Origin of the sequence: Gryllotalpicola kribbensis (assembly GCF_039538245.1) — a bacterium.
In the GTDB taxonomy this organism is placed as follows: Bacteria; Actinomycetota; Actinomycetes; order Actinomycetales; family Microbacteriaceae; genus Gryllotalpicola; species Gryllotalpicola kribbensis.
The window spans coordinates 54374-109167 of the sequence record NZ_BAABBX010000005.1 but is presented as its reverse complement, the minus strand read 5'-3'; the positions used below and the strand labels follow the sequence as shown (position 1 = coordinate 109167).

The following is a 54794-nucleotide window of genomic DNA, read 5'->3' as shown; positions in this document are numbered from 1 at the left end:
GAAGCGCTCGACGGTCGCCGCCGACCTGCAGAAGATCTCGACCGGCGGCGTCGTCGACTCGCTGAAGGAGTACGACGTCGCCGAGCAGTACCGCAAGCTGCTGCGCACCAAGGTGCCGACCGTCGAAGAGGGCGTCTCGAAGCTCTCGGGCGGCAACCAGCAGAAGGTCGTGCTCTCGAAGTGGATGTTCACGGACCCCGACCTGCTCATCCTCGACGAGCCCACGCGCGGCATCGACGTCGGCGCGAAGTTCGAGATCTACCGAATCATCCAGCAGCTCGCCGACCAGGGCAAGGGCGTGATCCTGATCTCGTCCGAGCTGCCCGAGCTCCTCGGCCTCTCCGACCGGATCTACACGATCTTCGAGGGCGCCATCACCGATGAATTCCCGGTCGCCGAGGCGACCCCCGAAACCCTCATGCGCAGCATGACCAGCGTCAAGAAGGATGCACTGATCTAGATGAACCCCCTCCGTCAGCTCTTCGGCGGCCGCAGCTCGAGCGCGGGCCAGTACGGCATGATCATCGCGCTCATCGCGATCGTCATCATCTTCGAGGCCTGGACCCACGGACTCACGCTCAACCCGACGAACGTGATCAACGTCTTCCAGCAGTACTCCTACATCCTGATCCTGGCGCTCGGCATGGTGATGGTGATCATCGCCGGCCACATCGACCTGTCGGTCGGATCGGTCGCCGCCTTCGTCGGCATCATCGTCGCGCAGGCGATGAGCCAGTGGCACTGGTCGTGGTGGGAGGCGATCATCCTCGGCCTCGTCGTCGGCGCCCTCGTCGGCGCCTGGCAGGGCTTCTGGGTCGCCTACGTGCGCGTCCCGGCGTTCATCGTGACGCTGGCCGGCCAGCTGATCTTCCGCGGTGCGAACCAGTGGATCGGCAGCTCGACCTCGGTCAGCGTGCCGAGCTCCTACCAGGTCATCGGCGGCGGTTTCATTCCCGACTTCGGGCCGAACACCGGCTTCAGCAACGGCACCCTGCTGCTCGGCCTGATCACCGTGGCCGCCCTCATCTGGATCGAGGCGCGGGGCCGCGCCAAGCGCCGCAAGATGGGCGCCGAGGTCATCCCCCTGTGGGTCAGCATCGTGCGCACCGGCATCCTGGTCGCGATCACCCTGTTCGGCACGTACCTGTTCGCCGCGGGCTCGGCCGGCACCAGCTTCCCGGTCGTGGCGATCATCGCCGGCATCCTGACCATCCTCTACGGCTTCCTCACCCGGAACACGATCTTCGGCCGCCAGGTCTACGCGGTCGGCGGCAACGCCAACGCCGCGGCGCTCTCGGGCGTCAACATCCGCAAGGTCAACTTCTTCGTCATGGCGAACATGTCGGTCCTCGCGGCGATCGCGGGCATGGTCTACGTCGGCTACGCCGGCGCCTCGGGCCCCGCCGACGGCACCGGCTGGGAGCTCGACGCCATCGCGGCGGTCTTCGTCGGTGGCGCCGCGGTCTCGGGCGGCATCGGAACCGTCGCGGGCTCGATCGTGGGTGCGCTCGTCATGGCGCTCCTGCAGAACGGCCTGCAGCTGGTCGGCGCGGAGTCGAACCTGCAGCAGATCATCCGCGGTCTCGTGCTGCTGCTCGCGGTCGCGTTCGACGTCTACTCCAAGACGCAGGGCCGCCCGTCGCTGACCGGCCGCCTGCTGCGCGGCGCGACCGGGGGTCGCGGCAAGGGCAATGCGGATGCCCCGGCCGACGCCGTCACGCCGCCGAAGTCGATCGACGACCAGTCCACAGTCTCCCTGCCCTAAGCGGAGCAGGTAGAAATCCGGGCGGTGCACACCGCCGCCCACGCTCGAAGAAGAGAAGAAAAGGCAATCACATGCAGAAGAAGTACATCGTCGGCATCGCCGCCGTCGCGGCGGCCGCAGCGCTGACGCTGAGCGGCTGCTCGACGGGCCGCACCACGAGCGGCTCGGGCGACAGCGGCAGCTCGTCGTCATCGGTCCCGAAGGGCTCGCTGATCGGCGTCGCCCTGCCCGCCAAGACCTCCCAGAACTGGGTGCTCGCGGGTCAGGACTTCAAGAACTCGATCGAGAAGGCCGGCTTCAAGGCCGACATCCAGTACGCAGACGCGTCGAGCCCGGTTCCGAGCCAGCAGTCGGAGATCAACTCGATGCTGACCAAGGGTGCCAAGGTCGTCATCATCGGCGCGGCCGACGGCTCGCAGCTGGGCACGCAGGTCGCCACCGCGAAGAAGGACGGCGCGATCGTCATCGCCTGGGACCGCAACATCCTGAACACCAAGAACGTCGACTACTACGTCGCGTTCAACAACTTCCACGTCGGTGAGCTGCAGGCCCAGGCCCTGCTCGACGGCCTGAAGAAGCAGAAGGGCTCCGGCCCCTACAACATCGAGCTCTTCGCCGGTTCGCCCGACGACGCCAACGCGAAGGTCTTCTTCGACGGCGCCATCAGCGTTCTGCAGCCGAAGATCGACGACGGCACCCTCAAGGTCGTCTCGGGCCAGACCGACTTCCAGAAGGTCGTCACCCAGGGCTGGCTCGCGCAGAACGCGCAGAAGCGCATGACCGACCTCATCACGGGCAACTACGCCAAGGGCACCAAGCTCGACGGCGTCCTCTCCCCCAACGACACCCTGGCCCGCGCCATCCTGCAGGCCACGAAGTCCGCTGGGCTGCCCAACCCGGTCGTCACCGGTCAGGACTCGGAGACCGACTCGATCCCGCTCATCATGAACGGCACCCAGTACTCGACGATCTACAAGGACACCAACCTTGAGGCGCAGGCCGCGATCGACCTCGTGACCACGCTCAGCAAGGGCGAGAAGCCGAAGACCGTCGACAACGACAAGAACAACGACAACGGCGCGTTCATCGTCCCGTCGATCGAGCTGAACCCGGTCCTCGTGACCAAGGAGAACGCGGTCGAGGCGTACAAGAACAACCCCACCCTCGAGAAGCTGGCGACCGACAGCAAGTAGTCGCCCCAGCGATTCGCGAACGGCCCCGGAGCGCACGCTCCGGGGCCGTTCTTCGTGGGCTCAGTAGTCGGACTCGTCGGCCGCGCGGGCGATGAAGACGAACTCCCGCCCCGGGCGGTCGGGGGCCTCGCGCACCTCGAGCGTCTCGAAGCCGGCGGCGGCGAGCGACACGCGCAGCTCCTGCTCGGTGCGGAAGCACAGCGTCGTGTCGACCTCGATGACGGTGCCGTCATCGAAGGCGTTCGAGGTGCGGAAGGTCACGGTGTGGCCCGTGACGTCGAGCACCTCCTGCCAGGACTCGACGTGGCCGATGTCCTCGACGTCGGCCTCGACCCTGGTGCGCTCGGGGGTCCACCCGTCCCACGCGCGCGCCTCGGGGCGCCGTGATTCGAAGACGAGATAGCCGCCGGGCAGCAGCGCCTCGCGGATCGATGCGAGCGCGGCATCCCACTCGGCATCCGTCAGGAAATGCTGGGCGACGTTCGCGGTCATGGTGACCAGATTCGCCGACATGGCCGGCAGGTCGGCGGCGTCGCCGACGATCCACTCGACCGCGTCGGCCCCCTCTTTGTGGCGGGCGACGTCGACCGCGTCCTCGTCGGGGTCGACCGCCGTGACGCGGATGCCGCGGCCGGCCAGCATGAGGGCGAAGGTGCCGGTCCCGCAGCCGAGGTCGATCAGCCGCCTGGCCCCCAGTTCGCCGACGAGGTCGACGTAGACGTCGAGGTCGGAGCGGTCGGGGTCGAGCGGGTCGTACAGTGCAGCGAGGCGGGATCTGTCATAGCCGTCTATGTCGTCGGGCACGCCATCGACGTTATCGAAAACGGCGGCGCGGGGCCACGTCGAGGCCGCGGCTACTTCGTGCCCATGGCCGCGGCCGCGGTCGTCACGCCCTTCGACCGGCACACGGTCGCGGGCTGACCCTTCGTCTGCTCGCAGATCGCCGCGGTCAGCACGTTCGCGGAGCCGATGACCGCCTGCGCGATGGGTGAGCTCGGCCGGCTGAGCGCGGCGGCGATCTGCGCGTGCGATGAGCCCGTGAGAACAGCGGGATCGTACTGCGCGCCGGCGATCACGCGGCCGCCGCCGAAGTCGATGAACGGAATCGACCCCGAGGTCTGTGTGTACGGCGGCGCGTCGTACGTCGACAGGACCTTCTGCTCGGCATCCGTCAGCGTGTCGAGCGGCTGGTGGTCGCGGTCGTAGATCTCCTTCGCGGTGAACTCCAGGTAATCGCTCGTGAAGCTCGTGCCGTGGAAGCTCAGGGTCGCCGTGCCGGGGTACACCTCCGGCGAGGGCGCCGAGGTCGTCTCACCGAGGTCCTCGAACGTGCCGAACCGGGCGAGAGCGACCGCGAGCGGCCAGCGCTGCGCGGCGCAATAGGGGCAGAACTCGCCGCCGACATAGAGCACCTGCGGCTTGCCGTCGGCGGTCAGCGCCGGCGCGTCGATCTTGGCCGGCGCGAGCTTCGTCGTCCCGATTCCCACCGCGTCGAAGACGGATGCCGGCACCGAGGCGACCGCGCGCGAGACGTCTGCGGGGGCCGGTGTCGCGGTCGCCGTGGGCGCCGCGGTGCCGCCGCCATCGCCGTTTCCGCCGTCGCCGCCGGCGCGCGAGCGCGCGCCCTGCAGCGCCCCGAGCACGACGGCCGCCGCGACCACGAGCACGACGACGCCGACGATGATCTGCAGAGACGCGCGGTTGCGCAGGGGCCGGGCCACCCGATCAGTATGCCCGGGACGATCGGCCCATGCGGCGAGGTCGCACCCGGTGTTGGCTTCCTCGCATGACAAGCGTTCTGGTTGCATACGCATCACGGCGCGGCGGCACGACCGGCATCGCCGAGTGGATCGCGCTCGCGCTCACCTCGGCGGGCCTGCAGGTCGGGCTCGAGCCGGCGAGCCTCGCGGGCGGCGCCGATCTCGAGGAGTTCGACGCAGCCGTCATCGCGGGCTCGGTCTATGAGCAGCGGTGGCACCCCGACGCCCGACGCCTCGTGCACCGCGTCGCGCGGCAGTGGGTCGACAAGCCGGTGTGGCTCGTGGCATCCGGCCCCCTCACGACGCTCACGGCCGCGCACCCGGCGGCGATCGCCCCCGGGCTGCGGCGAGCGGCCGACGAGGTGCACGCCCGGGGCATCACGACGTTCGGCGGTCGTCTCGACGAGCATCCGTCTGGCTGGCTCGCGGGGGCCGTCGCGAAGAAGAACGCGGGCGATTTCCGCGATCGCGCTGCGGTCGAGCGTTGGGCGGCGAAGGTCGCACACGAGCTCGCCGCCTGAGCGCGGGGCCTCAGCGGTCGAAGGATGCCCGGCTGCGCTTCCGCGCCGCCTCGCGCACCGCGGCGAGCGACTCGTCGCCCTCGCCCTCGAGTGAGCGCGCGAGCAGCTCGTAGTCGCGCCGCTCTCCGAAGGCGTCCTGCAGGCGCGAGCCGGTCTTCGCGGTCTCGGCGTCGCCGAGCGCCTCGGCGAGGTAGCGCAGCGCCCGAGCGTGCTTGCGCGCCTCGTGCTGCACGGCGAGCTCATCGAGGTCGTCCGCGTCTGCGGCGACGTCTTCCAGCAGCCGGACGAGTCGGCGGTACGCGCGGCTGTCGAGGTACTCGACGACGGCCTCGTGCAGGTGCAGGTACTCGTCCCGAGCCGCGCGGATGAGCCGGTCGTGCGCGGCATCCCCCTCGTCGTCGTCGCCGAGCTCGGCGAGCAGCTCGCCGGCCAGCTCGGCGCGCACCTCGAGATCGCGCGCCGCCCCGAGCACCGCGCCATAGCGCTTCAGCTCGCGTCGCGCCTCTGCCGCGGTCTCGCCCGGCACGAGCGCGAGCACGACGCGCAGCCGCCTCGTCACGGTGCGCGCCTTGTGCACCGAATCCGGCTCGTCGCGACGCACGGCGCTGCCGAGGCCGATCAGCGAATCGACGGCGTCGCCCAGCCAATCCTCGACCATCAGCGGCCCACCTCCAGCTCGACGTCGACCAGGTCGCCGACGTCGACCCCCTCGGCCCGCCGCACGGCGACGCGCACCGGCAGCAGGTAGACCCCGTCCTTCGGGAAGAGCGCGGTGTAGAAATCCGTCTTCCCGATGCGCGCGTTGACGGGAATCGCGCCCCAGCCGTACGTCACCATCGACGCGATCTCGGCGATGTCGTCGCTCTCGGCCTCGGGAACGCGCACGAAGGTGAACGGCGACGGGCCGCGCCAGTAGATCATCTCGCCGCGGAAGCGGAGTTCCATGCGCCGAATCTAGGACATTCCAGGCGCCTGCACGGCGGAAAGCGTCAGGCGCCGCGCGCGGCCCAGTCCTCGAAGAGGATCGCCATGATCAGCTCGTCGTGGAAGCAGCCGTCGTGGAACGTGGCCTGGCGCCGCCTGCCCTCGACGACGAATCCGGCCTTCTCGTAGGCGCGGATGGCACGAGGGTTGAACGCCGCGACATTCAGCTGCAGGCGATTGAGCCCGAGCTCGCGGAACGAGAAGTCGACGGCGATGCGCAGGGCGTCGGTGCCGAATCCCCTGCCGACGAAGTCCCCGCCCACCTGGATGGCGAGCGTGGCCGTGCGCAGCGGCAGCGAACCGCCCCAGATGTTCACAGCGCCGACGACCGTGCTGTCGGCAAGCGTCTCGATCACGAAGTTGCCCCCGCCCGTCGCCGCGGTGTTGTCGAACCACTTGCGCATGTGCTCGCGCGTCTCGGCCTGCGAGGTGATCTGATAGACGGTGCTCTGCAGCACCGTGTACTCGGGGTCGCGGTACCACGCGGCGAGCGTGTCGAGGTCGTCGTCCTCGGCGGCGCGCAGGCGGACGATCTCACCGGTGAGGGCGCGCTTGCCATAGGCGGATGCCTGCTCGGGCCGCTCCCAATGGGGCGCCTTGCTGCTGCGATGCTCGACGGTCATGTCGGCACCCTAGCGACTTCGCCCGCAACGGCCGTTGACGCCGCCGTGCTGCGGTGCTGGGCTTCGCGGCATGACGAAGTATCTGATCTCGTTCCCGAGTGCTGCGATGCAGGTGCCCCTCGGGGAGCTGCATGAGGTGGCGGATGCCGCGCATGCGGTGATTCGCGAGATGAGGGACGCCGGCGTGTACGTCTTCGGCGGCGGCATCGACGAGAGCGTGCCGCCGGTGCTGGTCGCCGCCGACGAGACCGTCAGCGAGGGCACCTACCCCGAGACGGCGCTGCTCGACGGCGGCTTCACGGTCATCGAGGCCGCATCACGCGAGGACGCCGTGCGCTGGGCGGCCAAGACGGCGGCCGCGTGCCGGTGCACTCAGGAACTGCGCGAGTTCCAGTACGACCCGCTGGTGTGACGGCGTCCGCCGGCCGCGCGGCCAACAGCCGACACCGCCTGGAAGACTCGAGCCTATGCCCGTCGCGCCGCCCACGCCGCGCATCCGCAAGGCCAGCCCTGACGATGCCGCAGAGATCGGCGCCGCCCTTCACGCGTACCTCCTCCAGACGGAAGAGGAGAAGGCGGTGCACGATGCCGGCGGGCAGCTGCCGCCCTCGGGCGAGCTTCCCGAGAGGTACCGCGCCGAAGTCCGGGATCCGCTTGGCACCTTCGCAGGCTGCCGTGTCCTCGTCGCAGACCTCGATGCCCACGTAGTAGGTGTCGTCGTGCTGAAACCGGGGGCGGAGTCGGTTGAGATCAAGCGGCTCTGGGCCTCGCCGGCTCTGCGAGGCCGTGGGGTCGGCTCGGCCCTGCTCGACGCCGCGATCAGCGAAGCCGGCGCTGCGGCGGTGACGCTCACGGTCTGGGATTGGCGCCAAGACGTGATCCGCCTCTACGCGTCACGCGGGTTCGAGCAGGTCCCCTCGTGGGACGCACGACCGCGCCTCGTCTGCATGCGGCTCGCCGTGTGAATGACCAGGGTCACACGTTGAAGCGGAACTCCACGACGTCGCCGTCCTGCATCACGTAGTCCTTGCCCTCCAGGCGCGCCTTCCCGTGGGCGCGCGCCTCGGCGACCGAGCCGAGCGAGACGAGGTCCTCGAACGAGATCACCTCGGCCTTGATGAAGCCCTTCTCGAAGTCGGTGTGGATCACGCCGGCGGCCTGCGGCGCCTTCGCCCCCTTGGGGATCGTCCACGCACGCGCTTCCTTCGGCCCGGCGGTGAGATAGGTCTGCAGGCCCAGCGTGTCGAAGCCCACGCGCGCGAGCTGGTCGAGGCCGGACTCCTCTTGCCCGGTGGACTGGAGCAGCTCCAGCGCCTCGTCCTCGGGAAGGTCGATCAGCTCGGACTCGATCTTCGCGTCGAGGAACACGGCCTTGGCCGGGGCGACCAGCTCTTCGAGTGCGGCCTTGCGCGAGGCATCCGTCAGCACGCTCTCGTCGACATTGAAGACGTAGATGACCGGCTTCGCGGTCAGCAGGCCGAACTCGCGCAGCGCGGCGAGATCGATGCCGGGCGCGTGCGAGAGGACCTTGCCCTCGGAGAGCGCCGCGATCGCGTCGTTCACCGCGGCGAGCACCGCCGGGTCGGTCTTCTTCCCCCGCACCTCTTTCTCGATGCGCGGCTGCGCCTTCTCGAGGGTCTGCAGGTCAGCGAGGATCAGCTCGGTGTTGATCGTGTCGAGGTCGCCGCGCGGGTCGACGGCGCCCGCGACGTGCACGACGTCGTCGTCGGTGAAGCCGCGCACGACCTGCGCGATCGCGTCGGCCTCGCGGATGTTGGCGAGGAACTGGTTGCCGAGCCCCTCACCCTCGCTCGCGCCCTTCACGATGCCGGCGATGTCGACGAACGACACGGTCGCGGGCACGATGCGCTCTGAGTGGAACACCTCGGCGAGCTTCGTGAGGCGCGGGTCGGGCAGGTTCACCACGCCCACGTTCGGCTCGATCGTCGCGAACGGGTAGTTCGCGGCCAGCACGTCGTTCTTGGTCAGCGCATTGAACAGGGTCGACTTGCCGACGTTGGGAAGACCGACGATTCCGATAGTGAGAGCCACGTGTCCTGATTTTACTTGCGGATGCCTGACCGCCCGCCCCGCGCACCTACGCTGACCTCGTGCCCGCCTCTCGCCCGCTCGCGGCGCCCCTGCTCGCCGGCATCGGGGCGAACGTCATCTGGGCCACCGCGTTCTTCGTGGGTCTGATCACTCCCCCGGCCGTGCCGCCGATCGCACTCGCCGTCGGGCGCTACACCGTGTTCGGCCTCATCGCGCTCGCTCTGCTGCCGCGTGCATGGCGGGCGCTGCGAACGCTGGGCCCGCGCGAGTGGGCCACCGCGCTGGTCTTCGCCGCCGTCGGGAACGTGGGCCAGTTCGTGCTCGTGCTGCTGTCGGTGCGGTTCGCCGACGGGGCGACCTCGGCCATCGTCTACGGGGTTCTCCCCGTAGCGCTCGCCATCTGGGGCAACCTGAAGCGTCGAGAGGTGCCGATGCGGCGGCTGGTCGCGCCGATCGCGATCACGGTCGGCGGCATCCTGCTGCTCTCGGGCGAGTCGTTCGTGGGGCACCACATCGCGCGGCCCGCGGCGTACGCGCTGGGCGCGGCGCTGTCGCTACTCGGCATGCTGGGCTGGGCCTGGTATGCGGAGGCGAACGCGACGTTCCTCGAGCGGCATCCGCACGTCTCGTCGCGCGACTGGGCGGGGGCGGTCGGCATCGGATGCCTGCCGCTCGCGCTCGCCCTCATTCCCGCGGCCGCCGCTCAGCACCGCACCGCCCCGGCGCTGACCGCGGTCGACTGGCTGTGGCTCGTGGCGGTGAGCCTCGCGATCGGCATCCTGCTGTCGTGGGTGGCGACGGTGCTCTGGAACGTCGCGTCACTCGCGCTGCCTGTCTCGCTCGCCGCCCAGCTGATCGTCGTCGGCACGATCGCCGGCGTCGTGATGGTGCACCTCGTGACGCTGACCTGGCCGACCTGGTGGGAGGTCGCGGGGCTTGCGGTATCCACCGCGGGCGTGCTGCTCGCGGTGCGCGTCACGCTGCCGAGAGCGGGCACCGAGGCATCCGCCACGCCGATGGCGGGGCTCAGCCCCGCCGGTAGCGGAACGCCTGAGTGACGTACGGCAGCCCGATCGCGCCGTCCTTCTCGATCTCGGGATGCCTCGCCAGCACCGCCTCGACATCGCGCAGCACCCGCGCCTGCGCGTCGGGGTCCTTCACGAGGAAGTGGCTGCGCGAGCGCACGAGCGCCAGCAGGCCGACGCGGCTGATGCGCTGCACCCAGTCGAGCTCGGCCACGTCGCCCGGCTCGAACGGGGCGCCGACGCCGTTGTCCTCTGCGGTCTTCGCGACGAAGGCGTCGTTCGAGTCCATGGCGGCGCCGAACTCGCGCACCCAGTCGACGCGCTCGTCGCGGCTGTTCCAGATCAGGCCGAGCACACCGCCCGGCTTGAGCACGCGGGCGACCTCGCGCACGGCCCGCGCGCTGTCGACCCAGTGCCACGCCTGCGCCACGGTGACCGCGTCGACGCTCTCGTCGGGAAGCGGCAGCCGCTCGGCCGTGCCGAGCAGGGTCTCGATGCCGGGCACCTTGTCGCGCAGCACCTCGAGCATCTGCGCGCTCGGATCGACCGCGATGACCTCGCGGTCCTCGCCCTGCAGCAGGCGCGTGAACTTGCCGGTGCCGGCGCCCACGTCGAGCACGCGGCGCGCATCGGCCGGAACGAGCCAGTCGACGATCTCGGGCGGGTAGCCCGGTCGGGATTCCTCGTAGACGTGCGCCGCCGCGTCGAAGCTGCGCGCGTGCTCCTGCTTGCCTGGGGTGTGCGGGGTGTCACTGACCACGGTCCCATCTTGGCGTGCAACCATGGCCCCGTGGCACTGGACTTCACCGCGATCGACTTCGAGACGGCGAACTCCTCAGGTGCCTCGGCGTGCAGCGTCGGGCTCGTGAAGGTTCGCGACGGGCGCGTCGTCGACCGGGCCTACTGGCTCATCCGGCCGCCGGTGGGGCACGACGAGTTCCTCGAGTGGAACACGCGCATCCACGGCATCCGCGCCGCCGACGTCGTCGATGCCCTCACCTGGGCCGAGCAGCTGCCCGACCTGCTCGCCTTCGCCGACGGCGACGCGTTCGTCGCGCACAATGCGGGGTTCGACATGGGCGTGATCCGCAAGGCGTGCGAGGTGACAGGGCTCGACGTGCCCATCGCCGAGTACGTCTGCAGCCTGCAGGTCGCCCGCAAGACCTACCACCTCGACTCCTACCGGCTGCCGTCGGCCGCCATGGCGGCCGGGTTCGAGGATTTCGAGCATCATAACGCCGCCGCGGATGCTGAGGCCTGCGCCGCCATCATGGTGCACGCCGCGCGCCGGCACGACGTCGACGACGTCATCGGGCTCGCCCGGGCCTGCGCGATCAAGGTCGGCCGGCTCGGCGGCACTGCTCGCGTCGCCGCATAGCGCGAGCCTGACCGCCGATGTCGGTGGTGCTCGCAAGACTGTGCGCATGCCCGCTTTCCTCGCCCTCATCATCGGTCTGATCGCCGGCGGCGCGATCGGCGCGCTCGGCGTTCTCGCGCTGCGCCGCCGCGCTGAGCCGGGTGATGCCGCGAGCGATCTGCGCGCCGATCTCGCCGCAGCCGAGGCGACCGTCGCGGCCCTGCGCGAGCAGCTTTCCGCGCAGCGCGAGACGGCCGAGCAGCTGCGCGCCGACCAGGCCGCGCGAGAAGCCCGTGAGCGCCAGCAGAACCAGGTGCTGCAGGCCCTCGCACCGGTGCGCGAGACGCTCGGCGCCATGCAGCAGAAGGTCGCCGAGCTCGAGCGCGAGCGCGCCCAGCAGTACGGCTCGCTCGCCGAGCAGCTGAGGCTGGCTCGACGCAGCGACGAGCAGCTGAGGGCGACGACGGAGTCGCTCGCCGGCGCGCTGCGCTCGAACTCCACCCGGGGCGTCTGGGGTGAGACGCAGCTGCGCCGCGTCGTCGAGGCCGCGGGGCTGACCGAGCACGTCGATTTCACGGTGCAGACCACGATCTCGACGGACGCCGGAACGCTGCGCCCCGACATGGTGATCCGCCTGCCCGGCGGCAAGCAGCTCGCCGTCGACTCCAAGGTCCCGCTCGAGAGCTATCTCGAAGCCTCCGCGATCCCCGACACGGCCTCGGGCGACGAGGCGGCACGGCGCGCCGCGCTGCTCGCGGCGCACGTGAAGGCCGTGCGCGGCCATATCGACGCGCTCGCCAAGAAGGCCTACTGGCAGGGGCTCGAGGTGAGCCCCGAGTTCGTGATCGCCTTCGTGCCGAGCGAGTCACTGCTGGCATCCGCCCTCGACGCTGACCCGGCGCTGCTCGACTACGCCTTCGGGAAGCGCGTCGCGCTCGCGTCCCCCGTCAACCTCTGGGCCGTTCTGAAGACGGTCGCCGTCACGTGGCAGCAGCAGGCGGTCACCGATGAGGCTCGCACCCTGTTCGATCTGGGCAACCTGCTCTACTCGCGCATCGGCACGCTCGCCGGCCACGCCGACTCGCTGCGGAAGGCGATCGAGCGCACCGTCGAGTCATACAACAGCTTCGCCGGCACCCTCGAGACCCGTGTGCTCGTGACGGCGCGGCAGTTCCCGGGCATCGACCCGGGGCGACTGAGCCAGGTTCCCGAACCGGAAAGAATCGACAAGGTTCCGCGGCCGCTGACCGCTCTCGAGCTGACCGAATCGCCCTAGGGTAAGAATCGGCCCGCTACTTCGAAGGAGATCCGATGCCCGTCGCAACGCCTGATCAGTACGCCGAGATGCTCGACAAGGCCAAGGCGGGCGGCTTCGCCTACCCGGCCTTCAATGTGTCGTCGTCGCAGACGATCAATGCGGTTCTCCAGGGGCTCGCCGAGGCCGAGTCCGACGGCATCATCCAGGTCACGACGGGCGGGGCCGACTACTTCGCCGGGCAGTCGGTGAAGGCGCGCGCCACCGGCGCGCTGGCCATGGCGCGGTTCGCCACCGAGGTGGCCAAGAACTACGGCATCACGGTCGCTCTGCACACCGACCACTGCCCCCAGCCGGCGCTCGAGAGCTTCCTGCTCCCGCTGCTCGCGGCGAGCGAAGAGCAGGTGCGCGCCGGCGGCGAGCCGGTCTTCCAGTCCCACATGTGGGACGGGTCCGCGGTGCCGCTCGACGAGAACATCTCCATCGCCCGCGACGTTCTGAAGCGCACCAGTGCGATTAACGCCATTCTCGAGATCGAGATCGGCGTCGTTGGCGGCGAGGAAGACGGCATCAAGCACGAGGGAACGAACGAGGCGCTCTACACGACGGTCGGCGACGTCACGAAGGCGGTCGAGGCGCTCGGCCTCGGCGAGAACGGCCGCTACATCGCGGCCCTCACCTTCGGCAACGTCCACGGCGTCTACAAGCCGGGCAACGTCAAGCTGCGGCCCGAGCTTCTGGGCGAGATCCAGGCCGGCATCGTCGAGAGGTTCGGCCACGGGCCGAAGCCCCTCGACCTCGTCTTCCACGGCGGCTCGGGCTCCTCGGCCGAAGAGATCGCCGAGGCCGTGCGCAACGGCGTCGTCAAGATGAACATCGACACCGACACCCAGTACGCCTTCACACGCTCCATCGCCGGCTACATGTTCGCCAATTACGACGGCGTGCTGAAGGTCGACGGCGAGGTCGGCGACAAGAAGAAGTACGACCCGCGCGCGTGGGGCAAGGTCGCTGAATCGGGCATGGCCGAGCGTGTCGTCGAGGCGGCGCAGCAGCTCGGCTCGGCGGGCAAGAGCGGCAGGTGACCGGTCGGGCGGCTGCGGCCGTCCCAGCGGGCGGCTACTGCGCGCCCTGAGCCGGCTGCCAGCGGTAGACGTTCGTGTTCCGCTGCACGAAGCCGCTGGTCTTGTAGAGGTGGTTGGCCGCCTCGCGGTCGGGGCGCGACGTCAAGTCGATGGTGCGCGCGTGGAAGCGCCCGTTCGCCTCGTCGATGAGATGCGTCAGCAGCCGCCGGGCGATGCCGTGCCCACGCGCGCGCTCGTCGACCACGACGTCGTCGACATGGGCGCGGATGCCGGTGGGAATCGGGTACACGACGAGCGAGGCCGCGCCGACGATGCGCCCATCGAGCCGCGCGACATAGAGGTGCGTCGCCTCGCTCGCGACGATCGCCGTGACGAGCTCGACGTCGAAGACCGCCGTCGACGAGAGCCCCGGCAGGAGTCGCTCGATGGTCTCGGCCAGTTCGTCGCTGAACGCGGTGACTTCCTCGATGCTGATGTCGGCCATGCCGCGAGAGTACCGAATCGAATCAGGTCGAAGACCCGGTGTCGCCGGGCACGGGCGTCGGGATGATCTGCATCAGCTCGGGGTTCTCGCCGAGGGCGATGATGAAGATCGCGGCGAAGAGGATGAACGCGACGAAGGCCCCCACGAGGGGAATCCACCACGAGCGGCGCCCCGCGCGCATCGACGTGATCGAGACGATCAGGGTGACGAGCCACACGACGGCGTAGATGATCGCCTGCCCCTGCCACAGCCAGGCCGGAAGAGCGTCGGCGAGGTGCTCGTAGCTCTCCCCCATGACCGCCACTGACTCGCGCATGACGCTGCCGCCGTTGAAGGCGTCGGTCACCACGCTGAACACGTTGGAGAGGCCGAAGCCGAGCAGAACGAAGGTGACGAGGCGGTCGACGAACCCCACGCGCCGCACCGGCTGGGGCAGGCGGGACTCCTCCTGCGGCCAGCGGAAGCCCGGCTGCGGGCCGGGTGCGGGGGCGCCGGGGCCCTGTGCCGGGCCGTGCTGCCGGCCATCGGGGCGATACGCCCCGGGCACGGGATGCTGCGGGGTCTGCGCCTGCGGCGCCGGCTGCCCCTGGGCTTCGAGCCCTTCGAGCTGCCACTCGGCCGGCTGCTTGATCGCGGCGCGCTGCTCCTCGGGCGTGGCGTACTCGCCGTACTGCGGGCGGTCGCGGCGCGGTGCGTCGGAGTCGGTCATCGGCTGCGACCGCCCAGCGCGCGGGCGTCGCGATTGCCGGCGGTGTCGGTGCGCAGCTCGCGCGGCAGCGAGAACATCAGGTCCTCTTCGGCGGTCTGCACCGTCTGCACGTCGGCGTAGCCCGCGCCGGCGAGGTCGGCGAGGACCTCCTGCACGAGGACCTCGGGCACGGATGCCCCGCTGGTCACCCCTACGGTGGCCGCGCCGTCGAGCCACTCCTGCCGGACCTCGCTCGCGTAGTCGACGCGATAGGCCGCCTTCGCGCCGTTCTCGAGCGCGACCTCGACGAGGCGCACGGAGTTGGACGAGTTCGCGGAGCCCACGACGATCACGACGTCGGCCTCCTGCGCGACCTTCTTGATCGCGACCTGGCGGTTCTGGGTGGCGTAGCAGATGTCGTCGCTGGGCGGGTCCTGCAGGGCGGGGAAGCGCTCGCGCAGCCGCCGCACCGTCTCCATCGTCTCGTCGACCGACAGGGTCGTCTGAGACAGCCAGACGACCTTCTCGGGGTCGCGGACGACGACGCTGTCGGCCTCGTCCGGGCTGTTCACGACGGTCACGTTGTCGGGCGCCTCGCCCGCGGTGCCCTCGACCTCCTCGTGCCCGGTGTGGCCGATAAGCAGGATCTCGAAGTCGTCGCGCGCGAAGCGCACAGCCTCGCGGTGCACCTTCGTCACGAGCGGGCAGGTCGCGTCGATCGCGCGCAGCCCGCGGTCGGATGCCGCCTGCACGACGGCGGGCGCGACACCGTGGGCGCTGAAGACGACGTGCGCGCCCTCAGGCACCTGGTCGACCTCATCGACGAAGACGGCGCCCTGCTGCTCGAGGGTGGAGACGACGTGCTTGTTGTGAACGATCTGCTTGCGCACGTAGACCGGGGCGCCGTAGCGCTCGAGTGCTTTCTCCACAGCAACGACTGCCCGGTCGACTCCTGCACAATAACCACGCGGGGAGGCCAGCAGGACCCGCTTGTGTCCGAGCACGGGGATATCCTTGAGCCGCCCGACGGCGCCCGCGACGCGGGGCATGCCGAGGCTGATCGAAGAGTCGCTCACGCCGTTCAGTTTAGGTCGGTGCGTGCACTCAACCTGGGAAGAGGTCGTTCATGGCAGACGCTCCGCCGACGCTCGAGTCGCCCTGGCCCGTCGCACTGCTCGCGACGAAGATCAAGGAGTACGTCGACCGGCTCGGCACCGCCTGGGTCGAGGGCGAGCTCACGCAATGGAACGTGCGCGGCAGCAACGTCTACGGCAAGCTCAAAGACCTCGAGCTCGACGTCACGGTCAGCATCAACGTGTGGTCGTCGGTCGCCTCGCGCCTCGACAAGGACTTCAAGCAGGGCGACCGCGTGATCGCAGCGGTCAAGCCCGACTACTGGGTCAAGGGCGGCACGCTCTCGATGCAGGTGTACGACCTGCGCCACGTCGGCCTCGGCGATCTGCTCGAGCGGCTCGAGCGGCTGCGCCGCCAGCTCGCCTCAGAGGGCCTGTTCGAGCAGAGCCGCAAGAAGCCCCTGCCCTTCCTGCCCCATCTCATCGGCCTCGTCACCGGCAAGGACTCCGACGCCGAGAAGGATGTCAAGAAGAACGCGCTGTTGCGCTGGCCTGCTGTGCAGTTCCGCACCGTCTACGCCGCCGTGCAGGGCGACCGCTCCGCCGCTGAGGTCACGGCCGCGATCAAGCGGCTCGACGACGACCCCGAGGTCGACGTGATCATCGTCGCCCGCGGCGGCGGCGACTTCCAGAACCTGCTGCCGTTCAGCGACGAGACCCTCGTGCGCACCGCCGCGGCGACGCGCACCCCGCTCGTCTCGGCGATCGGCCATGAGAACGACCGCCCGCTGCTCGACGACGTGGCCGACCTGCGCGCCTCGACGCCGACCGATGCCGCGAAGCGCGTCGTGCCCGACGTCGCGGAAGAGCTCGTGCGGGTGCAGCAGGCGCGCACCCGCATGCAGCAGCGCATCACCCACCAGATCAGCATCGAGATCGACCGGGTCGCGCAGCTGCGCAGCCGCCCCGCCCTCGCGACCACCAGCTGGATCGTCGACACCCGCGCCGAAGAGATCACCCGCTATGTGGCGCGGGGCGCCGAGCTCGCCGCCCGCACGGTCGAACGGGCCGAGACATCCGTTCGCGAGCTGGCCGCGCGCCTGCGCACGCTGTCGCCGCAATCGACGCTCGATCGCGGTTACGCGATCGTGCAGGCGGGCGGCCACGTCGTGAAGAGCGCGGATGCCGCACCGGACGGCACCCCCCTCGTGATCACACTCGCCGACGGCGCGCTCGATGCGGTTTCGACCGGCGGGCGCGACCGGCTCGCATCCGACTGACGCCCAGCCGACCGCACAGAGGAGCCACCTAGAATGAACGCCGTGCCAACCCCGGAAACCCCGAGCGATGTCGCCGCGCTGTCGTACGAGCAGGCGCGCGACGAGCTCGTGAAGGTCGTCAGCGAGCTCGAGCAGGGGAACGCCAGCCTCGAGCAGTCGCTGCAGCTGTGGGAGCGGGGCGAGGCGCTCGCCCGACGCTGCGAGGAGTGGCTGATCGGCGCGAAGGCGCGCCTCGACGCCGCCCGCCTCGGGCAGCAGGGCCAAACGCAGCAGCCGATCGCGCAGACGGGTGGCGACGAGTTCTAGATGAGTGACAACAGACCTGCAGGTCGCGTCGTCGCCGAGCTCGGGCGCCCCGAGACTCCCGCTGAGACCGCGGCGCGGAAGGCCGAGTCGAGCCGGCTCCACCGCCAGCGGCAGACGGTCAACAACCTGGTCTACTCACTGCTCGCGACGCTCGGCATCGTGCTCGTCATCGTGCTGATGGTGCCCCGCGGCAACCCGGGCACGGTCGGAAAACCCGTCGACTGGAAGTCGGTCGCCTCCCAGGGCACGGGCACCGAGCCCGATCCCCTGCTCTCTCCCGACCTCCCGAAGGGCTGGAGCGCCAACGCGGCCGAGCTGCGCACCGGCGGGGCGGCCGGAATCGACGACTGGCACATCGGCTTCATCGCGCCCGACAAGCAGTACATCGGGCTCGACCAGGGCTTCAAGGCCGACGACACCTGGGCCGTGACCGAACTCGACAGCATCCGCGCCACCGGCTCGAAGACGATCGACGGCGTGAAGTGGGTCGTCTACGACAATCGCTCGGGTCAGTCCAGCAGCGACAACGTGACCTACGGCCTCGTCACGACGCATGGCTCGAGCACAGTGGTGCTCGCCGGCACGGCGGCCCCCACGTACTTCGACACGGTCGCGCGCGCACTCGCGCCACAACTCGACGGGAGCACGAACCGATGAGCGCACCCACTCCGGCAGAAGCCTGGCAGAGCCTGCAAGAAGGCAACCGCCGCTTCGTCGCGGGAACGCCCAACCACCCCAACCAGAACGTCGAGCGGCGCGTCGACCTCGCCGAGGGCCAGCACCCGCGCTACGCGATCTTCGGCTGCAGCGACTCGCGTCTCGCCGCCGAGATCATCTTCGACCTCGGGCTCGGCGATGCCTTCGTCATCCGCAACGCCGGGCAGGTGGCATCCGATTCGGCCATCGGCTCGCTCGAATACGCGGTCGGCGTGCTCGGCGTGCCGCTCATCCTCGTGCTCGGCCACGACGCGTGCGGCGCCGTGCGCGCCGCAATCGACTCGCAGGCGTCGGATGCCCCGAGCCTGACGCCCAAGATCGAGAAGCTGATCAGCCCGATCGTCCCCGCCGTGCGCCGCGTCGCCCGCGCACGCCGTGACGAGCCGCTCGACACCACGGCGATCGACGCAGGCGAGGTCGGCCGCGAGCACCTGCGCGACACGATCACCGACCTGCTCACCGGCAGCGAGCTGATCAGCCGCAAGGTGGTCGACGGCTCGGTCGGCATCGTCGGGGCGAACTACCGCCTGCACGAGGGCACCGCGGTGCCCGATGTGCTGATCGGCCTGCCGTCCTGAACGCGGGCGCCGCCCGCAACGCAATTCGAGACCCATCAATCCAGAGGGAGTGCACACCGAAGTGACGACCGAATCCGATGTCGACTACCGCATCGAACACGACACCATGGGCGAGGTGCGGGTCCCCCGCGACGCCCTCTACGCCGCGCAGACGCAGCGCGCGGTCGAGAACTTCCCGATCAGCGGCCGCACCCTCGAGTCGGCGCAGATCGCCGCGCTCGCCCGCATCAAGAAGGCCGCGGCCCTCGCCAACAAGGAGCTCGGCACGCTCGACGGCGCGATCGCCGACGCGATCGCCTGGGCCGCCGACGAGGTCATCTCCGGCGCGTACGACGGCGAGTTCCCGATCGACGTCTACCAGACCGGCTCCGGCACCTCGTCGAACATGAACATGAACGAGGTGCTGGCCACGCTGGCGTCGCGCCGTCTCGGCAGCCCGGTGCACCCGAACGACCACGTCAACGCGTCGCAGTCGTCGAACGACGTGTTCCCGACGTCGGTGCACATCGCGGTCACGAGCGCCCTGATCGACCAGCTCATCCCGGCGCTCGACCACCTCGCGGTCGCCTTCGAAGAGAAGGCCGAGCAGTGGAAGGACGCCGTGAAGGCCGGCCGCACGCATCTGATGGATGCCACGCCGGTCACGCTCGGGCAGGAGTTCGGCGGCTACGCCGCGCAGCTGCGCTACGGCATCGAGCGCGTGAACGCCGCGCTCCCCCGCGTGGCCGAGGTGCCCCTCGGCGGAACCGCCGTGGGCACCGGCATCAACACGCCGCTCGGCTTTCCGCAGAAGGTCATCCAGCTCATCGTCGATGACACCGAGCTGCCAATCACCGAGGCCCGGAATCACTTCGAGGCGCAGGCCAACCGCGACGCGCTCGTCGAGGCGTCGGGGGCGCTGCGCACGATCGCCGTCTCGCTGACCAAGATCTCGAACGACCTGCGGTGGATGGGGTCCGGGCCGAACACCGGCCTCGGCGAGCTGCACATCCCCGACCTGCAGCCGGGCTCGTCGATCATGCCGGGCAAGGTCAACCCGGTGATCCCCGAGGCGACGCTGATGGTCGCCTCTCGCGTGATCGGGAACGACGCCACGATCGCCTGGAGCGGCGCCTCCGGCGCATTCGAGCTCAACGTGGCGATCCCCGTCATGGGCTCTGCGCTCCTCGAGTCGATCCGCCTGCTGTCGAACGTCACACGCGTGCTCGCCGACAAGACCGTGCGCGGTCTCGAGGCCGACCTCGAGCGCAGCCGCTTCCTCGCCGAGGCGTCCCCGTCGATCGTCACCCCGCTCAACAAGCTCATCGGCTACGAGGCCGCGGCGAAGATCGCCAAGTACTCGGTCGCCGAGGGCCTCACGATCCGCGAGGCGGTCATCAAGCTCGGCTACGTCGAGCGCGGTGAGATCACCGAGGCGCAGCTCGACGAGAAGCTCGACGTGCTCTCGATGACGCACCCGTAGCACACGCGGATCTCGTCCGGCGGCGGCGACCGCGCCGCCGCCGCACAGCACGAGGGCCCCGGGGTACTCCCCGAGGCCCTCGGCGCAGGTGCGAGCAGCCGCCGCTACTCGAGCATCTCCGTGACGAGCGCGGCGATCGCCGAGCGCTCGGAGCGGGTCAGTGTGATGTGGCCGAACAGCTCCTGCCCCTTCAGCGACTCGATGACCGAGGCGACGCCGTCGTGCCGCCCCACGCGCAGGTTGTCGCGCTGGGCGACGTCGTGGGTGAGCACCACGCGCGAGTTCTGGCCGACGCGCGAGAGCACCGTGAGCAGCACGTTGCGCTCGAGCGACTGCGCCTCGTCGACGATCACGAACGCGTCGTGCAGCGAGCGGCCCCGGATGTGCGTGAGCGGCAGCACCTCGAGGATGCCGCGGTCGACGACCTCCTCGAGCACATTGTCGGAGACGAGGGCCCCCAGAGTGTCGAACACCGCCTGCCCCCACGGGTTCATCTTCTCCTGCTGATCGCCGGGCAGGTAGCCGAGCTCCTGGCCGCCGACCGCGAACAGCGGTCGGAACACCATGATCTTCTTGTGCTGCTGCCGCTCGAGCACGGCCTCGAGACCCGCGCACAGCGCGAGCGCGGACTTGCCCGTTCCCGCGCGCCCGCCGAGCGAGACGATGCCGATCTCGGGGTCGAGGAGCATGTCGATCGCGAGCCGCTGCTCGGCCGAGCGGCCGTGCAGGCCGAAGACGTCCCGGTCGCCGCGAACGAGGCGGATGGCACCTTCCCCAGTGACCCGCCCCAGCGCCGACCCCCGGTCGGAATGGATGATGAGACTCGTGTTGACGGGCAGGCCGGCCGCGGCATCCGTCTCAAGCTCCTCGTGCTCGTACAGCGACGCCATCTGCGCGGCGGACAGGTCGATGTCTGAGAGCCCCGTGTAGCCCGAGTCGACGGCGAGCTCCGCCCGGTACTCCTCGGCCAGCAGGCCGATCGACGACGCCTTGACGCGCATCGGCAGGTCTTTCGAGACCACCGTCACATCGAGACCGTCGTTCGACAGGTTCATCGCGACCGCGAGGATACGGGCGTCGTTGTCGCCGAGCTGCATGCCCGACGGCAGCACCGTCATGTTCGAGTGGTTGAGCTCGACGCGCAGGCTGCCGCCGTCGCCGACGGGCACCGGGAAGTCGAGTCGGCCGTTCTGCACGCGCAGATCGTCGAGATGCCGCAGCGCCTGACGCGCGAAATAGCCGATCTCGGGGTCGTTCCGCTTGCCCTCGAGCTCGCCGATGACCACGACGGGGATGACCACCGAGTGTTCGGCGAAGCGGAAGATCGCACGCGGATCGGACAGCAGAACAGAGGTGTCGAGGACGAAGGTCCTCTCGGTCTGTCGTGTCTCGCTCGGCGATTCCCCCTTCACGATCGTGCCCGGCTGCTTGGTCGAAACTGAAGCCACAACCACTCCCGTCCGGCGCGGGCCACGCCCGCGCGCGGTTCACTTGAAGCGAAGTGGCCGCTTGGTCTCGAAGTGAACTTATGTGGCCACCTCGACCGGGCGCCGTGCCCGATGGGTGACAAGTTACGTCGCTGTAATTCGATCCGCTACCCCCGACACGCGTCACACGGGTAACAAGCTCGTTAACCGGCTGTCAGTAGGCGCTGGCGTACGAGGTGAGCGCCGCGCGCAGCATGGCGAGCGTCTCCTCGGTGGTGCCCGCGTGCGCCGAGAGCCGCACCGAGCCGCCGCGCGACTTCGCGGTGACGCCGTGGTTGTGCAGGCTGGCCGTGAGCTTCGTGAGCGACTCGGGCTCCGGCTCGAGCACGACGATGCCCGCGCGCTCGTTGTCGGCGCGCGATGAGGCGACCTCGATGCCGTATTCGTCGGCGAGGTCGATGACGCGCGCCGCGCTGTCGGCCACCGCTGCCGAGATCTCGGCGACGCCCACGGCCGCGATCTCCTCGAGCGCAGAGGCGAGGCATGCCTGTGCCACGCGGTCGGGGTTGCTCACGGTGAAGGCCTTGGCCGAGTGCGAGTAGGGCGGCACCGCGTCCCACGGCTCGACGAGGTCGGTTCCCGTCCAGCCGGTGAACACGGGGGTGATGTGCTCGATGGCGCGCTCAGACAGGGCGAGGAATCCGGTGCCCCAGCCCGCGCGCACCCATTTCTGGCCGCCCGTCGAGACCACGTCGGCGACCTCGTAGGGCGCGTCGACGACGCCGAAGCCCTGAATCGCGTCGACGATCAGCAGGCGGTCGCCGATGACCTGGCGGATGCCGTCGAGATCGGCGACGTAGCCGGTGCGCGAGTCGACGAGCGAGACGGCGACCGCGGTCACGGAGTCGGTCAGCTGCTCGCGGATCCCGGACGGCGTGACCTTCCCGTGGTCGGTCTCGAGCCAGACGGGGTTCACGACATGCAGCGCCTCGGCGGCGCGCTGCACCGCGACGGGCAGGCTGGGGAACTCGCCCGGCGAGACCATGACGTCGCCCGTGATGCCGAAGATCGCGTGCATCAGCCCCTGCGTGGTCGACGGCTGGAAGACGATCTGATCGGCCGGGAACCCGGTGAGGGCGGATGCCGCGGCCCGCACGCGCTCGTCCTCGTGGCCGAGCTGCGCGAGCGACCCGAACCGGGCACGCGCGAACAGATCGGCGTGCGCGTACAGCTCCTGCTGCACGGTCCTCGAGATCGGCCCGACGCCCCCGTAGTCGAGATAGCCCGGTTCTTCCAGGAATCCGGCCCGGAACTCGTCCAACGTCGTCACATGAACCTCCTGAGCAATTCTGACGGAACCTGCGGGTCTAGCCCAATCGAGGTGACAGCTGCTAGAATCTGTGTTGTATTTATCAAAGGGATGCCTATGTACGACTACTTCGCAGGCAAGACCGCGCTCGTTACCGGCGCGGCCTCGGGAATCGGCAAGGCGGTCGCCGAGCAGCTCGCGGCCGAAGGCGCCAACGTGGTGGTGGCCGACCTGAAGCTCGAGGCGGCGCAGGCCGTCGCCGATGAGCTCGTCGCTGCGGGCGGCTCCGCGGTCGCCTTCGCCGGCGACGTCTCTGACCCTGCGGTGGTCAAGGCGGCGGTCGACCTCGCGGTCGAGCGCTTCGGCGCCCTGCACCTCGCGGTGAACAACGCCGGCATCGGCGGCCCGCAGGGGGCACTCGCCGACTACGACGACTCCGACGGATTCGCCGCCTACCACCAGCTCATGGGCGTCAACCTGCACTCGGTCTACTACGGCCTGCGCTACGAGATCCCCGAGATCGTGAAGGCGGGCGGCGGCGCGATCGTGAACATGTCGTCGATCCTCGGCCTCGTGGCCGAGCCGACCGCCGCGCCGTACACGACCGCGAAGCACGGGGTCACCGGCATGACGAAGGCCGCCGGGGCGACGTATGCCTCGCAGGGCATCCGCATCAACTCGGTCCACCCGGGCTACATCGACACGCCGCTGCTCTCCGCCCTTCCCACCGACTACAAGCAGGTGCTGATCTCGAAGCACCCGGCCGGTCGCCTCGGCACCGCCGACGAGGTCGCGAACGTCGTGCTGTTCCTGCTCTCCGACAAGGCGAGCTTCATCAACGGCACGCAGCACGTCGTCGACGGCGGCTACACGGACATCTAGCCGCCGAAGCGGCGCTGGCGGCGCGTGAAGTCGCGCAGGGCGCGCAGGAAGTCGACCTCGCGCAGGTCGGGGCCGAGGGCCTCGACGAAGTAGAACTCGCTGTGGGCGCTCTGCCACAGCATGAAGTCCGAGAGGCGCTGCTCGCCCGAGGTGCGGATCACGAGGTCGGGGTCGGGCTGACCGCCCGTGTACAGGTGCTCGCCGATCAGCTCGGGCGTCAGCGTCTCGGCGAGGTCCTCGAGCGACCGGCCGGCGGCGTGGTGCTCGGCGACGATCGAGCGCATCGCGTCGGTGATCTCGGTGCGGCCGCCGTAGCCGACGGCGAGGTTCACGTGCAGGCCCCCCGCATCGCGGCTCGCCTGCTCGGCGGTGCGCAGCGCCTCGGCCAGCGGCCCGGGCAGCCCGACGGTCGAGCCGACGTGCTGCACGCGCCAGTCCCGGTGCCGCGAGAGGTCGAGGGCCAGCTCGGCGATGATCTTCATGAGCGCGTCGAGCTCGTCGGAGCCGCGGTTGGTGAGGTTGTCGGCCGAGAGCAGATAGAGCGTGACGACCCGGATGCCCAGCTCGTCGCACCACTCGAGGAACTCGATCATCTTCGCGGCGCCGGCGCGGTGGCCGTGCTCGACGGTCGTGTAGCCGACCTGCCTGGCCCAGCGCCGATTGCCGTCGATGATCATCGCGACGTGGTGCGGCAGCGACTCGGGCCCCGCCGCCGCGAGGTCGCGACGCAGCCGGCGCTGGTAGAGCCCGTACAGCACCCCTCTGCCCGGGGCGGGCCGTCGATCGCTCACAGGCACAACTTACCGAAGTTCGACAAGCCGCCCGCGACCGCTCTGCGATGTGCCTGGGGATCCGCACAGCGCCCTGGCCGTGGCATCCGGCCCGCGCCTACGCTCGAGAGATGTCGATCGCCGCGCCGTTCCCCCGCACACCTGGCACGCTCGAGGTCGAGCTCAAGCCCAGCTGGCGCGGCTGGATCCACGCGGCGACCACGCCGCTCACCATCGCCGCCGGCATCGTGCTCATCTGCCTGGGCCACGGCGCCGCCGCGAAGACGGGCGCTGCGATCTTCATGGCCACCTCGATCCTGCTGTTCGGGAACTCGGCGCTCTACCACCGCTTCAACTGGGCCCCGCGCGCGAAGCTCGCGCTCAAGCGCGTCGACCACGCGAACATCTTCCTGCTGATCGCCGGCACCTACACGCCGGTCGCGCTCACGATGCTCCCCCTCGTGTGGGAGGGCGTTCTCGTGCTCTCGGTCGTGTGGGCCGGCGCCATCGCCGGCGTTTTCTTCCGAGTGTTCTGGATCACGGCGCCGCGCTGGCTCTATGTGCCGCTCTATCTCGTGCTCGGCTGGGCCGGGGTCGCCGTGTGCGCGCTCTCGGGGTTCGACCCCTTCACCTCGACGGGCGCCGTCGCCGCGGGCATCCTGATCGGTGTCGGCGGCCTGTTCTACACGTTGGGCGCCATCGTCTACGGCACGAAGTGGCCCGGTCGCGCCGCCAGGCACTTCGGCTTTCACGAGATCTTCCACGCCTTCACGGCGGCGTCGTTCGCCTGCCACTGGGCGGCGATGCTCGTGCTGGCGCTGCACCCGCCGTTCAACGCGTAGCGGTGATGCCGCGAGCGGATGCCTGAGCGCTACGGCCGCTCGGAGGAGCCGTCGCCCTCGGCCTGCGCGCGCTGCTCGGCGTCGAGCTTCTCGTTGACTTCGGCCCGGTAGCGCACGCGGCGGACGCGGCGGGTCATGTCGATGACGAGCAGCAGCACCACGATCGCGACGCCGAAGAACGCGACGAAGCCCCAGACGCCGGGTGTCGTGACGTCGGCCGCCGGAATGCTGGGGGTCGGCGATGGAGTGGGGGCCGCCGCCGCGAGCCCGACCAGAGCGGTCGCCGCGCTCACGCGAGCGCCTCTTCCGGAATGCCGGCGAACAGATCGGTCTCAGGGGTCACTGCGGGAACTTTCGAATCGATGAGCTGATAGTCGTCGGTGGGCCACGCGGCCCGCACGACGTCATTGGGCCAGAAGAAGAACGGGCTGTCGGGCGCCACCTGGCTCGCGTGCGACCGTAGCGCAGCATCCTTGGCGTCGAGATAGTCGGCCACGTCGACGCGGGTGGTCGCGAGGTACGGCGACTCGGTGAGCCAGCGCTTCATGTTCTCGAACTCGGCGATGAGCGGCGAGTCGGGGTGGCGCGCCACGAGCTCGTCGTAGACGGCGCGCGTCTTCTGCGAGCTGAACAGCCGGTCGTAGTAGTACTTCGGGATCTGCCACGCGTTCCCCGCCGCGGGGTAGCGCGCGGCGTCGGCCGCGGCCTCGCGTGCGTAAGCGGCGACGTCGTGGCTGCGGATGTGGTCGGGGTGCGGGTAGCCGCCGTTCTCGTCGTAGCTCACGAGCACGTGCGGCCGGAACTCGCGGATCAGGCGCACGAGCGGCTCGGCCGAGATCTCGAGCGGGATCGTCGCGAACGACAGCGGCGGCACCGGCTCACCCTCGTCGGGCAGGCCGGAGTCGTAGTAGCCGAGCCACCGGTGCTCGAAGCCGATGATCTCGCGCGCCGCCGCCATCTCGAGCCGGCGCAGACCGGCGAGGTCGCGGTGCGCGAGCGGGATGCCGTCGACGGCGGGATTGAGGATGCTGCCGCGCTGGCCGCCCGTGCAGGTGACGACCATCACCTCGGCCCCCTCGGCGAGGTAGCGCGCGTAGCTCGCCGCGCCCTTGCTGGACTCGTCGTCGGGGTGGGCGTGAACCGCCATCAACCGCTTGGCCACACGCCGCCTCTCGGGTCGTGAACGGGGACTCAGCTTCCGGCTCAGGAATGCGCCGTAACCTTGACCAGACTACTTGGAAGGACCGACATGCCAGCTGACGGCGAAGCCCTTGCGGGCCGCTACGGCAACACCGCGCAGCGCCGCCGCACGACCCGCTGGCTCCTGATCGGCCTCGGTGCGTTCATCGCCGTCGTCATGATCGCGTGGGCGGTCTGGGGCTCGGGGCTCGGCTCGAGCGCGTCGTCACTGCAGTACACCGACACCGCGAACGACCCCATCGACGGTCAGCACATCACCGTGAGCTTCGCCGTCGACGCGCCGCCGAACACCGCGGTCTCGTGCGCTGTCGAGGCGCAGAACATCGACTTCACCGTCGTCGGCTACGACGTTGTTCATCTCAAGCCGACGGCCGAGACCCACCAGGTCGTCACAAAAAGCCTGATCACGTACGAACCCGCCGTCTCAGGCTCGCTCGATAAGTGCTGGTTGACGTAAGATTGCTCTTCAACGCCTCGACGAACACCGTCGGGGCGTGACCTTATCCCGAACGAGACGGCCCTTCCGACCGCCGTCGAAGCAAGGAGCAACCATGTCCCAGGAGACCACGGTCACCTTCCTCACGCAGGAGGCGTACGACCGGCTGAACGACGAGCTCACCTACCTGGAGACGACCGGCCGCGCCGAGATCGCCAAGCGCATCGAGGCGGCGCGCGAAGAGGGCGACCTCAAGGAGAACGGCGGCTACCACGCCGCCAAGGACCAGCAGGGCGTGCAGGAAGCGCGCATCGTGACCCTGAAGAACCTGCTTGCGCACTCCAAGGTGGGCGTCGCCCCCGAGAGCAACGGAGTCGTCGAACCGGGCACCCTCGTCACGGCGGTCATCGCCGGCGCAGAGGACACGTTCGTCGTCGGCAACCGCGAGATCGCCAAAGACAGCGAGTACTCGGTGTACAGCGAGCAGAGCCCTATCGGCTCCGCGATCCTCGGCCTCAAGATCGGCGACAAGACGAGCTACACCGCGCCGAACGGCAAGGAGATCTCGGTCGAGATCACCGACGTTCAGACGTGGAGCGGCCAGTAAGGCATCCGCGAGCCAAAGGCCCCGTCGCACGACGGGGCCTTTCTCGTATCCGCTATTCCGCCTGCTCGACGAGCGGCTCGTAGCCCGCCTCGCGCAGGTGCTGCAGCACCTGCGCGCGATGCTCGGGGCCGCGCGTCTCGACGGAGATCTCGAGCGCGACCTGGCTGATCTGCAGGCCGTTGTGGTGCCGCGTGTGCAGCACCTCGATGACGTTCGCGCTGACTTCGGCGAGCAGCTGCGAGATCGTCGCGAGCTGACCGGGGCGGTCGGGCAGCATGATGCGCACGGTGAGATAGCGGGCGGATGCCTCGAGGCCGTGCGCGATGACGCGCTGCATGAGCAGCGGGTCGATGTTCCCGCCGGAGAGCACCGCGACGGTGGGGCCGGTCGCGGCCACCTTCCCCGCGAGAATGGCGGCGACACCCGCGGCGCCCGCGGGTTCGACGACGAGCTTGGCCCGCTCGAGCAGCACGAGGATCGCGCGGGCGAGATCGTCCTCGCCGACGGTGACGACCTCGTCGACGTAGGCCTGGACGATCGGGAAGTTGAGGTTGCCGGGGCGGCCGACGGCGATGCCGTCGGCGATGGTCGGCTCGATCGCGATCGACACCTTCTCGCCCGCGGCGAGCGAGGCGGGGTAGCTGGCGGCGTTCTCGGCCTGGACGCCGACGATGCGGATGCTGCGGCCCTGCGACTCGGCCGTGAGCTTCGCCGCCCGGGCAACGCCCGAGATGAGGCCGCCGCCGCCGATCGGCACGAGGATCGTCTCGACGTCGGGCACCTGCTCGAGGATCTCGAGGCCGAGCGTGGCCTGCCCCGTGATGACGTCCTCGTGATCGTAGGGCGGGATGAACACGGCGCCCGTGCGCGCGGTGAACGCCTGCGCGGCGGCGAGGGTCTCGTTGAAGGTGGTGCCCTCGAGCACGGCCTGCGCGCCGTATGCGCGGGTCGCCTGCAGCTTCGGCAGGGCGACGCCGACCGGCATGAAGATGGTGGCGCTGATGCCGAGGCGCTGGGCGGCCATCGCGACGCCCTGCGCGTGGTTCCCCGCCGACGCCGCGACCACACCGCGCGCCTTCTCCTCGTCGGAGAGGCGGCTGAGTCGGTTGTATGCACCGCGGATCTTGTACGAGCCGGTGCGCTGCAGGTTCTCGGCCTTGAGCCACACGGGCACACCGAGCAGTTCCTCGAGAGCGCGGCTGTGCTCCATGGGGGTCGGCTGAATCACGCGCGCGACCACCTCGCGGGCCTGCTCGATCTCGGCGAGGGTCGGGCCGAGATAGACGGTGGCGGCTGATTCGGGCGCGGAACTCATTGCGTCAGTCTATGTTTCCGGCCCTTCGCACCCGCTCGCGGGGCACCACCTGCCAGAGGGCGGTCCGCGAGCTCTGCCACCGGGGCGGCGGCGCCGTCTTCCACGACTGCAGCGAGATGTAGCCGATCATCACGTTGAGCACGGCGGCGAAGGGCACCGCGAACAGCGCCCCGGTCACTCCCGCGAGCAGCGCGCCCGCAGCGACCACCAGCACGACCGCGAGGGGGTGGACCTTGACCGCGGTGCCCATGATGAGCGGCTGCAGCACGTGCCCCTCGAGCTGCTGCACGAACAGCACGACGGCGAGCATGATGAGCGCGAACCAGAACCCCTTGTAGACCAGCGCGATGAAGACCGCGAGCGTGCCTGTGACGACCGCGCCGACGATCGGGATGAACGAGCCGAGGAACACGAGCACGGCGACAGGAACCGCGAGCGGCAGGCCGAGGAAGAACGCGCCGAGGCCGATGCCCAGCGCATCGATGGATGCCACGAGGATCTGCACGCGCACGAAGCTGCGCAGCGTCAGCCAGCCGGCGCGCCCGGCGCCATCTGCCGCGAGCCGTGCACGGCGCGGGAAGACGCTCACGACCCAGCGCCAGATGCCTTCGCCGTCGATCAGGATGAACAGGGTGCTGAACAGCGTCAGCAGCAGGCCGGTCGCGAAGTGCCCCACCGTCGAGCCGACCGAGAGCGCCCCATTGATGAGCACCTGGCTGTCGGTCTGGACCGCGTCCGTGATCTGGCGGATGCCGTCGTCGATCTGCCGGTCGGAGAGGTTGAACGGCGGCCCGGTCAGCCACGTTCGCAGGGACTCGACCGAGGCCATCGTCTGGTGGCGCAGCGTGCCGGATTCCGCGCGCAGCTGCTCCCCGACGAGATAGAGCAGACCGCCGAGCACGGCGACCGTGACGGCCATGCAGACGACGATCGCGACCCACTTCGGCACGTGTACCCGCACGAGCAGGTCCTTGAGCGGCACGAGCAGCGCAGACAGCAGGATCGCGATCAGCACCGGCACGACGATGAGCCGCAATTGCACGATGACGAACAGCAGCACGGCGATCGCGGCGCCGATCAGCAGCAGGCGCCATGACCAGGCGGATGCCAGCAGGACGCCCCGGGGAAGGGAGTCGTCGACCTTCTGGGACTCCGAACGCGCGCGGGCGGCTCCGGTGCGGGCGCGGAATGCGGCCGTCCGGAAGCTGCGTGGCCGAGGGGCGGTCATGCTGCCGAGTCTAGAGCTCTCAGAAGTCCGATGTCGGTGGCTCGCGGTAGCGTCGAGGCGATGGTTCAGACACTCAGCGCGGCGGCCGCGCGCCGCGTCGCACTCGCCGCCCAGGGCTTTGGCCGCCCGGCGCCCGAGCGGGTGGGAACACGCCAGCTGAACGGGCTTTTCGAGCGGCTCGGCCTGCTGCAGATCGACTCGGTGAACGTCTTCGAGCGCTCGCACTATCTGCCGGCGTTCGCGCGGCTCGGGGCATACGACAAGTCATTGCTCGACCGCCTCACCTTCCGGCCGGGCTCGCCGGCCTCCGACGCCGGCTACACCGAGGTGTGGGCCCACGAGGCCGCGTTCGTGCGCGTGCGTGACTGGCCGCTGTTCCGCTTCCGTCACCGTCGCTACCGCGAGAAGTACCTCGCCGGGAAAGAGAGCTGGGGGCTCACCGCCGGCCGCGAGACGATCGAGTGGCTGCGCTCCGAGCTCGCGGCGAAAGGGCCGCTGGCCGCGAGCGAGATCGAGCACGACGCGAATGTCAGGCAGGGCCCGTGGTGGGGCTGGTCCGAGGTCAAGCAGGGGCTCGAGGTGATGTTCCGCGCGGGCGAGCTCGCGACAGCCGGGCGCACGCGCTTCGAACGGCGCTACGCGCTCGCGGCCGACGTGCTGCCCACCTCGGTGCTGGGGGCGGCCGTGGCCGAGCCCGACGCCGTGCGCGAGCTCGTGCGCCGTGCCGTCACCGCCCTCGGCGTCGGCACGCTGTCAGACATCGCCGATTACTACCGTCTCTACACCGCCGAGACGAAGACGGCGCTGCACGAGCTGATCGATGCGGGTGACGTCGAGCGGGTGCACGTCGAGGGCTGGGTCGGCGCGGCCGGCCGCCCGCTGGCGGCGTTCGTGCCCGCCGGCGTGCGCGTTCCCCGTGCCATCGCGGCGACGGCGGTGCTCTCGCCGTTCGACCCCGTGGTGTGGGAGCGCGACCGCCTGCTGCGCATGTTCGGCATGCACTACCGCATCGAGATCTACACCCCCGCTCCGAAGCGCGTCTACGGGTACTACACACTGCCGGTCCTCGTCGACGACGAGATCGTCGGCCGGGTCGATCTGAAGAGCGACCGCCAGGCAGGGCTGCTGCGGGTGCAATCGGCCTGGGTGGAAACGGGGCGCGAGCCTGAGGCCGTCGCCGAGCGGCTCGCGCCGTTGCTCGCGGCGACGGCCGAGTGGCAGGGCCTCGACGGGGTCGTCGTCATGGGGCGCGGCGATCTGGCGCCGGCTCTCGCCGGCGCAGATGAGCTCATCGCCTGAGCGGGCACACTTGAGGTGATGCCTTCCAGCGACCCCGCCCCCAGGATGCACGCGCACCAGCTCGACGTGTCCGCGGCCGACGTGCACCGGCTCGTCTCTGCGCAGTTCCCGCAGTGGGCCGGCGCCCCCATCGTCCGCGTTCCCTCTTACGGAACGACGAACGCGATGTTCAGGCTGGGCGACGACAAGGTCGTTCGTCTGCCCTTCATCCCCGGCGACGGGGTCGGCGTCCCCGTCGAGACGGCGATCCTCGAGCGCGTGGGCGGCCGACTGCCCGTGCCGGTCCCGCGCGTGCTCGCCACCGGAAGGCCCGACGACGGCTATCCGTTCACCTGGTCGGTGCTGCAGTGGCTGCCCGGCGAGATGCCGGTGCCCGAAGCCCTGCTCGATTCCGCCGCGCTGATCGACGACCTCGTCGGATTCCTGCAGCGGCTGCGCGAGCTGCCGACCGCGGGCGTGCGGCGCGCCCAGCGCAGCGGGCCGCTGGCGCCGCTCGCGGACCCGGTGCGCGAGACCATGGAAGAGCTGGGGGTCGAGTTCGACCTCGAGCGGCTGCGCGCCCTCTGGGACGATGCGCTGGCCGCTCCCGAGTGGCGCGGCGCGCCCGTCTGGGTGCACTCCGATCTGCTGCCGAGCAATCTCCTCGTCGACGAGAGGGGGCGGCTCGCCGGTGTTCTCGACTGGGCCGCCGCCGGCGTCGGCGACCCGTCCTGCGAGCTGCTCGCCGCCTGGAACGTCTTCACGGGCGCCGACCGCGCGCGGTTCCGGGCGCGGCTCGAAGAGCGCCTCGGGCTCGACGACGCCATGTGGCGCCGCGGCCGCGGGTGGGCGATCTCGCAGGCCGTGCTTGCGCTCCCCTACTACCGCGAGACGAACGCGGGCATGACCGAGATGGCCACCCGCGCGCTGCGGGCGCTCGAGCAGGAATCCGTCTCGCTCAGAACCCCTGGCCGATCTTCTTGAGCCGCGCGATGCGATCGGGAATCGGCGGGTGCGTCGAGAACAGACGCGAGGTGAACGACGGCCGCAGGGGGTCGGCGATCCACAGATGGGCCATCGAGGTGTTCTGCCGCACCATGGGCCGGCCGTAGTCCCCGAGCTTCTGCAGCGCCGACTCGAGCCCCTCGGGGAATCGGGTGATCTCGGCGCTCGTCGCGTCGGCCAGGTACTCGCGCTGGCGCGAGATGGCCGCCTGCACGAGTGCCGCGAGAATCGGCGCGAGCACGATCGCCACGAGTCCCAGGATCAGGATGATCGGGTTTCCGCCCCCGCCGCCGCCGTTGCTGTTGCTGCGGCCGCGGCTGTTGCCGCCGCCGAACACCGCCCCGAAGAACGTCATGCGGATGAAGATGTCGGCGATGAAGCCGATCGCCACGACGAGCCCGAACACGATCGTGGAGACCCGGATGTCGTAGTTGCGCACGTGCCCCATCTCGTGCGCCATGACGGCCATGAGCTCGGTCGGGTTCATGATCTCGAGCAGGCCCGTCGTCGCCGCGACCACCGCGTGGTCGGGGTCGCGGCCCGTCGCGAACGCGTTCGGCGCCGGGTCGTTGACGATGTAGATCTTCGGCATCGGCATGCCGGTCGAGATGCAGATGTTCTCGACCGTCTGCCACAGCACGGGGTGATCGGACTTCTGCTGCAGCTGCACCGCGCCCGCCATGGCGACGGCCTGCGAGCCCGCGGTGAAGTACTGCAGCACGGCGTAGGCGATGGCGATCACGAGCGCGACGATCGTGATCGTCCAGCCGCCGCCCTGAAAGTAGCTGATCGCGTAGGACACCAGCCCCACGAGGACCAGGAAGAACAGGATGAAGAAGACCGTGTTCCGCTTGTTCCGGGCTATCGCTCGGTACATCTCTGCCTAGCCGGGTTCAGGCGCGCTCAGAACTGGACGCGCGGCGGCTCGGAGATCGCCGCGGCGTCGGGCACCTCGAAGAACTCGCGGTCTGCGTAGTGCAGGTTGCGCGCGACGATGTTCGAGGGGAACTGCCTGATCTTGGTGTTGTATTCGCGCACGCCGCCGTTGTAGAAGCGGCGGGCCGCCTGGATCTTGTCTTCCGTGTCGACGAGGTCGGCCTGCAGGCGCAGGAAGTTCTGGCTGGCCTGCAGCTGCGGGTAGGCCTCTGCCACGGCGAAGATGCTCTTCAGCGCGGCCTGGAAGTGCCCCTCGGCCACGGATGCCTCACCCGGAGTCTGTGCCGAGATTGTCTCGGCGCGCGCCTTCGTGACGTCTTCGAACACGGTGCGCTCGTGCGTGGCGTAGCCCTTCACGGTGTCGACCAGGTTGGGAATCAGGTCGGCGCGGCGCTTCAGCTGCACGGTGATGTCGCTCCACGCCTCGTCGACCCGCACGTTCAGCTGGATCAGGGAGTTGTAGGTCGCCCAGTACCAGATGCCGATGATGATGAGGACCACGACGACGATGATGAGCGGGATGAGCCAGGCGAGCATGGCGGGAGCTCCTCGAGAAGGTGGGGACCGGGCGGCTTTCACCCGGCGTCGCGCACATCCTATCGACGCGGATGCGGCTTTCGGAGGCTTGTCGGCTCACTCAAAGCAAGGACGCCTTGGCGCGTGAATCGTCGGGGCCGTGATCGTCGGAGCGCTCACGCTGCGCCGGCCGACGGCGTGGGGCCCGTGACCGGTGCCGGGGATGCCACGAGCTCCGGTTTCCGCGGCGGGTAGATCCAGGCCACCAGCACCACCGAGATGATCATGAGCAGGAACCAGCTCACGATCTTCGCGGGCGTCACCGGGTGCCAGCCCGCGAGCTGGTCGGGATAGGCCCATGCGCCGCCGAAGGTGGCCAGGTTCTCGCCGAGCCAGATGAAGACGGCGACCAGGCCGAATGCGGCGACGAGGGGCATCCGGAACCCGCGACGGAACACGCGGAAGTGCATCACGCACGGCCCGAAGGCGGCGAGCACCGCGACGAGCAGCACCCAGCGCAGATCGACGATCCAATGGTGGGTGAAGAAGTTGAGATAGATGGCGCCGGCGATCACCGCCGTGAGCCAGCGCCAGGGGTAGCGCGCGAAGCGCAGGTCGAAGAGCCGGTAGACGCGCACGAGGTACGAGCCGACCGCCGCGTACATGAAGCCGCTGTAGAGCGGCACAGCGCCGAGGTGCAGGACGCCGGGGCCCGGGTACAGCCAGGCGCCAATGCCCGTCTTGAACAGCTCCATCACAGTGCCGACGACGTGGAAGAGGATGATGACCCGCAGCTCGCGCAGCGTCTCGAGCCCGAACAGCACCATGCCGAGCTGGATCAGCACCGCCCCGATCGTCACGAGGTCGTTGTGTGCGACCGGCCCGACGCCGTGCGGGGCGAGGAACTTCGCCGCGAGGATGAGCGCGAGCATGAGGAATCCGAACACGCACGCCCACGCCTGCTTCGCCCCGAACACGAGGAACTCGATGAGCCCCGCGCGCCAGCCGGCGGCCCGAGCATCGCCGAGCATCCGGTGGGCGGCCGTATCGATGCGCCGCTCGAGGTGCGTCGCGGGCGCGCCGGCCCTCATTCCGCAAACCTCAGCATGCGGGCATCCTGCCCTGCATTTCTGAAAGGCGCGCGCTACGCGACAGGCAGCAGCTCGACGACCGGCGTCGCGATGGCGTCCCGCGGCAGGCCGGCCGCGAGCTGCGCGAGCTGCGCCGCGGTCGGTCGCTCGCCCGGGTCGCGCGCGGTCATCGCCGTGAGCAGCGCGCGCCACGTGGGGTGCAGACCATCGGGCAGCGGCGGGTTCTGCGTCATGCGGGCGATCGCCGCCTCGACGGCGCCGCCCGGGAACGAGCGCCGGCCCGTCAGGCACTCGAGAAGCACGAGGCCGAGCGCGTAGATGTCGCTCGCCGGCACCGCCCCCTCGCCGGCGACCTGCTCTGGCGCGAGATACGCGGCCGTGCCGAGGATGCTGCGGTCGGAGGTCAGCCGCTCGTCGCCGAGCAGCTGTGCGATGCCGAAGTCCACGAGCTTCGTGCTGACGGCCCCGCCGAGGCCGTTCGCGAGCAGGATGTTCTCGGGCTTCAGGTCGCGGTGGATGATGCCGTCGGCGTGCAGATAGGCGAGGGCCGCGCCGAGTTCGACCGCGAGCTGCGCGGCGAGTTCCGGTTCGGGCCCGCGCATGTCGAGGCGGCGGCGCAGGGTGAGGCCGCGCACGAGCTCCATGACGAGGTAGCCGTTGCCGGAGTGCTCGGCGTCCCAGTCGGCGTCGAACAGGGTCACGAGATTGGGGTGGTTCACGCGCGCCAGCAGGCAGATCTCGCGCGTGCGGCGGTCGCGGCGTTCCTCGTCGGTTCCCGTGATGTCGTCGGAGGCGAAGACCTTGAGCGCCACCTCGCGGTCGAGCTTGAGGTCGACGGCGCGGTAGACGGTCGCCGCGCCGCCGCGGCCGAGCGCCTCGCGCACGGAGTACCGGCCGCCGATCACCATCGCGCGGCTCTCCGGATTGTCCAGACCGGTCATGGTCGGTCACTCCCACCTGTCAGCGGCCGGCAGAGTCTGCGCGAAGCGCTCCGCCACCCGATGCCTCGCGCTCGCGGCATCCGCGAACACGTCCAACACGGTTCCCAGTGCGTCGCGAGCGCAAAAGCGCTTCCCGACGCGCTCGACCGTTCCGCCGAAGTTCCCGTCGGCGCTGGCGGCCCAGAAGCCCGGCTCGACCTCGCGCCACTGCAGGCAGGCGGCGCCAGGCACCGCCGCGTCGGCGGCAGCGGCCTGGGCATCGCGCCGGTCGCCCGGCGCTTCAAGGAAGGTCGTCACGGTGGGTCCTCTCGTTCCGCTGCGCTCGCGGCGCGGCGGGTGGGGTGCGGAAGTCAGGCAGTGGCCAGCTCGCCCGAATGGTTCCGGGTGAGCTGCTCGACGACGGCGTGAAGGCCGTCGTGAAGTGCGTTGTTGGTGGCTTCGTCGAGCCCGTCGATCACGTCGACGAGCGTCTGGTGGAACGGCGCGTACGCCGCGTTGATCTTCGCCGCCCCTGCCTCGGTCGGGGTCAGGTAGATCGCGCGGCGATCGCGCGGGTGAGCAGTGCGCTGCAGATCGCCGAGCGCGACGAGCCGGTCGACGACCTTCGTCACCGCGGCGGGCGACAGGTCGAGCATGATGACCAGGTCCTTCGGGCCCATCGGGCGCTCGTCGCGCTGGGCCTGCAGCAGGTAGCGCAGCGCCTGGAACTCGCTGCGGGTCAGGTGGGCGGCGCGGCGCGCGTTCTCAAGCTCGATCGTCTCGGCGCGCTGCAGCGCGAGCAGCGCCTCGACGGCGCGCAATCCCGCTTCCGTCTTGGGGAGACGGCTGTAGAGGTGCTCGCTTTCGCGACGTACGACAGTCAGGGGCACGTGCGTTCCTTTCCGAAGATGAAGCTACTCGGTGAACTATTCACCAAGAAAATTTACCCAGTGGGCTATACACAGGCTATTGCGTGTGTTAGTGGGACCGACGCCCGGCGCATGAGCGCCGATGAGGTTGAATTGAGCGGATGCCTGCCAGCCTGCCCGAGCGCCTGCCGCGCCCCTACGACCCGGACGCGATGTTCGAGGCGTTCTCGGGGTGGGCGGAGGAACGGGGCCTCACGCTCTACCCCGCGCAAGAGGAGTCGGCGCTCGAGCTGTTCCTCGGCGCGCACCTCGTGCTGTCGACGCCGACCGGGACGGGCAAGTCGCTCGTCGCGGTCGCCGCCCATGCGGCATCCCTCGCGCAGGGAAAGCGCAGCTACTACACCGCACCCATCAAAGCCCTGGTGAGCGAGAAGTTCTTCGCACTCGTCGAGATCTTCGGCGCCGAGAATGTCGGCATGGTCACGGGCGACAGCTCGGTGAACGCCGATGCGCCCATCGTGTGCTGCACGGCCGAGATCCTCGCGAACCTGGCCCTGCGCCAGGGCGCCGACGCCGCGGTCGACCAGGTCGTGATGGACGAGTTCCACTACTACGCCGACCCCGACCGCGGCTGGGCCTGGCAGGTGCCGCTGCTCGAACTGCCCCGCGCGCAGTTCGTGCTCATGTCGGCGACCCTCGGCGACGTGACGCCCATCGTCGCCGACCTGCGCGAGCGCACCGGGCGCGAGGTCGCGCAGGTGACGGGTGTCGCGCGGCCGGTGCCGCTGTCGTACTCCTACGTCGACACCCCCGTGCACGAGACGGTCGAGTCGCTGCTCGAGTCGCGCGAGGCGCCGATCTACATCGTGCACTTCTCGCAGGCGGCCGCGCTCGAGCTCGCGCAGGCGCTCTCGAGCACCCGCATCGCCTCGCGCGAGCGGCGGGATGAGATCGCGCAGGCGATCGGCGGCTTCCGCTTCACGACCGCCTTCGGCAAGACGCTGTCGCGGCTCGTGCGCGCCGGCATCGGCGTGCATCACGCGGGCATGCTGCCCCGCTACCGCCGTCTGGTCGAGACGCTCGCCCAGCGCGGGCTGCTGCCGGTCATCTGCGGCACCGACACCCTGGGCGTCGGCATCAACGTGCCCATTCGCTCGGTGCTGCTGACCGGGCTGTCGAAGTTCGACGGCACGCGCATGCGGCAGCTCACCGCCCGCGAGTTCCATCAGATCGCCGGGCGCGCGGGCCGCGCGGGGTTCGACACCGCCGGCACCGTCGTCGTCGAAGCCCCCGAGCACGAGATCGAGAACGCCGCGGCTCTGCGCAAAGCGGGCGACGACCCGAAGAAGCTCAAGAAGGTCGTGCGCAAGAAGCCGGCCGCGGGCTTCGTCACGTGGGGCAAGGGGTCGTTCGACCGGCTGATCGCCGCCGAACCCGAGCCCCTGACGCCGCACTTCGAGATCACGGCGGCGATGCTGATCAACGTGATCGCCCGGGGCGGCGACGTGCTCGCCAACATGCGGCGGCTGCTCTTCGAGAACCACCAGCCGCGTGCACGGCAGTACGAGCTCGCGCGGCGCGCGCTCGGCATCTACCGCACGCTCGTGACGTCGGGCATCGTGCAGTCGGATGCCTCGGGGCAGGTATCCCTGACCGTCGAGCTGCAGCCGAACTTCGCTCTCAACCAGCCGCTGTCGCCGTTCGCGCTGGCGGCGATCGAGCTGCTCGACCCCGAGGGCGGCGAGGGCTCAGTCGGCACGGGGCACTACGCGCTCGACGTCGTGAGCGTCATCGAGGCGACGCTCGACGACCCGCGCGGCATCCTCGCGCAGCAGCAGTTCGCCGCCCGCGGCGAGGCGGTCGCCGCGATGAAGCGCGAGGGCATCGAGTACGAGGAGCGCATGGAGCTGCTCGAGGAGGTGACCTGGCCGAAGCCGCTCGAGGAGCTGCTCGCGCAGGCCTACGAGACCTTCGCCGCGAGCCAGCCGTGGGTGCGTGACTTCGCGCTGTCGCCGAAGTCGGTCGTGCGCGACATGTTCGAGCGCGCCATGTCGTTCGCCGAGTTCGTGCAGCACTACCAGCTCGCGCGCTCTGAGGGCCTGGTGCTGCGCTACCTGTCGGACGCGTACCGAGCGATCCGGCAGACCGTTCCCGACGAGGCGAAGACCGACGAGCTGCTCGACATCATCGAGTGGCTCGGCGAGCTCGTGCGCCAGGTGGATTCCTCGCTGGTCGACGAATGGACCGAGCTGGTCAACCCGACCGTGACCGACGAGACCCCCGTGGTGCCGCCTGCGCCGCCCAGCATCCTGACGAATACGCGCGCCTTCACGATCCTCGTGCGCAACGAGCTCTTCCGCCGCGTGCAGCTCGCCGCCCTCGAGCGCGACGACGAACTCGCCGAGCTCGACCCCGACGTCGACTGGGGCGCCTTCCTCGACGCGTACTACGCCGACCACGACGAGGTGCTCACCGGGCCCGCGTCGCGCTCGGCCGCGCTGTTCTCGGTCGACGCGGGCGGCACCGAGTGGAAGGTCGAGCAGACGATCGACGACCCGGCGGGCGACCATGACTGGCGCATCCGCGCGACGGTCGACCTCGCCGCCTCTGAGGAGGCGGGCGAGGCGGTGCTGCACGTCGACTGGGTGGGCCGGCTCTGAGCGCGGGCCATCGCTTCTGCGTCCCCCGCCGACACGTGAGCCCAGCGCGGCGGACGCAAACGTCGGGGCAGGACGCCGACGCCCCGCTCAGTGCTGAACGAGCGGGCGCACCTCGATGTGCACGTGCGGCTCGCTCGTCTCGTACAGCGTCGACGCACGGGCGACCGCCTCGTCGATGTCGGCCGCCTCGATCTCGTAGTAGCCCCCGAGCACCTCTTTGAACTCGGCGAAGGGCCCGTCGGTGACGAAGGCCCGTTCCCCCGCGCGCCCGTGGATCGTCTTCGCCAGGGCGGGGTCGTCGAGCTCGCCGGAGGCGACGACGCCTCCCGCCTGCTGGAAAGCGCGGTGCGCGGCATCCACCGCGGCGCGCTGCTCGTCGGTGCGCTCGCCCCACTTCTCGTCGTCGCCGTGGATCAGGATCAGGAATCTGGCCATGGGTGTGGTCCTTTCACTCGCGAGGTGGTCGCGGCGAGGCATCCGATCTCGACATTTCAGCTTTCGAGGATGCGCTTCAGCGCCTCCAGGTCGGCCTGCACGAGCTCGGCGTCGTGATCGAGATCGGCGTCGCTCTCGCCCGCGAGGCGCCGCACCGAGAACGTGACCTCGCTGCCGTCGCCCGCGGCGACGACGCGCATCGGGTTGTAGTAGGTCTCGCCGGTGGAATCGGTCACCCAGTGGTCGAGCACGCCGAACGGGTTCGGCGGCGCGAACTCGACGACGATCCGCCCCATGGCGAGGTCGGCGACCCAGCGCCCGTCGACGAGCTCGATCGACCCCGCGAGACCTGCCGCCCACTCGGGCAGGTGGGTGGGGTCCGATGCGTAGGCGTAGACGTCGGCCGGCTCGCGCTCGATGTAGACGCTGGCGTGGCGCGATTTGAAGGGCATGTGGTCAGGATGCCACTGCTGCGGCTACCCGAGAACGCGGTCGAGGTAGGGATTGCGGAACAGCCGGCCCGGATCGAGGCGGTCGCGCACCGCGAGGAAATCGCCGAAGCGGGGGTAGGCGCCCGCGAAGAACTCGGCATCGCGCGTGTGCAGCTTCCCCCAGTGCGGGCGACCGCCCGCGGCGACCATGATCTTCTCGACCTCGGTGAAGTACTCGAGCTGATCGGCCCGGGTCTCGCGGTAGTAGCGGTGCACGGCGATGTAGCCCGTCTCGCGCCCGTAGGCGGTCGAGAGCCAGGTGTCGTCGGATGCCGCGGACCGCACCTCGACCGGGAAGGAGATCCGCCAGCCGCGCCGCTCGATCAGCCTGTCGAGCTCGCGCAGCGCCTCGGGAACGGCAGCGCGCGGCAGCGCGTATTCGAGCTCGCGGAAGCGCACGGAGCGGTTCGTGACGAAGACCTTGGGCGAGGCGTCCGTGAACTCGCGGTCGCCGGTGAGTCGCCCGGCGAGTCGGTTGACGCGCGGGATCATCGCGGGCGCGAGCGTCGCGAGCGCGCACAGCCCGCGGTAGAGACCGTTCGCCGTCACCTCGTCGTCGAACCACCGGCCGACCGGGTTGAGTGGCCGGCGCGGTGCATCGCCGGGAAGCCGCGTGTTGGTCTTGGTGAGCGCGAGCCGGGTGTGCGGGAACCAGTAGAACTCGAAGTGGTCTGAGCCGGCCGACCGCTCGAGATAGCCGTCGAGCACCTCGGGCAGCGGCTCGGGCCGCTCGACGGCGTGCAGGGTGAACGCCGGGACGCACTGGATCGTCACATCGACGAGGATGCCGAGCGCCCCGAGGCCGACGCGCGCGGCAGGCAGCAGCTCGGCGTTCTCGGTCTCGGTGATGCGCAGCAGGTGCCCGTCGCCCGTGACGAGCGTGAGGCCGACGATCTGGGTCGCGAGACCGCCGAACGAGCCGCCCGTGCCGTGCGTGCCGGTGCTCGTCGCGCCGGCGATCGTCTGCCGGTCGATGTCGCCCATGTTCTGCAGCGCGAGACCGTAGGGCGCGAGCAGCTTGGGCAGCTGCCACAGCCGTGTGCCTGCGGCGAGGGTGACGCGGGCGGATGCCTCGTCGACGGCGACGACGCCGGAGAGCCTGTCGAGCAGCAGCTGCACGCCCTCGGCGACGGCGATGCCGGTGAAGGAGTGCCCGGCGCCGATCGCCTTGATGGTGAGCCCCTGCCGGGCGGCCGCCTGCACCGCGCGCTGCACCGCCTCGGGCGAGTCCGGGGTCTCGATGCGCACGGGGTGCACGGATTCTGTGCGCGACCAGTTGCGCCATTCGGGGGCGCGCAGGGCTTTGGGTCTCCATTCGCCTGCGGCGAGTCGACCGGCGGAGGGCGCGGTCACAGGAACGCCCTCCCCTCGCCGCGATAGCTCGGCACCGAGCCGACCGCGGCGCCGTCGCCGACCAGGGCGAACTCGTTGACGTGCTCGGCGAGCTCGCCCGACTTCGTGTGGCGGAACCACACCCGGTCGCCGGGGCGCAGCGCCTCGGCCGCGGCGCCCGAGAGCGGGGTCTGGACCTCGCCCGCCATCTCGCGCGGCGCCATCTCGAGCCCCGCGGGCCACACGGGGCGCGGCAGCCGATCGGGCCCGGGCGGCCCGGAGGCGATCCAGCCGCCGCCGAGGACCGTGGCCGTCTCGCGCCGCGGGCGGCGCACGACCGAGAGCGCGAACGCCGTCGCCGGAGCGGGGGCGAATTCGCGGTAGTTGTCGAACAGGTGGCCGCCGAACAGCCCGCTGCCCGCGGCGATCTCGGTGCACGACGCGTCGGACGACGTGAACTCGAGCGACCCCGTGCCGCCGCCGTTCACGAACTCGAGCTCGGCGACGGCGCGCACGGACGCCACTGCCTCGGCCCTGCGCTCGAGCAGCTCGGCCTTCGACCGGCGCTGCATCCACCGCACGGTGCGGGCGAACGCCGGGCGACCCGCCGGGTCGTCGCCCTGGCCGGCGATCTGCGCCTCGTAGGACATCATGCCGACGAGCGCGAAGCCCGGCCGCTCCACGATGTGCTCGGCGAGCGAGCGCGCCGCCGCGGGCGTGTGCACGGGTGAGCGCCACACGCCGACGCGGCCGGCCGGCCCGTTCCACGACGCGTCGAGCTCGATCGCCACCCGCACGATCTCGCGCTGCCCCGGCGGCACGACGGCGTCGACGAGGTCGAGCTGTGCGACGGAGTCCACCATCAGGGTGACGCGCGCGGCCAGCGCCGCGTCGTGGGCGAGCCGCGCGATCGCGCCGCGCTCGGCCGTGGGGTAGCCGACCACGACGTCGCGGATGCCGGGGCGCCCCGGCTCGTCCGCGGCGAGCCAGAGCGCCTCGCTCAGCGTGTAGGCGAGGACGCCCTCGTAGCCGGGCAGAGCCAGCACCGCGTCGAGCACCTCGCGCACGCGCACCGACTTCGACGCGACGCGGATCGGCTTGCCCGCCGCGCGGCGCAGCATGTCGTGCGCGTTGTGCGCGAGGGCGCCGAGGTGGATGACCGCGCACGGCGGATCGAGCTCCCGCGTGGCATCCGTCAGCCCCTGCCAATACGCCGCCTCGTCACGCCACGGCTGCGTGGCCGGCTTCGCCGACACGTCGATCATGCAACGCTCCTCACTCGCGCGACCGCGAACGCCCCGCCGAGCGCGGCGACGCCGGCGAGGATGAACAGGCCGGTGAATCCGCCCAGCCAGAACACGACGATGCCCCCGAGCAGAGGCCCGAACGCCTGCGGAATGGCCCAGGCGATGTTCATGATGCCGAGGTCCTTGCCGCGGGTCTCGGGGTCGGGCAGCACCTGCGTCGCGAGCGCCTGGTCGACCGCGAGGAAGCAGCCGTAGCCGATGCCGAGCAGCGCGCCGCCGACGTAGGTCATGGGCAGCGACGGCAGGAACGCGAGCAGGAGCGCCGCGATCGCCTGCACCACGCTGGCGAGGAACACGAACAGCTTGCGGCGCTGCAGGCGGTCCGAGATGCCGCCGAGCGCGAGGGATGCCGCGATCACGAACACCATATAGACGAAGACGATCGGAATCAGGTCGTTCTCGGCGTTCCGGTCGCCGAGGCCGAACTCGAGGAAGTAGAGCAGCAGGCCGGTGCCGAACGCGTTGCCGAGGTTCACGAGGACGCGCGACAGCAGCGTCCAGCCGAAATCGGGGTGCGTGCGGGGCGAGATCCACAGCTCGCCGGCGATGCGCCTCGGGGTGAGCGGCGGCAGCCCCCGGGCATAGTGGCGGGGGTCGGGAACGACGAGCAGGAACGGCGCCACCAGCAGCGCGAGAGCGGCGGCCGCGAGCTCGTAGCCGCCCAGGGTGCCGAGGCCCAGGATCGTGACGAGCGCCAGCCCGAGGATGATGCCGATCGCCTGCGGGGCGCTCATCCAGCCCGAGACGTAGCCGCGCTGGCCGACCGGCACCTGGTCGGAGATCATGGCGGTGAGCGCGGCGGTCAGCACGCAGAACCCGGTCAGGGCGAGCGCCCAGCAGATCGCGATGCCGGCCATCGTCGTCTGCGCGCCGAGCGCGAGCAGGGCGAGCGCGAACAGCGCCGCGCCGCCCGCGACCCACGGCCGGCGGCGGCCGAAGCGGCTCGTGGTGCGGTCGCTGAGCGCCCCGGTGAGCGGGTAGGCGATGATCGCGCACACGCCCGCGATGCCCGAGACGACACCGAACCAGAGGACGTTGTCGACCCAGTAGTTCGTGCGCAGCTCGGTCTCGATCTGCGCGGGCAGCAGCAGCTGGATCGGCGTGAGCTGAGCCATCCACACCCCGAGCCACGCCGCGGCGAACAGCGCGATCCAGCGGCCCGTGACCGGGGTGAGCGGCTCGGTGCGGGTCGTGGCCGCGGCGACGTCGCTCATGCGCGCGGGTCGCCCTGTGCGGAGGCAGGTGCGGCAGCGGGCGCGCTCGCGTGCGCCTCGACCGCTCGCGCCGCCGACCGCGCCAGCGCGAGCGCCTCGCGGTCGTCGCGGCGCACGAGCCACGAGATGGTGATGCCGTCGGCCAGCGCGACGACCATGCGAGCGACGTCCGCGACGGGCGTGTTCCAGCGCCAGCCCGTGCGCCCCGCGGCGGCTTCGAGGGCCATCTGCACGAGGTCTGTGTAGCGCTCGTACTGCAGTCGCGCGAGGTGTGCCGTGCGCTCGTCGCGCAGCGCGTACTGCGTGAGCTCGAGCATGGCGCGCTCGCGCTCGGGCTCAGCCTTCACCGAGTCCAGGTAGCGCACGAGCCCGGCGTAGACGAGGTCGCCGAGCGCGGCATCCGTGATGTCGGAGCCGAGCAGCGGCGCGATCGCGCGGTATTCCTCGTTCACCGCCCGCTGCACGAGCTCGGCCATGAGCTCGTCATGCGACGCGAACACGTAGTGGAAGCTGGCGAGCGGCATTCCGGCCTCGGCGACGATCGCGCGCGTCGATGCGCCGGCGATGCCGTCGCGCGCGACGACGCGCAGTGCAGCGGCGATCAGCGCCTCACGTCGTTCGTTGGCCGGCATGTGAGCCAAGCGGATGCTCCCTCGCGTGGACTGGGACGATCGTCCCAGTTTCCGGAGAGGCTAGCGCATCAGCGACTGCCGGGGGAACCCGGCCCTCTTACCAGCGCTACCGGCCTCTCCTCGCGGCGTTGCGGTGACCATCACCTCGCGGCGGCTCCGCCTGCCAGTTCCCGTCCTGAGGCAGCCAATTGTCGAACTGCGTCCGGTGCCGATTCGGCCCGTCATGCCGGTAGATCACTTCGACCTCATCGCCCAGTTGTCTGCGCAGTTCAGTCGCCAGCGCAATCCCGGTCGCGATGAAGTCCTCTTCATCGCTGGGCGAAAGCCATTCGAAGTTCTGAGTCGGAAGCGCGTCGTAACGGTCAGCCCAGTCTTGCAAGCGCCCTCTGAGTTCTTCGGAAAGCGGCAGATCGGCCAGTTCTATCGGACCGAATCCTCCCGGCGAGCGGTCCCAGAGTGGCGGAGCCGAGTATTCGGCCATGAGCTCGATGCGCGCGTAGGCAGCCATGAGCCGAGTGTGGCACGTAGCGCGGAAAGCAGCACAAGGCCCGTAAACGGGCGGCTTGATCACTATTGAAATCCTATGCGAACGTTCAGCAAATGATAAAGAACAGGGGACTATCCGTGGTCAGAGTTCGCAGACTTGCATTGCTCGTATCGGCAATTGTGGTGGCTTGCGCGGCAAGCATTCCCGCGGGAGTGGCTGTCGCTGACACTTCGTCGTCTCCCGCCGATACCACCGCAACCGCAGTGCCGGGTGCCGACGATGGCACGACGAGCGATGTCGACGGGACACCGGACGAACTCGTGGACGGCGGCGACTCCGAGGACTCAGATTCCGTGGATCAGGACGACGACGACGCGTTCGTCGATGGTGTCTCGTCTGTCGAGATCGGTGGCCAGGACTTCGCGCTGACGACCACCCCACCCGGCAACACCAACTACGGGTCACCCCAGGGGTTTGGTCAGGGCGGCGTGCACACAGACGCCACCGTCAAAGCCATCGCTCCAGCCAACTGGCCCGCCTGCGGGTACAACGTGAAAGAAAGCAAGCTGGTGCATGAGTACATCCGACTCCGGGTTCGCGGCGGAGGCGGAATCGAGGGAACCACCGCGGCCCTACGTTGCGGCACTGACAAGTACGGGTACTTCCACATTCTCGACGCGCACATGAGCCAATGGGCTTCGGTTACGCCTTCGAGCCTCAACTGGCGCGACGTTGCAAACTGGTCGATGGATTGGATTCTCAGCGATCCAGACAAGGCCACCTACAACACGTCACAGCAGACATGGTGCTTCTCTCGCACGGTATACCTCGTGAAGAACAACAAGACCGTCGTCGCCACAATGACGCCGCACGTCGGACTGGGCAAGACTGCGCAGCGCATAATCACGGCATTCCCTGCGGGCAGCCAATGCACGGGGACCAATCTGGTCAAATAGCTGATCCCTCACCGCCGCCCCGCAAGGGCCCCTTCAGTCAGCGCGTTTGAGATGGCTGAGGGGGCTTTCCTCGCCAGGCCGTCGCCGGGCTGCGTCCAGTGCCTTTGAGACATATTGCAAGGGCTCCCTCGGCAACCCCGGCTGTAGTGCAAGAAGCGGCCCTGTCGCATCTGCGCCGATCGGGCCGAGTGGCACTCGGTTGCGAGGCAGCTGGCGTCGGACAAGGTCTAGCGGTTCCTGCGTGCCCCCGGCCGGGTTCGAACCGGCACTTGGCCGATTTTAAATCGGCTGCCTCTGCCAATTGGGCTACGGGGGCGAGCGCCTCACATGCCAGCGTAGATGCGAATTCGGGCCCGCCCACGAAGGGCGAGCCCGAATCACTGGCTGACGGATGCCTACTCTGCCGGCGTCTCGGCAGGAGCGTCGGCCGCAGCAGCCTCTTCGGCGGCCTTCGCCTCTGCGGCCCTCTGCGCGGCGGTCTTCCGCGAGGCGCGCTTCGGCGCAGCCTTGGCCTCGGCCGCCGGGGCGGCGTCAGCGGCGGGCGCCGGCGTCTGAGTCTCCGCGGCGGCAGGAGCGGCCGGAGCCGCCGGAACGGCCGGGGCCTCAGCGGGCGCGGCGGGCTTCGGGCGCGACGCGAACTCCTCGAAGTTGGAGCGCGGCGTCTGCACGGCGGCGATCGTCGCGAAGTCGCGGCCCAGGAAGAAGTTGCCGAGCCAGCCGAAGATCACGCGCCACTTGCGCTCCCACGTGGGCATGGCGAGGCCGTGGTAGCCGCGGTGCATGAGCCACGCGATGAAGCCCTTGAACGCGAGGTTGCCCGACTGGAACACACCGTCGTAGAGGCCGATGCTCGCCACCGCGCCGAGGCTCTTGTGGATGTAGTCGACCGGGTCCTCGCCGCGCAGGACAGCGATGAGGTTCTTGGCGAGGCGCTTGGCCTGGCGCACGGCGTGCTGCGCGTTCGGCACGCAGAAGCCGCCGACGCCCTTGCCGGTCAGGTCGGGAACCGCCGCCACGTCGCCGGCGGACCAGGCGCCCTCGATGACATCGCCATCGGCGTCGATCACACGCAGCGAAGCGTTGGTCGTGATGCGGCCGCGTGCCTCGATCGGCAGGTCGGTGTTGCGCGTGACGGTCGGCGTGGCCATGACGCCGGCGGTCCACACGATGAGATCGCTCTCGTAGACGTCGCCGTTCGACAGTTCGACGCGGCCGTTCTCGGCGCTCTTGAGCTGGGTGTCGAGGTGGATGGGCGCGCCGCGCTCGGCGAGCCGGTTGACGACCCAGTGACTCGTCTCGAGCGACACCTCGGGCATGATGCGCCCCATCGCCTCGACGAGGTGGAACTTCGTCTCTTCGAAGTCGATCTCAGGGTAGAACTTGAGCAGAGCCGAGGCGGCCGAGCGCAGCTCGCCGTAGGCCTCGATGCCGGCGAAGCCGCCGCCGACGACCGTGACGGTCAGCAGTCGCTCGCGGAGCGGGTCGCCCTTGGGCAGCACCGCGGCCTTGTCGAAGTTGGTGATGAGGCGGTCGCGCACGGCGACGGCCTCTTCGATGTTCTTCATGCCGTACGCGAGGTCGGCGACACCCGGAATCGGGAAGGTGCGGCTGACCGCACCGGCGGTGACGACCACCTGGTCGTACTCGACATCGAAGGGCTCGCCCACCACCGGCGTGACGGTGACCTTCTTCTCGGCGTTGTTGATGAAGGTCGCCCGACCTGCGATGAGCTTCGTGCTCTTCAGGTGGCGACGGTGGTTGACCGTCGCGTACCGCGGGTCGATGGAACCGGCTGCGACCTCGGGGAGGAACGGCTGGTACGTCATGTAGGGCAGCGGGTCGATCAGAGTGACCTCTGCCTCGCCCTTACGAAGGGATTTCTCCAGCTTCCACGCGGTGTAAAAACCGGCGTAGCCACCGCCGACAATCAGGATCTTGGGCACAGTTCAGCGACTCCTCGGAGGAAAAAGTGTGTCTCTAGCCTACAGGCGGTCAATCAGACGCCGTAATCGGCGCATTCGCAGACATCAGGGGACCAATTCCCACGTTCCAGGGCGAGGTCCCCGATCGGATTCACGCCCCGGCCGGCCGCCAGGGAGTGTGCCGCGAGCGCGTGCAGGCACTTCACCCGTGTGGGCATGCCGCCGGCGGAGAATCCCCGGATCTCATCGACGATCTCGATCGACTCGCGGTCTGCGAGGTACGCCTCGTGCGCCTTCCGGTAGGCGGCCTGCACGTCGGCGTCGGTCGCCAGCAGCTCTTGAAGCTCGACCATGACATGGTCGGCCTCAAGCCGCGACATCGCCGCCGTGGCGGCGGGGTGGCTCAGGTAGTACAGCGTCGGGAACGGGGTGCCTGCGCCGGGCAGCCGCGGCGCCGTCGCGACGACCGTCGGATTGCCGCACGCGCACCGGGCGGCGATGCCGAGCACGCCGCGGGCGGGTCGCCCCAGCTGCGCCGACACCACGGCGATGTCGCGGTCGCTGGCCGGTGCGAAGGGAGGAGTGCTCATCAGGCCATTCTCCCAGCAGCAGCGCCCTAGTGGCCGCCGCCGCCGGTCCCGGGCGTCGTCGCCGGCTTCTCGAGGATCGAGCGCAGCAGCGTCGCCGACCAGTCGCCGTCCTGCTGCTGCACCTTCGTGCTGACCTTCTTCGGCGTCTTCGCGGGCGCGGCGGGCAGGTCGTCGATGATCAGGTAGCTCGTCTCGCCCGGCATCACATAGAGCAGCCGGTCGCGCGCCTGCGCCTTGATGTAGTCGGGGTCGTCCCAGTTCTTGATCTGTGCGTCCAGCTTGCTGACTTCGGCCCTCTGATCGGCGTTCTGCTGCTGCAGCTTCGAGATCTGCTGCTGCTGGGCCGTGTACATGCGCACGGTCGGAGCGAGCACCAGCACGCCGAGCACCAGCACGCCGAACATGACGACGGCGAACCACGACAAGCGGATGCCGCGCAGCCAGCCCCGCGCATTGACGGCGGTGGTGCGGGCTGTCGACATGCTCCCGAGCGTAGGCGAGACGCGAAGGCGCGCCGCCCTATCCGGGCGGCGCGCCTTCTGAAAGAACGCTGGGTCTCCATTCGGCTTCGCCGAGTCGACCCGCGCTGCGGTCTCCATTCGGCTTCGCCGAGTCGACCCGCGGTTGCCTACTTCCCGAAGCGGGGGAAGGCCTTGGCACCGGCGAAGGTCGCGGCGTCGCCGAGCTCCTCTTCGATGCGCAGCAGCTGGTTGTACTTCGCGACGCGCTCGCTGCGGGCGGGGGCGCCGCTCTTGATCTGGCCCGAGTTCACGGCGACGACAAGGTCGGCGATCGTGGTGTCCTCGGTCTCGCCCGAGCGGTGCGAGAACATCGTGGTGTAGCCGGCGCGGTGCGCGAGCTCGACGGCATCGAGCGTCTCGGTGAGGGTGCCGATCTGGTTCACCTTGACGAGCAGCGAGTTGGCGACGCCGAGGTCGATGCCCTTGGCCAGGCGCGTCGGGTTGGTGACGAACAGGTCGTCGCCGACGAGCTGCACCTTGCGGCCGAGCGCCTCGGTGAAGGCCTTCCAGTTGTCCCAGTCGTCCTCGGCGAGCGCGTCCTCGATGGTCACGATCGGGAAGTCGTTCACGAGACCGGTGAAGTACTCGATGAGCTGCTCGGCGGTCCAGTCCTTGTTCTCGACGCGGTAGACGCCGTCGTTGAAGAACTCGGTCGCGGCGACGTCGAGGCCCACGGCGATGTCGGAGCCCGGGGTGAAGCCGGCCTTCTCGATCGCCTTGATCAGGAAGTCGAGGCCCTCGCGGTTGCTGGGCAGGTCGGGGGCGAAGCCGCCCTCGTCGCCGAGGCCCGTCGCGAAGCCGGCCGCCTTCAGCTCGCCCTTGAGGACGTGGTAGGTCTCTGCACCCCAGCGCAGCGCCTCGGCGAAGGTCTCGGCGCCGATGGGGGCGAGGAAGAACTCCTGGAAGTCGATGCCGTTGTCGGCGTGCTCGCCGCCGTTGATGACATTGAACAGCGGCACGGGAAGGACATGCGCGTTGGGGCCGCCGACGTACTGGTAGAGCGGCAGGTCCACCGAGTCCGCGGCGGCGCGGGCGACGGCGAGCGAGACGCCGAGGATCGCGTTGGCGCCCAGGGTCGACTTGTTGTCGCTGCCGTCGGCCTCGATCAGGGTGGCGTCGATGATGCGCTGCTCGGTGGCCTCGAGCCCCTCGACGGCCGGGCCGAGCACGTCGAGCACGGCGTCGACCGCCTTGGTGACGCCCTTGCCGAGGTAGCGGCCCTTGTCGCCGTCGCGCAGCTCGTAGGCCTCGAATGCACCGGTCGATGCGCCGGATGGGACAGCCGCGCGGGACACGGTCCCGTCGTCGAGCAGGACCTCGACCTCGACGGTCGGGTTGCCGCGGGAATCCAGGATCTCGCGAGCGCCAACGGCCTCGATAGCAGCCACTGTTTTCTCCTTCTGATGGGTGTCGGTCTCAAGACTAGTGAGCGGCCAGGCGGGGGTGGGAAGCGGGACTCCGGCCCGAAGACGGAAGTTTTTCGCCACGGCCCGCGCTGTTCAGCCGAGCGGTCGGAACTCCAGCTCGGCGACGGACGCGGTCTGCGCGTTCACGTTCGCGACCGCTCCGTATCCCGACTCCTCCGCGCGGGCGAGCAGGGCCTTCACGTTCTTGGTGCGCTTCTCGAGCCGCACGCGCTTGCCGTCTGCGACGAGCGCGGTCTGCAGCGCGATGAGCGTCGCGGGGGCCACGTCCTTGTCATGCAGCAGCACGACCGCACCCTCTGCGTCGGCTTCTGCGTCGGGAATGAGGTCGACGATGCGCTCGAACCCGATCGAGAAGCCGGCAGCCGGGGCATCCGTGCCCGCGAAGCGCCCGATCATGCCGTCGTAGCGCCCACCGCCGCCCAGGGAGTAGCCGAACTCGGGGTGCTGGATCTCGAAGATCGCCCCCGTGTAGTAACCCATGCCGCGCACGAGGTTGTGCGAGAAGATCAGGGGCACCTCGGGCGCGGCTGCCTTCACCGCGTCGCGGATCTGCCGCAGCTGCGCGTACGCGTCCTGATCGAGCCAGGCCGGCGCGTTCTCGCCCGTGAGGTTCCACCCGTCGTCGGCCAGCTCACCGAGGTCGGCGCGCGCCTGGTCTGCGAGGTCTGCGTCGAGCAGTTCGAGCGCCACGAGCTCGGCCACGACGCCGTCGACGCCGATCTTGTCCTCTTTGTCGATCGTGATGAGGGCGCGGTCGGTGCTCTTGGGCGCGATCTTCCACGAGGCGATCAGGTGCCGCAGGATCGCGCGGTGATTGATGCGGATGCGGCATCCGGCGAGCCCCAGCGCCGTCAGCGTCGCCGCCGTCGCCGTGATCAGCTCGACCTCGGCCAGGATGCCGGGCTCGCCGATGATGTCGATGTCGCACTGCACGAACTGGCGGTAGCGGCCCTTCTGAGGGCGCTCGGCGCGCCACACCGGGGCGATCTGGATCGACTTGAAGACGCCGGGGAGCTTGGCGCGGTTGGTCGCGTAGAAGCGCGCGAGCGGCACCGTGAGGTCGAAGCGCAGGCCCAGATCGGTGAGCGAGGCGAGGTCGCCGGATGCCGCGGCCGCGCTCACATCGGAGGAGTCGAGCCCCCTCTTGAGGATTCCGAACGCGAGCTTCTCGTTGTCGCCGCCGAGGCCGGAGTGCAGCCGCGCCGCGTCCTCGACGACGGGTGTCTCGATCTCCTCGAAACCGCGCGCCGCGTACTGCGAGCGGATGACGGCGAGGAGGCGCTCGCGCTTCGCCTTCTCGGCCGGCAGGAAATCGCGCATGCCACGAGGCGGGTTCACGTCTTGGGCCATAGGGCAATCCTCTCATCGCTGGGAATACGCCAGGAGCGCGTGGGACTTGTAGTTCACATGCCTGAACGATCCTCCGGGGTCGGGCTGCGCTCCGAGCGCGGCCCGGTCCTGCTCTCCCAGATGCTCGCCACGGGTCTCGTCGCGCTCGACTCGACGATCATCGCGACGGCCTCGACGTCGATCGCGAAGGACCTCGGGCACTTCCAGCAGCTGCCCTGGCTGTTCTCGGTCTACCTGCTCGCTCAGGCCGTGGTCGTCCCGATCTACGGTCGCCTCGCCGATGCCCTCGGGCGCAAGAACACCCTGCTGTTCGGCATCGCGCTGTTCCTGCTCGGGTCGATCCTGTGCGGTGCGGCGTGGTCGATGCCGGTGCTGATCGGCGCGCGCGTCATCCAGGGGCTCGGCGCCGGTGCCGTGCTGCCCGTCTCGATGACCATCACCGCCGACCTCTACACGCTGCAGGAGCGCGCCAAGGTGCAGGGCTACCTCGCCTCGGTGTGGGCCATCGCCTCGGTCGTCGGGCCGACCCTCGGCGGTGTGTTCGCGCAGCTCGGCATCTGGCGGTGGATCTTCTGGATCAACATCCCCCTGGGCGCCGTCGCGGTGTTCATGCTGTGGCGCTCGTACCACGAGAAGCGCGGGGCCTCCGAGCGCGAGCCGATCGACTACCTCGGTGCCGTGCTGCTGGCCGGCGGCACCACGCTGCTCTTGCTCGGGCTGCTCGAGGGCGGCCAGGCGTGGGCGTGGGGCTCGGCGATCGGCATCGGCATCTTCGTGCTGGCCGCCGCCCTGCTCGCGGCCTTCGTCTACGTCGAGCTGCGAACGGAGCATCCGATCTTCTCGCTCGCCTTGCTCAAGCGGCGCGTCGTCGCCGCCTCGACGATCGCGTCGCTCATGATCGGCGTCGTCGTGCTCGGCCTGTCGACCTACGTGCCGATCTACGCCCAGAGCGTGCTCGGTTTCGGCGCCCTGATCGCGGGCCTCGCGCTCGCAGCGCTCACGGTCGGCTGGCCCGCCGCCGCCTCGCAAGCCGGGCGCATCTATCTGCGCTGGGGCTTCCGTGTCACCTCGGTGATCGGCGCGCTGCTCGTCGTGCTGGGCACCGCCCTCACGCTGATGCTCGGGGCGCACTCGTCGATCTGGCTCGTCGCCATCTTCTGCTTCGTGATCGGCGCCGGCATGGGCTTCACGGCCGTTCCGTCGCTGATCGCCGCGCAGGCCTCCGCCGAGTACCGCGAGCGCGGCGCCGTCACCGGCACCAACATGTTCGCGCGCTCGATGGGCTCGGCGATCGGCGTCGCAATCTTCGGCGCGGTGGTCAACTCGCGGGTGACGCTGAACGCGGCCGGGGTGCCCGAGGGCGCGGGGCTCGCGAGCGCGATGCACCTCGTCTACCTGGCGATCTTCTTCGTCGCGCTCGTGCTGCTCGTGGCGGTGCTGTTCCTGCCCGCGCACCGGCGCGAGGCCGCACCCCAGACCGACACCGGGGCCGCTGTCGCCGCGTAACGGTTGCGCTGCTCGGATCCGCTCCGCGCTGTCCGGATCCGAGCAGCGTCCAGCGGATCCGAGCAGCGCACGCTAGGCCGGGCGCTCTGCGGCGCGCACCTCCCGCGCGAGGGCGCGGGTGCTCGTGCGCAGCGCGCGCTCGGCGTCGAGGCCCCGGGCGCGCGCCGCTGCGACGACGCCGAGCAGCAGCTCGCCGAGCTCCTCCTCGTTCGAAAAGGCCGCGGGCGAGGCATCCGGCTCGACGCCGACGGACGCGGCGCGGCCGAGCGTCTTGTCGGCGAGCGCGAGCGCGGGCAGGGCGCTGGGGATGCCGTCGAGAACGCTCGTCCGATCGCGCTTCTCGGCCTTCTTCGCCGCGGTCCACAGTCGCACGACGTCCTCAGGGGTCTCGGCGACCTCGCCGCCGAAGACGTGCGGGTGGCGGCGGACCATCTTGGCGCGCACATTGGCCGCGACATCCTGGATGTCGAAGCCCTCGGCGGGCGAGCGGCGCGCGATCTCGGCGTGGAAGACCACCTGCCAGAGCACGTCGCCGAGCTCTTCGAGCAGGTCGTCGCGCGTACCGGACTCGATCGCCTCGACGAGCTCGTAGCTCTCTTCGATGAGGTACTGCACCAGGCTCTCGTGGGTCTCGCGCTGACTCCAGACGCACCTGTCGAGCACCTCGGACATGGCGGCGGCGAAGGCGTCGAGCTCACTCGTGGTCATGCTGTCAGTATTGCCCGCGCCGCGTCGGATTACGGGCTCGAATCGGCCGCGTGAAGACTGCGCTACAGCCGCGCCTGAGACGGCGGACGTGGCGTTCTGCCCCCTAGACGGGCGGATAGTCTGCGGTCGGACCGTCGCGACAGCGCGACGGCAGGACCTTGGAGTGTCAATGAAGCACAGATCTCTCCTTTCGCTCACGGTGGCCGCGATCGGGGCGACCGCCCTGGCCGTCTCAGGAGCAGCGGCGGCATCCGCAGCGAGCACGAGCGGCAAGCTCACCTACACCGTCGACCCGATCGCTGTGAAGTCGGGGCTGTCGACGGGCGCCGCGAGCCCGGCGCTGTCGCTGACCCCGGCCGAGTGCCTCGCGGAAACCGGGTTCGCCTGCCAGACGCCCGACAGCATCCGCGCGGCGTA

The 54794-nt window shown here is 69.9% G+C and carries 61 protein-coding genes and 1 tRNA gene (2 of these 62 running past the window's edge); 25 read left to right on the top strand and 37 right to left on the bottom strand.

What is annotated here, in order from left to right:
- The 3 genes from mmsA to ABD716_RS03795 all read left to right on the top strand — a co-directional run.
- On the top strand, positions 1–460 hold the final stretch of the coding sequence (gene mmsA, locus ABD716_RS03805) for a multiple monosaccharide ABC transporter ATP-binding protein (RefSeq protein ID WP_344773962.1). It extends 1058 nt beyond the left edge of the window; the window shows 460 of its 1518 coding nt (coding positions 1059–1518); its start codon lies off the left edge, out of view; its stop codon occupies positions 458–460.
- Positions 461–1765, top strand: coding sequence for a multiple monosaccharide ABC transporter permease (mmsB, locus tag ABD716_RS03800; protein ID WP_344773960.1), 1305 nt, complete (start codon positions 461–463; stop codon positions 1763–1765). It begins immediately after the preceding gene.
- Positions 1766–1836: 71 nt separating this feature from the next.
- Complete coding sequence (locus tag ABD716_RS03795; RefSeq protein WP_344773958.1) at positions 1837–2958, top strand: substrate-binding domain-containing protein; 1122 nt, start codon at positions 1837–1839, stop codon at positions 2956–2958.
- 60 nt (positions 2959–3018) lie between these two features.
- On the opposite strand, the gene ABD716_RS03790 is transcribed toward ABD716_RS03795, so the two are convergent.
- Together ABD716_RS03790 and ABD716_RS03785 are read right to left on the bottom strand one after the other, a co-directional pair.
- Positions 3019–3762 (bottom strand): class I SAM-dependent methyltransferase, encoded by a 744-nt coding sequence (locus tag ABD716_RS03790; protein WP_344773956.1) that lies wholly within the window; start codon positions 3760–3762, stop codon positions 3019–3021.
- Between the two features lie 50 nt (positions 3763–3812).
- On the bottom strand, positions 3813–4679 hold the full coding sequence (locus ABD716_RS03785) for a DUF929 family protein (protein ID WP_344773954.1): 867 nt from the start codon (positions 4677–4679) through the stop codon (positions 3813–3815).
- A gap of 65 nt (positions 4680–4744) precedes the next feature.
- Here ABD716_RS03785 and ABD716_RS03780 point away from each other — a divergent pair, with 65 nt between their 5' ends.
- Positions 4745–5239, top strand: coding sequence for a flavodoxin domain-containing protein (locus tag ABD716_RS03780; protein WP_344773952.1), 495 nt, complete (start codon positions 4745–4747; stop codon positions 5237–5239).
- 10 nt (positions 5240–5249) lie between these two features.
- Here the strand turns inward: ABD716_RS03780 and ABD716_RS03775 are convergent, their stop codons facing one another.
- The 3 genes from ABD716_RS03775 to ABD716_RS03765 are packed head-to-tail and all read right to left on the bottom strand — an operon-like array spanning position 5250 to position 6846.
- Positions 5250–5897: a CHAD domain-containing protein gene (locus ABD716_RS03775; protein WP_344773950.1), complete on the bottom strand. Its 648-nt coding sequence runs from the start codon at positions 5895–5897 to the stop codon at positions 5250–5252.
- Positions 5897–6184 carry a DUF1905 domain-containing protein gene (locus ABD716_RS03770; protein ID WP_344773948.1) on the bottom strand — a complete coding sequence of 96 codons (288 nt, stop codon included), beginning with the start codon at positions 6182–6184 and terminating at the stop codon, positions 5897–5899. The genes ABD716_RS03775 and ABD716_RS03770 overlap by 1 nt, the downstream gene beginning before the upstream one ends.
- Before the next feature lie 44 nt (positions 6185–6228).
- The gene (locus ABD716_RS03765) at positions 6229–6846 is read right to left on the bottom strand and encodes a GNAT family N-acetyltransferase (RefSeq protein WP_344773946.1); all 618 of its coding nucleotides are present in this window, start codon (positions 6844–6846) and stop codon (positions 6229–6231) included.
- A gap of 70 nt (positions 6847–6916) precedes the next feature.
- Here ABD716_RS03765 and ABD716_RS03760 point away from each other — a divergent pair, with 70 nt between their 5' ends.
- Entirely contained in the window at positions 6917–7258 is a 342-nt protein-coding gene (locus ABD716_RS03760) for a YciI family protein (RefSeq protein WP_344773944.1), read from the top strand.
- A gap of 55 nt (positions 7259–7313) precedes the next feature.
- Positions 7314–7811: a GNAT family N-acetyltransferase gene (locus ABD716_RS03755; RefSeq protein ID WP_344773942.1), complete on the top strand. Its 498-nt coding sequence runs from the start codon at positions 7314–7316 to the stop codon at positions 7809–7811.
- Positions 7812–7821: 10 nt separating this feature from the next.
- Here ABD716_RS03755 and ychF read toward each other — a convergent pair whose 3' ends face one another.
- On the bottom strand, positions 7822–8898 hold the full coding sequence (ychF, locus tag ABD716_RS03750) for a redox-regulated ATPase YchF (RefSeq protein WP_344773940.1): 1077 nt from the start codon (positions 8896–8898) through the stop codon (positions 7822–7824).
- A 59-nt stretch (positions 8899–8957) separates the two neighbouring features.
- On the opposite strand from ychF, the gene ABD716_RS03745 reads away from it, so the two are divergent.
- Positions 8958–9956, top strand: a complete 999-nt coding sequence (locus ABD716_RS03745; RefSeq protein ID WP_344773938.1) for a DMT family transporter — start codon at positions 8958–8960, stop codon at positions 9954–9956.
- On the opposite strand, the gene ABD716_RS03740 is transcribed toward ABD716_RS03745, so the two are convergent.
- Positions 9925–10683, bottom strand: a complete 759-nt coding sequence (locus ABD716_RS03740) for a class I SAM-dependent methyltransferase (RefSeq protein WP_344773936.1) — start codon at positions 10681–10683, stop codon at positions 9925–9927. The genes ABD716_RS03745 and ABD716_RS03740 overlap by 32 nt on opposite strands.
- A gap of 30 nt (positions 10684–10713) precedes the next feature.
- On the opposite strand from ABD716_RS03740, the gene ABD716_RS03735 reads away from it, so the two are divergent.
- From ABD716_RS03735 to fbaA, 3 genes are read left to right on the top strand one after another with little or no spacing between them, the layout of a single operon-like run.
- Complete coding sequence (locus tag ABD716_RS03735) at positions 10714–11301, top strand: 3'-5' exonuclease (protein ID WP_344773934.1); 588 nt, start codon at positions 10714–10716, stop codon at positions 11299–11301.
- A 46-nt stretch (positions 11302–11347) separates the two neighbouring features.
- Positions 11348–12556: a DNA recombination protein RmuC gene (locus ABD716_RS03730; RefSeq protein WP_344773932.1), complete on the top strand. Its 1209-nt coding sequence runs from the start codon at positions 11348–11350 to the stop codon at positions 12554–12556.
- A 35-nt stretch (positions 12557–12591) separates the two neighbouring features.
- Entirely contained in the window at positions 12592–13620 is a 1029-nt protein-coding gene (gene fbaA, locus ABD716_RS03725; protein ID WP_344773930.1) for a class II fructose-bisphosphate aldolase, read from the top strand.
- 34 nt (positions 13621–13654) lie between these two features.
- Here the strand turns inward: fbaA and ABD716_RS03720 are convergent, their stop codons facing one another.
- From ABD716_RS03720 to ABD716_RS03710, 3 genes are read right to left on the bottom strand one after another with little or no spacing between them, the layout of a single operon-like run.
- Positions 13655–14104 (bottom strand): GNAT family N-acetyltransferase, encoded by a 450-nt coding sequence (locus ABD716_RS03720; protein WP_344773928.1) that lies wholly within the window; start codon positions 14102–14104, stop codon positions 13655–13657.
- A 22-nt stretch (positions 14105–14126) separates the two neighbouring features.
- A complete protein-coding gene (locus tag ABD716_RS03715) occupies positions 14127–14813 on the bottom strand; it encodes a DUF6264 family protein (protein WP_344773926.1) in 687 nt (228 codons plus the stop codon).
- Positions 14810–15841, bottom strand: coding sequence for a 4-hydroxy-3-methylbut-2-enyl diphosphate reductase (locus ABD716_RS03710; RefSeq protein ID WP_344774302.1), 1032 nt, complete (start codon positions 15839–15841; stop codon positions 14810–14812). The genes ABD716_RS03715 and ABD716_RS03710 overlap by 4 nt, the downstream gene beginning before the upstream one ends.
- Positions 15842–15918: 77 nt before the next feature.
- Here ABD716_RS03710 and xseA point away from each other — a divergent pair, with 77 nt between their 5' ends.
- The 5 genes from xseA to ABD716_RS03685 are packed head-to-tail and all read left to right on the top strand — an operon-like array spanning position 15919 to position 20208.
- On the top strand, positions 15919–17145 hold the full coding sequence (xseA, locus tag ABD716_RS03705; RefSeq protein ID WP_344773924.1) for an exodeoxyribonuclease VII large subunit: 1227 nt from the start codon (positions 15919–15921) through the stop codon (positions 17143–17145).
- Positions 17146–17178: 33 nt separating this feature from the next.
- Positions 17179–17451, top strand: a complete 273-nt coding sequence (locus tag ABD716_RS03700) for an exodeoxyribonuclease VII small subunit (RefSeq protein ID WP_344773922.1) — start codon at positions 17179–17181, stop codon at positions 17449–17451.
- The gene (locus tag ABD716_RS03695; RefSeq protein ID WP_344773920.1) at positions 17452–18108 is read left to right on the top strand and encodes a DUF4245 domain-containing protein; all 657 of its coding nucleotides are present in this window, start codon (positions 17452–17454) and stop codon (positions 18106–18108) included.
- Positions 18105–18746 (top strand): carbonic anhydrase, encoded by a 642-nt coding sequence (locus ABD716_RS03690; RefSeq protein WP_344773918.1) that lies wholly within the window; start codon positions 18105–18107, stop codon positions 18744–18746. Before ABD716_RS03695 ends, ABD716_RS03690 begins: the two co-directional genes overlap by 4 nt.
- Positions 18747–18795: 49 nt before the next feature.
- Positions 18796–20208 (top strand): class II fumarate hydratase, encoded by a 1413-nt coding sequence (locus ABD716_RS03685; RefSeq protein WP_344773916.1) that lies wholly within the window; start codon positions 18796–18798, stop codon positions 20206–20208.
- A gap of 104 nt (positions 20209–20312) precedes the next feature.
- Here ABD716_RS03685 and phoH2 read toward each other — a convergent pair whose 3' ends face one another.
- Positions 20313–21620, bottom strand: a complete 1308-nt coding sequence (phoH2, locus tag ABD716_RS03680; RefSeq protein WP_344774300.1) for an RNA 5'-3' helicase PhoH2 — start codon at positions 21618–21620, stop codon at positions 20313–20315.
- Between the two features lie 229 nt (positions 21621–21849).
- Positions 21850–22965, bottom strand: a complete 1116-nt coding sequence (locus ABD716_RS03675; RefSeq protein ID WP_344773914.1) for an aminotransferase class V-fold PLP-dependent enzyme — start codon at positions 22963–22965, stop codon at positions 21850–21852.
- Between the two features lie 96 nt (positions 22966–23061).
- Between ABD716_RS03675 and ABD716_RS03670 the strand changes: the two genes are divergently transcribed.
- Positions 23062–23826, top strand: a complete 765-nt coding sequence (locus tag ABD716_RS03670; protein WP_344773912.1) for an SDR family NAD(P)-dependent oxidoreductase — start codon at positions 23062–23064, stop codon at positions 23824–23826.
- Here ABD716_RS03670 and ABD716_RS03665 read toward each other — a convergent pair.
- Positions 23823–24617: an isoprenyl transferase gene (locus ABD716_RS03665; protein WP_344773910.1), complete on the bottom strand. Its 795-nt coding sequence runs from the start codon at positions 24615–24617 to the stop codon at positions 23823–23825. The genes ABD716_RS03670 and ABD716_RS03665 overlap by 4 nt on opposite strands.
- A 110-nt stretch (positions 24618–24727) precedes the next feature.
- Between ABD716_RS03665 and trhA the strand changes: the two genes are divergently transcribed.
- Positions 24728–25438, top strand: a complete 711-nt coding sequence (gene trhA / locus ABD716_RS03660; protein ID WP_344773907.1) for a PAQR family membrane homeostasis protein TrhA — start codon at positions 24728–24730, stop codon at positions 25436–25438.
- A gap of 29 nt (positions 25439–25467) precedes the next feature.
- Here trhA and ABD716_RS03655 read toward each other — a convergent pair whose 3' ends face one another.
- A complete protein-coding gene (locus tag ABD716_RS03655) occupies positions 25468–25731 on the bottom strand; it encodes a hypothetical protein (protein WP_344773905.1) in 264 nt (87 codons plus the stop codon).
- Positions 25728–26600: a mycothiol conjugate amidase Mca gene (mca, locus tag ABD716_RS03650; RefSeq protein WP_344773903.1), complete on the bottom strand. Its 873-nt coding sequence runs from the start codon at positions 26598–26600 to the stop codon at positions 25728–25730. Before mca ends, ABD716_RS03655 begins: the two co-directional genes overlap by 4 nt.
- Positions 26601–26687: 87 nt before the next feature.
- Here mca and ABD716_RS03645 point away from each other — a divergent pair, with 87 nt between their 5' ends.
- Both ABD716_RS03645 and greA read left to right on the top strand, forming a co-directional pair.
- Positions 26688–27095: a DUF4307 domain-containing protein gene (locus ABD716_RS03645; protein ID WP_344773901.1), complete on the top strand. Its 408-nt coding sequence runs from the start codon at positions 26688–26690 to the stop codon at positions 27093–27095.
- A 94-nt stretch (positions 27096–27189) separates the two neighbouring features.
- Entirely contained in the window at positions 27190–27681 is a 492-nt protein-coding gene (gene greA / locus ABD716_RS03640; RefSeq protein WP_344773899.1) for a transcription elongation factor GreA, read from the top strand.
- 52 nt (positions 27682–27733) lie between these two features.
- Here the strand turns inward: greA and ilvA are convergent, their stop codons facing one another.
- Both ilvA and ABD716_RS03630 read right to left on the bottom strand, forming a co-directional pair.
- A complete protein-coding gene (gene ilvA / locus ABD716_RS03635) occupies positions 27734–28996 on the bottom strand; it encodes a threonine ammonia-lyase (RefSeq protein ID WP_344773897.1) in 1263 nt (420 codons plus the stop codon).
- Positions 28997–29000: 4 nt separating this feature from the next.
- Positions 29001–30224, bottom strand: coding sequence for an AI-2E family transporter (locus ABD716_RS03630; protein WP_344773895.1), 1224 nt, complete (start codon positions 30222–30224; stop codon positions 29001–29003).
- 60 nt (positions 30225–30284) lie between these two features.
- Here ABD716_RS03630 and ABD716_RS03625 point away from each other — a divergent pair, with 60 nt between their 5' ends.
- On the top strand, positions 30285–31523 hold the full coding sequence (locus ABD716_RS03625) for a winged helix-turn-helix domain-containing protein (RefSeq protein ID WP_344773893.1): 1239 nt from the start codon (positions 30285–30287) through the stop codon (positions 31521–31523).
- A gap of 18 nt (positions 31524–31541) precedes the next feature.
- On the top strand, positions 31542–32486 hold the full coding sequence (locus tag ABD716_RS03620) for an aminoglycoside phosphotransferase family protein (protein WP_344773891.1): 945 nt from the start codon (positions 31542–31544) through the stop codon (positions 32484–32486).
- On the opposite strand, the gene ABD716_RS03615 is transcribed toward ABD716_RS03620, so the two are convergent.
- From ABD716_RS03615 to ABD716_RS03590, 6 genes are all read right to left on the bottom strand, one after another.
- Complete coding sequence (locus tag ABD716_RS03615; RefSeq protein ID WP_344773889.1) at positions 32461–33384, bottom strand: M48 family metalloprotease; 924 nt, start codon at positions 33382–33384, stop codon at positions 32461–32463. The genes ABD716_RS03620 and ABD716_RS03615 overlap by 26 nt on opposite strands.
- A gap of 26 nt (positions 33385–33410) precedes the next feature.
- The gene (locus tag ABD716_RS03610) at positions 33411–33980 is read right to left on the bottom strand and encodes a LemA family protein (protein ID WP_344773887.1); all 570 of its coding nucleotides are present in this window, start codon (positions 33978–33980) and stop codon (positions 33411–33413) included.
- A gap of 155 nt (positions 33981–34135) precedes the next feature.
- A complete protein-coding gene (locus ABD716_RS03605; protein ID WP_344773886.1) occupies positions 34136–35050 on the bottom strand; it encodes a DUF817 domain-containing protein in 915 nt (304 codons plus the stop codon).
- Positions 35051–35103: 53 nt separating this feature from the next.
- Complete coding sequence (locus ABD716_RS03600; protein WP_344773885.1) at positions 35104–35991, bottom strand: serine/threonine-protein kinase; 888 nt, start codon at positions 35989–35991, stop codon at positions 35104–35106.
- A gap of 6 nt (positions 35992–35997) precedes the next feature.
- Entirely contained in the window at positions 35998–36288 is a 291-nt protein-coding gene (locus tag ABD716_RS03595; RefSeq protein WP_344773884.1) for a hypothetical protein, read from the bottom strand.
- Between the two features lie 53 nt (positions 36289–36341).
- Positions 36342–36860 (bottom strand): MarR family transcriptional regulator, encoded by a 519-nt coding sequence (locus ABD716_RS03590; protein WP_344773883.1) that lies wholly within the window; start codon positions 36858–36860, stop codon positions 36342–36344.
- Between the two features lie 140 nt (positions 36861–37000).
- On the opposite strand from ABD716_RS03590, the gene ABD716_RS03585 reads away from it, so the two are divergent.
- Complete coding sequence (locus tag ABD716_RS03585) at positions 37001–39499, top strand: DEAD/DEAH box helicase (RefSeq protein WP_344773882.1); 2499 nt, start codon at positions 37001–37003, stop codon at positions 39497–39499.
- Positions 39500–39586: 87 nt separating this feature from the next.
- On the opposite strand, the gene ABD716_RS03580 is transcribed toward ABD716_RS03585, so the two are convergent.
- The 7 genes from ABD716_RS03580 to ABD716_RS03550 form a co-directional block, all read right to left on the bottom strand.
- Positions 39587–39934: a YciI family protein gene (locus ABD716_RS03580; protein ID WP_344773880.1), complete on the bottom strand. Its 348-nt coding sequence runs from the start codon at positions 39932–39934 to the stop codon at positions 39587–39589.
- A 56-nt stretch (positions 39935–39990) separates the two neighbouring features.
- The gene (locus ABD716_RS03575) at positions 39991–40386 is read right to left on the bottom strand and encodes an SRPBCC family protein (protein ID WP_344773878.1); all 396 of its coding nucleotides are present in this window, start codon (positions 40384–40386) and stop codon (positions 39991–39993) included.
- Between the two features lie 24 nt (positions 40387–40410).
- On the bottom strand, positions 40411–41724 hold the full coding sequence (locus ABD716_RS03570) for a D-arabinono-1,4-lactone oxidase (protein ID WP_344774298.1): 1314 nt from the start codon (positions 41722–41724) through the stop codon (positions 40411–40413).
- Between the two features lie 50 nt (positions 41725–41774).
- Positions 41775–43022: an alanine racemase gene (locus tag ABD716_RS03565; RefSeq protein ID WP_344773876.1), complete on the bottom strand. Its 1248-nt coding sequence runs from the start codon at positions 43020–43022 to the stop codon at positions 41775–41777.
- On the bottom strand, positions 43019–44278 hold the full coding sequence (locus ABD716_RS03560) for an MFS transporter (RefSeq protein WP_344773874.1): 1260 nt from the start codon (positions 44276–44278) through the stop codon (positions 43019–43021). Before ABD716_RS03560 ends, ABD716_RS03565 begins: the two co-directional genes overlap by 4 nt.
- Positions 44275–44910, bottom strand: coding sequence for a TetR/AcrR family transcriptional regulator (locus tag ABD716_RS03555; RefSeq protein ID WP_344773872.1), 636 nt, complete (start codon positions 44908–44910; stop codon positions 44275–44277). The genes ABD716_RS03560 and ABD716_RS03555 overlap by 4 nt, the downstream gene beginning before the upstream one ends.
- 106 nt (positions 44911–45016) lie before the next feature.
- Entirely contained in the window at positions 45017–45418 is a 402-nt protein-coding gene (locus tag ABD716_RS03550; protein ID WP_344773870.1) for a hypothetical protein, read from the bottom strand.
- Positions 45419–45609: 191 nt separating this feature from the next.
- On the opposite strand from ABD716_RS03550, the gene ABD716_RS03545 reads away from it, so the two are divergent.
- Complete coding sequence (locus ABD716_RS03545; protein WP_344773868.1) at positions 45610–46353, top strand: hypothetical protein; 744 nt, start codon at positions 45610–45612, stop codon at positions 46351–46353.
- Between the two features lie 242 nt (positions 46354–46595).
- Here ABD716_RS03545 and ABD716_RS03540 read toward each other — a convergent pair.
- The 6 genes from ABD716_RS03540 to hisS all read right to left on the bottom strand — a co-directional run bounded on the left by ABD716_RS03540 (position 46596) and on the right by hisS (position 52163).
- A tRNA-Leu gene (locus tag ABD716_RS03540) sits at positions 46596–46669 on the bottom strand.
- Positions 46670–46748: 79 nt separating this feature from the next.
- Entirely contained in the window at positions 46749–48296 is a 1548-nt protein-coding gene (locus tag ABD716_RS03535; RefSeq protein WP_344773866.1) for an NAD(P)/FAD-dependent oxidoreductase, read from the bottom strand.
- A gap of 53 nt (positions 48297–48349) precedes the next feature.
- The gene (locus tag ABD716_RS03530) at positions 48350–48865 is read right to left on the bottom strand and encodes a DUF501 domain-containing protein (RefSeq protein ID WP_344773864.1); all 516 of its coding nucleotides are present in this window, start codon (positions 48863–48865) and stop codon (positions 48350–48352) included.
- A gap of 26 nt (positions 48866–48891) precedes the next feature.
- Complete coding sequence (locus ABD716_RS03525; RefSeq protein ID WP_344773862.1) at positions 48892–49347, bottom strand: septum formation initiator family protein; 456 nt, start codon at positions 49345–49347, stop codon at positions 48892–48894.
- 146 nt (positions 49348–49493) lie between these two features.
- Positions 49494–50774 (bottom strand): phosphopyruvate hydratase, encoded by a 1281-nt coding sequence (eno, locus tag ABD716_RS03520; protein WP_344773860.1) that lies wholly within the window; start codon positions 50772–50774, stop codon positions 49494–49496.
- A 111-nt stretch (positions 50775–50885) separates the two neighbouring features.
- Positions 50886–52163, bottom strand: a complete 1278-nt coding sequence (gene hisS / locus ABD716_RS03515) for a histidine--tRNA ligase (RefSeq protein ID WP_344773858.1) — start codon at positions 52161–52163, stop codon at positions 50886–50888.
- Between the two features lie 57 nt (positions 52164–52220).
- On the opposite strand from hisS, the gene ABD716_RS03510 reads away from it, so the two are divergent.
- The gene (locus ABD716_RS03510) at positions 52221–53669 is read left to right on the top strand and encodes an MDR family MFS transporter (protein WP_344773856.1); all 1449 of its coding nucleotides are present in this window, start codon (positions 52221–52223) and stop codon (positions 53667–53669) included.
- A 72-nt stretch (positions 53670–53741) separates the two neighbouring features.
- Here the strand turns inward: ABD716_RS03510 and ABD716_RS03505 are convergent, their stop codons facing one another.
- Positions 53742–54377 carry a nucleoside triphosphate pyrophosphohydrolase gene (locus ABD716_RS03505; RefSeq protein WP_344773854.1) on the bottom strand — a complete coding sequence of 212 codons (636 nt, stop codon included), beginning with the start codon at positions 54375–54377 and terminating at the stop codon, positions 53742–53744.
- 169 nt (positions 54378–54546) lie between these two features.
- Between ABD716_RS03505 and ABD716_RS03500 the strand changes: the two genes are divergently transcribed.
- On the top strand, positions 54547–54794 hold the 5' portion of the coding sequence (locus ABD716_RS03500) for a S53 family peptidase (RefSeq protein ID WP_344773852.1). The gene runs 1039 nt beyond the window's last position; the window shows 248 of its 1287 coding nt (coding positions 1–248); it begins with the start codon at positions 54547–54549; its stop codon lies beyond the right edge, outside the window.

Coding starts and splice junctions, on each gene's coding strand:
- mmsB (WP_344773960.1), top strand. CDS start 461: ATGAACCCCCTCCGTCAGCTCTTCGGCGGCCGCAGCTCGAGCGCGGGC.
- ABD716_RS03795 (WP_344773958.1), top strand. CDS start 1,837: ATGCAGAAGAAGTACATCGTCGGCATCGCCGCCGTCGCGGCGGCCGCA.
- ABD716_RS03780 (WP_344773952.1), top strand. CDS start 4,745: ATGACAAGCGTTCTGGTTGCATACGCATCACGGCGCGGCGGCACGACC.
- ABD716_RS03775 (WP_344773950.1), bottom strand. CDS start 5,897: ATGGTCGAGGATTGGCTGGGCGACGCCGTCGATTCGCTGATCGGCCTC.
- ABD716_RS03770 (WP_344773948.1), bottom strand. CDS start 6,184: ATGGAACTCCGCTTCCGCGGCGAGATGATCTACTGGCGCGGCCCGTCG.
- ABD716_RS03765 (WP_344773946.1), bottom strand. CDS start 6,846: ATGACCGTCGAGCATCGCAGCAGCAAGGCGCCCCATTGGGAGCGGCCC.
- ABD716_RS03760 (WP_344773944.1), top strand. CDS start 6,917: ATGACGAAGTATCTGATCTCGTTCCCGAGTGCTGCGATGCAGGTGCCC.
- ABD716_RS03755 (WP_344773942.1), top strand. CDS start 7,314: ATGCCCGTCGCGCCGCCCACGCCGCGCATCCGCAAGGCCAGCCCTGAC.
- ABD716_RS03730 (WP_344773932.1), top strand. CDS start 11,348: ATGCCCGCTTTCCTCGCCCTCATCATCGGTCTGATCGCCGGCGGCGCG.
- fbaA (WP_344773930.1), top strand. CDS start 12,592: ATGCCCGTCGCAACGCCTGATCAGTACGCCGAGATGCTCGACAAGGCC.
- ABD716_RS03720 (WP_344773928.1), bottom strand. CDS start 14,104: ATGGCCGACATCAGCATCGAGGAAGTCACCGCGTTCAGCGACGAACTG.
- ABD716_RS03715 (WP_344773926.1), bottom strand. CDS start 14,813: ATGACCGACTCCGACGCACCGCGCCGCGACCGCCCGCAGTACGGCGAG.
- ABD716_RS03710 (WP_344774302.1), bottom strand. CDS start 15,841: ATGCCCCGCGTCGCGGGCGCCGTCGGGCGGCTCAAGGATATCCCCGTG.
- xseA (WP_344773924.1), top strand. CDS start 15,919: ATGGCAGACGCTCCGCCGACGCTCGAGTCGCCCTGGCCCGTCGCACTG.
- ABD716_RS03700 (WP_344773922.1), top strand. CDS start 17,179: ATGAACGCCGTGCCAACCCCGGAAACCCCGAGCGATGTCGCCGCGCTG.
- ABD716_RS03695 (WP_344773920.1), top strand. CDS start 17,452: ATGAGTGACAACAGACCTGCAGGTCGCGTCGTCGCCGAGCTCGGGCGC.
- ABD716_RS03690 (WP_344773918.1), top strand. CDS start 18,105: ATGAGCGCACCCACTCCGGCAGAAGCCTGGCAGAGCCTGCAAGAAGGC.
- ABD716_RS03670 (WP_344773912.1), top strand. CDS start 23,062: ATGTACGACTACTTCGCAGGCAAGACCGCGCTCGTTACCGGCGCGGCC.
- trhA (WP_344773907.1), top strand. CDS start 24,728: ATGTCGATCGCCGCGCCGTTCCCCCGCACACCTGGCACGCTCGAGGTC.
- ABD716_RS03645 (WP_344773901.1), top strand. CDS start 26,688: ATGCCAGCTGACGGCGAAGCCCTTGCGGGCCGCTACGGCAACACCGCG.
- greA (WP_344773899.1), top strand. CDS start 27,190: ATGTCCCAGGAGACCACGGTCACCTTCCTCACGCAGGAGGCGTACGAC.
- ilvA (WP_344773897.1), bottom strand. CDS start 28,996: ATGAGTTCCGCGCCCGAATCAGCCGCCACCGTCTATCTCGGCCCGACC.
- ABD716_RS03630 (WP_344773895.1), bottom strand. CDS start 30,224: ATGACCGCCCCTCGGCCACGCAGCTTCCGGACGGCCGCATTCCGCGCC.
- ABD716_RS03625 (WP_344773893.1), top strand. CDS start 30,285: ATGGTTCAGACACTCAGCGCGGCGGCCGCGCGCCGCGTCGCACTCGCC.
- ABD716_RS03620 (WP_344773891.1), top strand. CDS start 31,542: ATGCCTTCCAGCGACCCCGCCCCCAGGATGCACGCGCACCAGCTCGAC.
- ABD716_RS03615 (WP_344773889.1), bottom strand. CDS start 33,384: ATGTACCGAGCGATAGCCCGGAACAAGCGGAACACGGTCTTCTTCATC.
- ABD716_RS03610 (WP_344773887.1), bottom strand. CDS start 33,980: ATGCTCGCCTGGCTCATCCCGCTCATCATCGTCGTCGTGGTCCTCATC.
- ABD716_RS03605 (WP_344773886.1), bottom strand. CDS start 35,050: ATGAGGGCCGGCGCGCCCGCGACGCACCTCGAGCGGCGCATCGATACG.
- ABD716_RS03600 (WP_344773885.1), bottom strand. CDS start 35,991: ATGACCGGTCTGGACAATCCGGAGAGCCGCGCGATGGTGATCGGCGGC.
- ABD716_RS03585 (WP_344773882.1), top strand. CDS start 37,001: ATGCCTGCCAGCCTGCCCGAGCGCCTGCCGCGCCCCTACGACCCGGAC.
- ABD716_RS03580 (WP_344773880.1), bottom strand. CDS start 39,934: ATGGCCAGATTCCTGATCCTGATCCACGGCGACGACGAGAAGTGGGGC.
- ABD716_RS03575 (WP_344773878.1), bottom strand. CDS start 40,386: ATGCCCTTCAAATCGCGCCACGCCAGCGTCTACATCGAGCGCGAGCCG.
- ABD716_RS03565 (WP_344773876.1), bottom strand. CDS start 43,022: ATGATCGACGTGTCGGCGAAGCCGGCCACGCAGCCGTGGCGTGACGAG.
- ABD716_RS03560 (WP_344773874.1), bottom strand. CDS start 44,278: ATGAGCGACGTCGCCGCGGCCACGACCCGCACCGAGCCGCTCACCCCG.
- ABD716_RS03555 (WP_344773872.1), bottom strand. CDS start 44,910: ATGCCGGCCAACGAACGACGTGAGGCGCTGATCGCCGCTGCACTGCGC.
- ABD716_RS03550 (WP_344773870.1), bottom strand. CDS start 45,418: ATGGCTGCCTACGCGCGCATCGAGCTCATGGCCGAATACTCGGCTCCG.
- ABD716_RS03530 (WP_344773864.1), bottom strand. CDS start 48,865: ATGAGCACTCCTCCCTTCGCACCGGCCAGCGACCGCGACATCGCCGTG.
- ABD716_RS03525 (WP_344773862.1), bottom strand. CDS start 49,347: ATGTCGACAGCCCGCACCACCGCCGTCAATGCGCGGGGCTGGCTGCGC.
- hisS (WP_344773858.1), bottom strand. CDS start 52,163: ATGGCCCAAGACGTGAACCCGCCTCGTGGCATGCGCGATTTCCTGCCG.
- ABD716_RS03510 (WP_344773856.1), top strand. CDS start 52,221: ATGCCTGAACGATCCTCCGGGGTCGGGCTGCGCTCCGAGCGCGGCCCG.
- ABD716_RS03505 (WP_344773854.1), bottom strand. CDS start 54,377: ATGACCACGAGTGAGCTCGACGCCTTCGCCGCCGCCATGTCCGAGGTG.